We start from the raw sequence: 53009 nt of genomic DNA on the forward strand, positions 1-53009 counted from the left end.
ACACAAAGTCGCTGTTCTCGCCGCTGTCACCAGCCCTTATTCCAACGGTCCGATCGAAGGGGTTAACCGCCTCATCAAGTCACTCAAACGATCCTGTTTTGGCTTCAAGAATCAGCTGAACTTCTTCAAACGAATCTACCAAATCACGGCATAACATGACAAAGACGGCTCCCCAAATGGAGAACCGCCTCAAATGATAAATTTATTCTTCAACACCAGTTGACGCAGAGCCACTTATTCATGACTCGAACCAAACGAATCGGCGAAGACGGCGCGATTTTTGTAGAAGTATTCCACACCTGAATAAATGGTGAAGAACACAGCAACGTAAAAGAGAATCAACGCAAATGGCACATTGATGTTATTAAACCACGCATTGTTTAACATCAGAAAAATAATCGCAAACATCTGGGTGTTGGTTTTAATCTTACCAGGCCAAGCTGCTGCGAGGACTTCGCCTTTATTGGAAAGCAGGAGCCGTAAGCCGGTCACTGCCAACTCCCGCCAGAGAATGATCGCTGTTCCCCATGCCGGAATCTGGCCATCAGCGGTTAAAAAGATAAAGGCCGTCATGACTAACAACTTATCCGCTAATGGGTCTGCAAACTTGCCGAAATTCGTCACTAGGTGTTGACTGCGGGCAATATGACCGTCCGCGAAATCGGTAAGTGACGCGACGATGAAAATAATTAAGGCAATGAACCAGCTTAATGCCACCTTGGTTCCTGCAATGGTCAGATAACCTGCTGGCCAATTAAACGCAAGCAATAACGTAAAAACCGGAATTAAGAAAATCCGAATCAACGTCAACTTGTTTGGAAGATTCATTCTTGGGATCCCTCGCTTTCACGGGTAGTGTTTGTGAAGGTGATTGTCCGCACGATACTGGTTCCGTTTGAAATATCAACGTCTTTGCCATTCAGTTTGATGGTTGTTACCGTTGCATTACCAGAACGGACTTGGAAGGTTGATACGTTATCCGGTAGTGAGACTTCTTGCGTATCACCAGATGTTAAGGAGCCTTGCCAAGTGGTCGTACCATTGACAATCACTGAAACCCACGCCGTTGCTCCTTTAGCACCCAACGTAAGCTTGTTGCCGGTAGCCGGCAGATTCTTGAGTGTAACTGCCTGCGTTGCGCCATTTGCTGCGGCAACGGAAATATCGAGTTTACCGCTCTCTTCTTTCTTCTCTTTAGACGCTTTTTCAGATGGCTTTGAACTGCTTGAAGCGGATGCCTTGCTGGACTTTGCACTACTGCGTTTAGACGAAACAGCAACGCTTTCAGAATCCGCCGGTATCGTCTGCTTCGGTCCAGATTGCGACATCAACATCACAGCATAAATGACAATAACCGCTACAACCACAATACCTGCCACCGCAATCTGCGGTAAGTAACGCCGCAACCGGTTGACTGGACTGGCTTCTTCAGCGCGGGTTGCGCGCGTCTTATTTTCAACTGATTGAGCAGCATACTCTTTTGGCTGCGGTTCCGGAATGTCCTGCTGAAACTGCGTCAAAAGCTCATCACCGTCAAGACCAACCGTATCGGCATATTGTTTGATGAAGGCACGCACGTAAAAATCACCTGGCAGCGCATCGAAATGTCCTTCTTCGATGGCGATCAGATAGCGTTTTTGGATTTTGGTGATCTGTTGCAGATCATCAATGGTATAACCCTTTTCGATCCGGGCGTCACGTAATTTTTGCCCAATTTCATCCATATGTTTTCTTCACCCGCTATTTTTTATTAACCATATTTAGTATAGCATGAAAAACCATCTGTAAGCCTTAAGAAATCCTTTGTTTGCTAGATGCGCCAGCCACCTGTGACATAAAGGGTCTGACCTGTCAGGTAAGCGGCATCTTCGGCAATCAGCATAGTGACATAGTAACTAATATCCTGTGGGGTCGCAAACCTGGCAGCAGGAATTTCGGCACGGACCTTGGCTAACGATGACGGATCAAACATCTGCGTATTCATTTTAGTCGCCACCGCACCAGGAGCCACAACATTAACCGTGATACCAAGGCTTGCCACCTCTTGCGCATAAGCTTTAACAAACGCACTTTGCGCTCCTTTTACTGTGCTATAAGCCACTTCCATCGCCGAACCGGTTCCACCATAAACCGAACCGATAAAAATCACCCGGCCATGACCTGATTGTGCCAGCTTATGTTCCACTTTGGTTAACAGCACCATCGGCGTCAATAAGTGCACCCGCATCAAGGCCGTCATTTCAGGCACAGTCGTCTCTTTGAAAAGATGATAGTAAGTCATCCCCGCAGCAAAAACAACCGCATCAAGGCTAAATAGTTGCGCGGTTAATTCGTCTAGATGCTGATCATCGGTCAAATCATACTGAAGCGGAATAAAATCCTGATACGGGTAAGCCGCCTGAAAAGTTTTGACCTGATCCGTTACGATTTTCTCGTGACGATAATAGTGAAGATAAAGCGACCAGCCATCTGCTGCCAGTTTTGCGGCGACTGCCTGGCCAATATCACCGGATGCGCCAATAATCAATGCAGATCTCATGATTGACCCTCCGGAAGCATTGTCAAAACCGTTAAGGCATCAGATTGGAAAATTTGGGAAATCAACTGCTTGACATCATCAAAACCAATGCTGTTCAAAACCTCGGGAAATTCAAACAGCTGCGCCTGACCAAAACGCAAGGCACTCAATTGATTGGCAACCCCGTTCAGGCCATTCAGACCCGCATAATACTTGCCTAACGAAGCACGCTTAATCAATTCTACTCGCTCACTCGTCAAATCAGACTGCGCCGTTGCATGCAGCAAAACCCGTTTAATGGCGGCACTCAACGCTTGAGGATCATCCGTATCGCCGCCAACAAGTCCATAGCTGAAACTACGCTGATTGGTAAAGTCAAAATCAAATGAATCATCAATCAGCCCCTGATCATACCAATTCTGGTAGAGCTGGGACGAATCGCCGAATAAAACTTCCAGTAACAGCCTAATGGTCAGCTGATACCGCCACCCCCTTGTTGTCTGCGGAATTGCTACCTGGCCTTTGAAGCCCACTAAGGTTTTAGGGCGGCTAACCGGCATTTTCAACTCACGGTAAGGGATAATGTCGGCTGTTTGTAAATCCGCTTCAACGCCGCGAACAATGGGCTGCGGTGCCGGGAAATGCTTCTTGGCCTGATTATCGGCAACAAAGTCAATGATTTCGGCAGCATCAATATTACCGACGATCACCAATGTCATGTTGCTAGGTTGGTAAAAAATCCGGTGAATAGTATACAACATTTCCGGGGTGATCTGCGCGATGCTGTCTGCAGTTCCTGCCACATCGACGTGCGCCGGATGATTTGGAAAAAGATTTTCCAACAGCCCGGCATAAACACGCCAACCGGGATCGTCTTGATACATCTGAATTTCCGAGCCAATAATCCCTTGCTCTTTGGCAACCGAACTCTCTGAGAAAAACGGTTCTTGCACAAAATCCAGCAAAATCTGCAGATTCTTGGTTAGCTGCGTCGTTGCCGAAAACAGGAAACTAGTTTTGGTTGCACTAGTAAATGCATTGGCTGAAGCACCGGTCTCACCGAATAAGTCAAACGCATCATGGTCTTCTTTTTCAAAAAGTTTGTGTTCCAGAAAATGGGCAATCCCAGCCGGATAAGTGACCATCTTCTTGCCATCTGGGGCAAACCGAGTATCGATCGCGCCATAGTCTGTGGTCATAATCGCATAGCTTTTGTGATACGCCTGGCGCGGTACGACTTGGAGCCGCAAACCATTGGGCAACGTTGTTGTGACCAAATTTTCATCAACATCGTTAAAATATTGCGTCTTCATTCGCTGTCCTCTCCAGTCAGAAAATACGTCGCTTGAAGTTGCATGCCGGCTGCCGCTTTCTGAACCGCCTGACGATCCACCTTCTGAATGCGGCGCGCAAAACTTTCAAAATCTTGAGGCGCATCCGGAACCAACAGCTGATACAGTGCCTGATTGGTTAAAAACCGCGGGCTGTCATACGCTGCCCGTTGATGATCCAAAATGCCGTCTTTAATGGACTGCAAAAGCTTATCGGAAAACTCGCCGTTCACGACTGCCGCCAGTTGCTGCTGAATTAAGTCGGCAACCTGGTCGTGCGCTTTACCTTCAATCCCGGTTTGAACCAACATCAAGCCACGAAACGCGTCTAACATTGAGCTGGCGTAATAAGCTAAGCTAGCCTTTTCCCGCACATTGGTGAATAAAAGCGACAAACTGGATCCGCCGAATAATTCCTCGGCTACTAACGCAGCGGTGTACTCGGGACCCATCAAATCCGTTGTCACATGATAAGCCAAGTCAAATTTAGCTTGTTGTGCGACAACCATTTTTGTCTGAGTCAACACTTCAGGGTGCGGAGGCAGATCAAAAGCGATTGCCGGCATCGTCCGGGAACGCGCTGCCAGCGGCCAATCAGCAAACAGCGCTTCCACCTGCTGTTCCTGCACGTCCCCCAGAACCGTGATCATCACTTGATCTTGACTCATCAGCTGATGATAATAGTCCGTCAAATCTACCGCCGTCAGCGGTGCTAAATCTTCCCGCGTGCCAAAACTAGGGATGGCTTGATCGGGATCAACGCCAAAATACAAGCGTTGTACACCCAACGCGGCTTGCGTCTGCCGATCATCATCCAAACTAGCCAGATAATGATCCAGATTTTCTTTTTCGCGATCAAAGGTCACCTGATCAAATTGATCGTTGTGAAAATTCGGTGCAAAAAGAACCGACCGCAAAAAGGCAACCGCTTGCGGTAACAATGGTTGATCCGTAAACCGATCATCGACAGTGCTCATTGTGACGCCGATTCGGTGCAATCGGCCTTCCCGCGCAACGCCGATACTAAAGTTAGCGCCATACAGTGCCTCTAAATGAGCCGCCATTGCCGCTTGCGTCGGATATTGCTTACTGTTTGTTTCCAATAAGCTGGTCAGCAAAGTGCGCTTGGTGATCGTTGCGCGCCGCAATGGCGTCAGAAATTGAACATTAATACGAGTTGTTTTGAATTGAGTCGTTGGCAAAACAATGAGCCAAACTCCCGGCTTGATTTCTTTTTGCATAATCTCCCTCATGACTGATTAGCATTGGTTGCCGATTCTGGTGTGGCAAAAACTTTTCGCGGTTTACTGCCTTCACTTGGGCCAACGATTTGGTTAGCCTCTAGATCATCGATAAGTCGCGCCGCCCGATTATAGCCGATACGAAAACGCCGTTGCAGCATGGAAGTCGAAGCACTCTGCTGTGAAATGACAAAAGCCTTGGCATCATCGTATAACTCGTCTTCGGAATCACCTTGCTGCTCGGTTTCAACACTTTCCGTCGGTGCCATGCTTTCAACATAGGCCGGCGAAACCTGATCCGTAATTGCTTTAACGACCCGCTCTACATCAACCGATGGAATAAAGGCGCCTTGAATTCGTAATGGCTTTGATGCACCGATTGGCGAAAATAGCATGTCGCCGCGACCAAGTAACTTTTCAGCGCCGTTACTATCCAAAATCGTGCGCGAATCAATCCCGCTAGATGTGGCAAACGCAATACGGGATGGGATGTTAGCCTTCATGAGCCCAGTGATCACGTCTACCGACGGGCGCTGGGTCGCAATGATGACATGAATCCCAGCTGCACGCGCCATCTGGGCAAGCCGGACAATGGCCGTTTCAATCTCGTGACCGGCAACCATCATCAAATCGCTTAATTCATCGATAATGACAACAATGTAGGGCATTTTTGTCTGACCGCTGGCCGGATCGGCTGCGACTTTTTGATTAAATTCCTTCATATTACGGACACCGGCCGCGGCAAATCGTTGATACCGTTCATCCATGGCGGTCAGAATTTTATTCAACGCACTCAGCGCCTTTTTTGCCTCAGTGACAACCGGCGTCAGTAAATGTGGCACGCCATTATACACGGACAATTCAACGCGCTTAGGATCAATCAACATTAAGCGGACGTCGGTCGGTTTCGCACGCATAAGAATGCTGGTTAAAATGACGTTGATCATGACCGATTTACCGGAACCGGTTGCCCCGGCAATCAATAAATGCGGCATTTTCGTCAAATCAAACGTCACGACTTTACCATTGACGTCGCGGCCAAGGGGCAAAACCAGCGGATGATTCGGAGCCTTGGGTGTTTCGGCCATGACTTCTTTAAAGCCAACTGTCGCAATGTGCTGATTCGGCACCTCAATGCCAATGAGTGATTTTCCCGGAATCGGTGCTTCAATCCGAATATCTTTAGCGGCAAGCGCCAAGGCCAGATCATCGGATAAATTCACGATCTTGGAAACCTTTACGCCAACAGCCGGTTGAATCTCGTATTGGGTAATTGACGGGCCTAACGTGGCACTTTTAACGGCCACCTTGACACCAAAACTTTCAAACGTGTCTTTTAATTTCGTTCGATTGGTTTTGATCGCCTGATATTCAGCGCTTTGATCAACCGGCGGCGTTGCGGTCAGCATGTTCAAACTCGGCAGTTGATAATCCGCTGCGGGTATGTCTGAATCCGTATCGTGAACAGCTGCAGGTTTCTGGCTTGCCGGTGCAACTGCCGAACTTGGCGGGGCGACTTTAACTTGTGCCTCGCTCTGTGGGGCTGGTGGCACCGGTGCAGGCCCGTTAATCGTAAAATCATCTGCTCGTTCCGAAGCAGGATCTGTTTGGGCGTCAGTCGATACTACTGCTGGTTTTGTTTTTGCCCCCGATGTTGTCGACCGTGCTGCCACTTTCTTGGCGTGTTCCTTCTTTAAATCAACGAAACTGCTATAAATTTGAAGTACCCCTCGTTTGCAAGCCTGTCCAAACGCTTGCAACCAGCTAAAAACCTGATCAGCACCTACTCCCAAAAACACGAGTACGCCAGCGATAACGCCAAACCATGCCAGAATCGTTGCACCAAGACTGCTCAACAGTGGCGCTAGCAATGAAAAAAGAAAAGCTCCGAGTAACCCGCCGCCAACTTGCGAAGCAGTCGTCATCAAGCCGAAATCATTTTGCAACAGCCGCCAAGTGGTCAAAAGATAATGGCTGTGAACATTTAAGGTCGCCATCGTGTTAGCGGTCAATAAAACCAGCGCGGCAATGAGGACAATCGCCAGTCCTACCCATACATGGCGTGCCAATTTGGGTAGACGGTCAGCCAATAAAAACCAAATGCCCGTCACAATTGTTGCGGCACTCACAACCAGAAAACTATCGCCGACAACTAACCGAAAAACATTCGCTAACACTGTACCCACTATCCCTAAGCGAAAAAACGCCAGGCTTGCGAACACCACAAATAGCGCCCCGACCCAGCTCAGGGTGTGCTGTTGTTGTTTCGTCGGTCGTTTTTTGCGCGGACGTCCACGCCCGCCGCGTTTTTGTGCCATGCTGACTCTCCTTCCATTCCTGCCTATTATACACGAGCTGAAGCCGCAATTAAAAAAGGCAGCCACCAAGCCGCCTTTTTGCTCCTTTAAGTATCAAACGCCATTAATGCTGTCCGGGTTGTTCCTCATTGGGCCCAAACTGCAGATTAACGCCTTGATCCAAAGCGACCGCGGTCACCTGATATGTTAACGTTTCAATCGTTTCAACCAACGGCCGGCTGAGCTTGCCTAGCTCTTCCTGTGGCAACTCGTTAGCCTCGCCAAAGTAATCCATCACCTGAACGATTTGCGTGATCTTCCCCGAAATTTCAAAACTTGAATTATCCGGAACAACGTCAAACGGGATCATCATCTCAAAAAGATTGCCTTTCTTCAGTTCTTCCTGTCTTTTGGGATCGGACCACTGAATCTGACGCATGGCCACCTGCAAGTCATTCTTGACCGGGGTGTCTTGTTTCACGAGATCATAATGAAATGATTCGACAGTAATTGGGTAACGTTTTGCTTCCATGTTTGAGGCCTCCTGAATTATTTCAATTTGTCGTGTTGATAAGTATGCACTGTTTCCAGTCCGGCAAAATGCTGTTGCCGCAATGCCTCATAAATAACCAACGCTGCACAGTTGGAAAGGTTCAGCGCCCGCACGTTTTCCGTCATGGGAATCCGCAAACACTGATCGGCATGTTCCCGCATGAAGCCTTCTGGTAAGCCAGTGGTTTCTTTGCCGAATAAAAAGTAATGATCCACGTCCGTATCGGTATAATCGCAATCCGAATATGTCTGATCGGCAAATTTAGTAATAAGATACAAGTGCCGCGGATCTGCAACCGTGCTCATAAAATCATCCAGACTGTCGTGATAAATAATCCGCACCTTGGCCCAATAATCCAGACCCGCTCGTCGCAGATGCTTGTCATCGGTTTCAAACCCCAACGGCTTAATCAAATGTAAGTAACTGTTGGTCGCAGCACAGGTCCGCGCAATATTACCGGTATTTGCCGGAATCAGCGGTTCAAATAAAACAATGTGATTCGCCATGTTATCGTCCCTTCAACACAAGTGCTTTCAGTGTAGCACACTTGCAGCACACAATTCGCCCATATTCCTGCACTGAATCGCAAAAGATCGCCGATTGCCGCCAAGTGTTTCGGTCCATTTGTAGCCGAAATCGGCATCGTCAAGCGCAGGTTCGAGCAAAGCCGTTTTTGGGCAACAAAAAAACGCATTGCTTCGGAGCGCACTCAGCGAAGCGATACGTTAGTGAAGTAATTTATCGCAAACTTTTATCAATTACCCAAAAGCTAGCCCTGATAAAAGCCCAAAATAAATAGCTTAAAAGAATATTAACACCGGCTACCCCCGTTTTCAACCCCCTTACTTGACAAGATGTGCAACGATTAACAGATCAACTTCAATGTGAATGCTTGAAAGCGGCTTCGCCAACATTGCGCGGCGGCGTGCGGCCGGTGCCTGCCAAGACAAGGGGGTCATGGTTAACAAATCAGCAAACTGATCGGCTGCTAACGGGAAGTCATATGTTATCGGACGAATCTCTGCTTGGGGAAAGGTCGCCAAAAAGCGCTCCAGCACCGGGCGATTGTCATAAGTTGCCTTGGTGGTTCCGGCATACAAACCGGCCCGTAGTTCTTTGAGGTACCAGGCGCGGGGAATAATTTTCAATAGCTGTCCGTTCGGCCGCAACACCCGCCGAAATTCCCGGTAGTTGCCAGGCGAGAAAATGTCGGTCACTGTATCAAAAGTCGCATCGACAAACGGCAAATGCGCCAAATCAGCCACCGCAAATAAAGCTGGCGTCGCCAAACTACCGGCTAAGTTAATTGCTGGCGCCGAGATATCAAAACCCACAGCCATCTGCTGCTTTTGCTCTGCCAAATAAGCTGTCGGAGTACCTTCACCACAACCGACATCCAGTAAGCGTTGATGAGGCTCCAGATACGTCGCCATGGCATCCAAAAAAGGCTGAACAAACCGGCAGCAAGCATCCGTCGTCTAGCCGCCAACATCGTCGCTGTATATTCGGTTGCGACCTGCTGACTTAAAAAGTTCACGGTTCCTTTTCGGCTAAAATCGCGGACGTGCCCTTGCGAACATACCAGTGAATCCCGTTCAACGCGCATGGCGTTACCGCATACCGGACAGGCAAAGAGCTGCTCTTGCCGCGCGGCTAATTGAATTTTTGCTTCGCGTTTTCGCATGATTTTCCTTTCTGTACTTTGAGGCGGCTTGTTGTAAACTAAAAGAAAAAAGTCAAGGAGTGTGCCATGCTTTCAATTTACCGCTTTGATGAGAAATCCGGCCGACTGAATCCACAATCGCGTATCCGCCCCGGTGTTTGGATTAATGCTGTCAATCCCACACCGGAAGAGCGCCAGCAACTGCAGGATAAGGCTAACCTTTCAGAGGCTTTCCTACTATATGGACTTGATCCTGATGAAGGTGCCCGTTACGAGTTCGATGAGAACAATAACAGTCATCTTTTTATTTTCGATATGCCCACGGTCACCCGAGATGCGCGCAAAAAGGTCGTTTACAAAACTGGCCCATTAGCTATCATCATTACCAATATTGCGGTGATCACGATCAATGAAGAGCCCATTCCGCTACTAAGCCTATTTTCAGAAGGCAAGATCAGCGACTTTAACCCGCAGCATCAAAACCGGTCCGTTCTCCAAATCCTCTATCAGATTTCGATCAGTTACCTAACATACCTGCGCGACTTGAACAAGGCTCGCGAAGCAATTGAAAGTAAACTTCAACACAACCTGCGCAACGAAGAACTTTATGGCTTGATGGGTATTCAGCGCTCCCTGGTTTACTTCATGATGAGTCTGCGGACCGACCGAAATGTTTTAGAACAACTCAAACGAACCAACCCGTTAAATCTCAACGAAGACGATCGAGACTCCTTAGAAGACACCCTCATCGAAAATCAGCAGGCCGTTGAAATGGCGCAAATCAGCAATTCCATCATTAACGAAACTGCCGATACCTATTCGTCAATCATTAACAATAACATGAACAGCGTTATGAAGTTTTTAACTTCCTACTCGATTCTGCTGACAATTCCAACACTGGTTTTCTCTTTTTACGGCATGAACGTCCACTTGCCGCTGGCCGATATGAAGGTCAGCTGGATCATCACCATTGCTATTTCTATCGCCCTTGCCGTTGTCGTAGCCTTTCAATTTTGGCGCAATAAGTTCTTTTAAACACGTCACACCAAGCCAGAAGCAGCGGCTTTTTCTTTTTTTGAAGTAGAATCCGAACATTAAAAAGAAAGTGGTCGATTTTGATTGACTTTTACAATTGATTCGCGTATCTTAGCACTTGGTGTTTTGAATAACACCAAAAATGCTTAACAATGTTCGGCTTTTGCGAAAGGATGAATCCGATGAACAACGGCATGCAGATTTTTGATTATGAAGACATTCAAATGATTCCCAACAAATGTGTGGTGCGCTCACGTAAAGAGGTTGATACCAGCGTGAAGTTTGGCCCGCACACTTTTAAAATTCCGGTTGTTCCTGCCAATATGCAGACCATCATTGATGAACCTTTGGCGATCTGGCTGGCCGAACACGATTACTTCTATATTATGCACCGCTTTCAACCGGAACGGCGCATGGATTTTGTCCGCGACATGAAGAAGCGCGGACTGATTGCTTCGATCAGTGTCGGTGTCAAAGATGAAGAATTCGATTTTATCGAAGCATTGGCAGCCAATGAATTGACTCCGGACTATATCACCATCGATATTGCCCATGGTCATGCCCAAATTGTGATTGACATGATTCAACATATCAAACACTATCTGCCAAATGCCTTTGTGATTGCCGGCAACGTTGGTACGCCCGAAGCTGTCCGCGAACTTGAAAACGCCGGTGCCGATGCAACCAAAGTCGGGATTGGTCCCGGTAAAGTCTGCATCACCAAATTAAAAACCGGTTTCGGGACCGGCGGCTGGCAGCTCGCTGCCGTTCGCTGGTGCGCAAAGGCTGCCCGCAAACCGATTATCGCTGACGGTGGCATCCGCAACAATGGCGATATTGCCAAGTCCATTCGGTTCGGTGCCACCATGTGCATGATCGGCTCCTTATTTGCCGGCCATGAGGAAACACCGGGCAAACACGTGACGATTGACGGCAAAGAATACCAGGAATATTACGGTTCCGCATCGGAATATCAAAAAGGGACCCATCATAACGTTGAAGGTAAGAAGATTCTTTTGCCAGTGAAGGGTAAAATCGGCGACACGTTAAAAGAAATGCAAGAAGATCTTCAATCGGCCGTTTCTTATGCAGGTGGCCGTGACCTTGAAGCCTTGACCAAGGTCGATTATGTCATCGTGAAAAATTCGATTTTTAACGGCGACCAATACTAGAAGGCTTAAACGCGTTCAATGGCGCAGAAGTCTGCATGTAAGGACCTCAGGCGCAATGGCCAAGATCGGGCCATCACGCCTGAGCCCACTTACACTCCGACTTCTAACCGCGCCAGTTCACGCTCTTACCTTTTGTAAGTATTGCGAGTCGACTGCGGCTGTGCTATGCTAAGTGGGTTGAACTGTTCGAATATAACCGTTAAAAAACAAACCACAAACAAGGAGTGATTGCATACATGGCGAAGAAGTCAAAGATTGCCAAAGAAAAAAAGATTGAAGCGACGATTGCCAAATACGCACCGCTGCGTGCCAAGTATAAGGCTGAGCACAATTATGCCGCATTGCAGGCGTTACCGCGAAATGCGTCCCCTGTTCGTGCCCATAGTCGTGATGAGCTTGATGGTCGGCCACATGCTTACATGCGTAAATTCAAGATGTCGCGTTTAAACTTCCGTGATTTGGCCCATAAAGGCCAGATCCCCGGCGTTCGCAAGGCATCATGGTAAAAAGAGACACCTTATGACTGCTTCCTCGAATTTTGGAGGCGCAATGTCATGAAGGTGTTTTTTTCTGGCCAATTTGATAACCTTTTGCTAAGCTTGCGTTTCGTACAACAAGGTCGTCCCGACTTTAAAAGCTGGTCGATGAGTCGGTTTGAGATAAATTGCATTTTGCATCGGCTTATCCGCGGGCACGTCCTGAAATAACAAGGTCACGTGACCGATCGCTTTTAAATTGCTATTAGCCAACTGCCCGACATACGTCATCGTAAAGGTGTCATCGTCAATCATTAATTGATCGCCTGCTTGAATCGAAAACTGTGCTAAAGATGTCGAATCAGTAAACTGCTGGATTACCGCCACATCCCGCAAAGCATCGGTCGCTTGCGGTCCAAACAGAATAATCATAGGATCCTTCGAACTCAATGCTTCCTTGCCAATTGCCGTTACTGTTGCCTTGAATTGCATGCTAAAAGCCCCCGATTGTTGAACGCGTTATGGTCAAAAAATAATCATTTTGCATCATGAAAAGAGCAGCTCTTTTTGACTCTCGACATCGAGTCCTGCTGCTATGCATCGTCACCCATTTTCCCCGCTAGGTCACGCCTTCTATCATAGCATAAGCAATAGCAAAACATGCTATACTCAAGATATATTCGAAGGGAGAATTCGTTCATGAAGCAAAGACTCTTATTAGGCGGTTATACGCGCCATGGCGGTGCCGGTATCTACGCAGGTACTTTTGACGATACGCAAGACCAATTGGCTGCACCCAAGCCGTTCATCTCCGATTTAGGTTCACCGACATATTTGGCAGTGTCTGATGACAATATTTTATATGCAGTAGATGCGGAAGGTGACCAAGGCGGTGTTGCCAGTTATGATCTTAACACGAATCCCCCGCGCTTGATCAATCGGGTTTTGGCCCCCGGATCATCACCTGCCCATGTTTCTATTGATGAAAATCGTCAGCTCGTTTACGCCAGCAACTATCACGAAGGCCGGGTTAATGTTTATAAAATCAATCGTGACCACAGCCTGACCGCAACGGATGAAGTCATTCATACTGGCAACGGGCCGCGTCCCGAACAGGACAGTGCCCATGTTCACTTCGCTGCGGTGACGCCAGATTTCCAAAGGCTAGCTGTTGTGGATCTGGGTAACGATACCTTATCGACTTATGCTGTAAGCGAAGACGGTAAACTCAGCGATTCAGTAGTTTTCCACACTGAACCCGGATTCGGTCCGCGGCACATTGTTTTCAATCACAATCAGCCAATCGCCTATCTACTTGGCGAATTGTCAAGTAAGGTCAGTGTTTTAAGTTATGACGCCGGTACTGGCAGCTTCAAACTCATTACAACGCTGCCAACCATTCCGGCAGATTACACTGATCATAATGGCGCAGCTGCTATTCGTCTCAGCAGCGATCAACGTTTTCTTTACGTCTCCAATCGCGGTTTTAACAGCTTAACGGTCTTTGCCGTAAGTCCGGACGGTCGCAATCTGACGCAGTTGCAACAAATCAGCACGGCTGGCGATTTCCCACGCGACTTTAATTTCGATCTGACAGAACGTTACATTCTGGCTGTCAATCAAAATACCAGCAACGGCACCTTATACAGCCGCGACCCGAAAACCGGTACACTCACGGAACAGCAACGCGATATTCCGACACCGGAAGCTGTCAACGTCTTGTTCTTAGCGGATAAGTAGCCGAGTTTCTAGCTCGCGGAGAAAATGATTAATTATCACAATAACGAGAAGCTGAGGCATAATTCTCAACTATAAGAAAAAGGCGAACAAAAAAGTTGCGTTCGTCTTTTGTTTTGCCGTGAATGATTTGTAAGAAGTTTTAAGATACTACAAGGCGGAGCAATCGCAGGCCAGATGGGGATCAAGCCTTTTTGACGACACCAAGGCCGTAACCATCTTCGACCACTTTCTTTTCAAGCAACCAACACAGCCTACTAGTGTTGCCGAATTATGTAAGATCCCAATAAATTGCGGCTTCAATGTGGCAAGTAGGCTAAAACCTTGTATACTGTTAACATTGAGAATTGGAGGGTTATTATGCTTGATATTATTAAAGCCGCGATTATTGGGATCGTCGAAGGGCTGACGGAATTTCTCCCGATAAGTTCCACCGGCCACATTGACCTAGTTAGTCAGGTTGTTAAATTGTCTCAGGGACGCGAATTCATGGACATGTTTGAATATGTCATTCAGTTCGGCGCAATTCTAGCTGTCATTTTATTATATTTCAATAAGCTGAATCCATTTTCCAAGCCGACCGTGAAGGAACAAAACGCAACATGGCAGTTATGGGCAAAAGTCATCGTCGCGGTTTTGCCTTCCGTCGTCGTTGGCCTGCCGCTTAATGACTGGATGGATAAACATTTACATACACCACTCGTCGTTGCCACTACTTTAATCGTTTATGGGGTTTTGTTCATCATCGTGGAAAACTACCTCAAAAACAAACCGTCACACATCACGACATTGGCTGATATCACTTACCAAACCGCACTATTGATCGGTCTTTTCCAGGTCCTGTCAATTGTACCTGGCACTTCCCGCTCCGGCGCGACGATTCTGGGGGCCTTATTAATCGGCACGTCCCGCTACGTTGCGACTGAGTTTTCCTTCTTCTTGGCGATTCCGACCATGGTTGGGGTTTCGATTCTAAAAATCGGCAAGTATTTGCTGCAAGGCAACGGCTTCACCGGTGAACAGTGTATGGTCTTATTAACCGGCTCCGTCGTTTCATTCCTGGTTGCCATCGTCGCCATCAAGTGGCTACTTAAATTTGTCCAGACACACGATTTCAAAGCCTTTGGCTGGTACCGAATCGCGCTTGGTACTATCGTGTTGCTTATGATGTTCCTTTAAAGTCACCATAGGAGGCAAAAATGTTACGAGAAGTTGCTGTTGAAAATTATACGCATATCCCCCAAGCCTTAGCTGCTGGCGCCGATCGTATCGAACTTAACGATAATCTGGCGGTGGGCGGCACAACGGTTTCGAAAGGCGTTATGGCGGAAAGTGCAAAATATGTCCACGAACATGGGCGCAGTCTTGTGACCATGATTCGGCCGCGGGGCGGAAATTTCGTCTACAATGACACCGAACTAAAAATGATGGAAGCCGACTTGTTTGAAGCGCAGGCACTCGGTGTTGATGGCGTGACTTTTGGCGCCTTGACCACAGATGGCCTGATTGACGAGGATGCGATGACCAGTCTGATTGCAGCGAGTGCTGGCATGAGCGTGGTTTTTCACATGGCCTTTGATGCCATTCCCGAAGACGAACAACCGGCCGCTATCGACTGGCTCGCAGCACATCATGTTGACCGCATCTTAACGCACGGCGGACCGCTCACGACCCCGATCGAGACAACCCTGCCCCACTTACAAATGCTGATCGCTCACGCCGCAGATCAAATCACGATTCTTCCCGGCGGTGGTATCACCAGTCAAAATGCCGCGGCAATTGCCGACAAGTTAGGTGTCAAAGAATTGCACGGTACTAAGTTGATTCAATTTTAAGCCAAACACCGTCGCGGCCCGCCTGTGCTAGACGCGATTGAATAAGGCTATTCCAAAATCGGTTCTTGGAACAAAAAGGCTCACCAACACAGTCTTTTGTCTCAGAACCGATTTTTTTGATGTATTGATAGAATGCTGCGTATTAGCTCAAACCGGTTTTTCTTTTTAGATAACGCGCGGTATGATACTAGAGGGAAAAATGAAACGAGGGTTACGCATGATGCGAAAATTTTTTATCGGTATAATAGCATGCTTCGGACTTTTGACCTTATTCGGTTGCCAGAAAAAAGCTCAACCGACTTACCTCAAAACCCCGTATACACAAAACGAATTCGTGATGGGCACGACTTGTACTTTAACGATTTACGATAAGGGCAAAAAGTCGGCACTCAAAGACGGCTTTGACATGATCCACCATGTTGATAATGAGGCGACACTGACACGCAGCGGTTCCGTGCTTGATAAAATCAATGACAATGCCGGCGTTAAGCCAGTCAAAGTGCCAAAAGACTTCATGCCGCTATTGGAAAAGGCTTATTATTTTTCCAAAAACTCAAATGGCAGCTTTGATATGGCGATCGGTGCGGTCACAAATCTGTGGCAAATCGGTTTACCGGGTGCCCGGGTGCCCGCGCAAAGTGAAATCAACCAAGCATTGCCGCTGGTTAACTGGCGCGACGTCAAACTGGATCCTAAAAACAACACTGCCTATCTTACTAAAAAGGGCATGCGCCTCGATTTCGGTGGCATCGCCAAAGGCTGGGTAGCCGACAAAGTTCGTGAAGTGTTACGTAAGGACGGCGTCACGTCTGCCATTATCGATCTTGGCGGTAACGTGGTTGTCATGGGCCACTCACCATTAGGGGCCAAACGGGACTGGCATGTGGGCATTCAGGATCCGACTGCCGCGCGCGGCACCGCTGTCGGCACCATTCCGGAAAGTGACGAATCGATCGTCACTGCCGGCACCTATGAGCAATATCTGATTTCCCACGGCCATAAATACATTTACCTTTTTGATCCCAAAACCGGTTATCCTTATGACAATAATCTTGCTTCAGTCACCATCGTTTCCAAAAAAAGCGTGGATGGCGATGCATTGTCAAACGCCGCCTTTGACAAAGGACTCAAAGATGGCTTGCAATATATGAACGCTAAAAACAGCCAGCACATCCAAGCCATTTTCATCACCAACGACAAAAAAATCTACTTAACTAATGGCCTGAAGAAACAATTTATATTTGATGCCGATTCAGGTTATCATAAAGGCAATTTCTAAAGTTTACGCTAAAATAAATACGCTCAACGTCGGCCACCGCTTGGGACTGACTTTGAGCGTATTTGTATGCAAAGTTAGGTGAATGATTAGCGCCGGAGCTGACCGAAAATCGCCACTCATACACGTAATGGTAATTGCAAACACTCAGCCAGCTTAGTCATATCGTCAGGCAACGGTGCCTGCAAATCCAGCCACTTCTTTTTCAGCGGCTGCCAAAAACGCAGATGCGCACAATGCAATGCCTGCCGTTCAAAGCTGACAGGTTGCCGACTGTAGAGATCGTCACCAAACAACGCGTGCCCGATCGCCGCAAAATGCACCCGAATCTGGTGCGTCCTGCCGGTGTGCAACGTAACCAACACCGCCGCCGCTTGCGAATTCTGCGCCAGCGTTCGATATTCGGTCACTGATGACTTGCCAGTCGTACTCACAATTCGCCGCATATAAAAGCCTTGGCTGACACCAATCGGCAACACGATCCATCCATGCGCAGGCAAGGACGACTTAGCAGTAACAATCGCCACGTATTGCTTCAAGAACGCCGCACTATGCAGTTGCCGATCCAGCAGACTGTGCGCCAGACTGTGCTTGGCAAATACCATTAAACCGCTGGTATCCCGATCTAACCTAGTGACAACGTGTACCGCCTGACTTTCCGCATGAGTTTTGATCAAGTAAGCTTTTACCATGTTGGCCATACTGTCATTTTTACGACCGATCGCCGGAATCGACGCAACGCCAGCTGGTTTGTTAACGACTAGATAATCATCATCTTCATAACAAATCGCCAGATGATGCGGGAATGGAACGACACTGTCAGCCGCCTGTTCTGGCGCAGTCTGAAGCAGGATCCAGTCTCCGGTGCGAATCCCGTACGCAGTATTGCGTTGACGTTTATTCACAAAAATAAAGCCGCCTTGATAGCGAAGCTTTTTTAGTTGGGCACGCGAAAAACCCTGTTGTCTTAAAAAGGCTCCCAACTTAAGCGGCGGACCATTGTAATGCCATTCAAAGCGCATTAATGTTTTGCTCCAATAAAAGCATCTTCGACCCGATCCCAAAAATGCATGTGCCGATAACGCGCAAAATGAATGCGCTCTTTAGCAATCTTATAGTAAATCTGTTTGATGGTTGGCGGATTAATCACGAACTGGTCAACCGTCATCACGTAATCATCCCGACCAGTCGGCTCCAGCGTCACCCATTCATCAGGCGCCGTAATGATCGGTGAGCTAAGCGTTCGAAACACACGGTTGTTAATTGACGCAATCTCGGTAACCTGAAGCGCGTCCAACCGCGGATGCATAACGGCACCGCCGTTTGATTTGCTATAGGCCGTCGAACCGGTCGGCGTAGAAACACACAAGCCATCGCCTCGAAAACTCTCGAAGAAATCGCCTTTGATATAAACTTCTGTCCGCATCGTGCCGTTCAACCGCTTCAAAGTTGATTCATTAAGCGCCAAATAATGGGCACTCGTAGCATCCGCATACATGACACGAACATCCAAAAGCGGATAACTGACACTTTGTCCGGAATCTTCTTTTAAGGCAATTACAAGGTCTTCAATTTCAAAATCGCGCCAATCCGTGTAAAATCCCAAATGACCGGTATGCACGCCAATAAAGCGAATGGTATCCAGCTGGTCGGCATAACGATGAAATGCTGACAACAACGTGCCATCCCCACCGATTGTGATCACAACGTCGGGATGCCGTTCATTCAGTTCAAAATGACCGTTTTTTAACAGTTTAATTAGTTTCTGGGCTGCCGTGACGGAGGCAGGTATGCTATTATGAAAAACCGTTACGCGCATTTTATTCATCCTTTTTACTGTTGGGCTTTTTTTCGTCAGTTGTATCGGAATACGGCTGTTGTCCCTTGCCATAAACAAATAAATGTTGGGCTTCCTGAATTTCTTCGCGAATATCGGACATTTCCTTGTCAAGCATGAAGGAAGCTTCCGCCGCTCGCTTAAGTCGGGCTTTTAGCGTGTCCGGAAACTCGCCATTGTATTTGTAATTCAGACTGTGCTCGATCGTTGCCCAAAAGTTCATCGACATGGTACGAATCTGGACTTCGGCTAGAATCTTTTTTTCGCCATGAATCAGCTGCACCGGATATTCAATCACGACATGATAGCTGCGATAGCCGGAAGGTTTTACATTGGTCACGTAATCCCTTTCTTCGACAATCTTCATATCTGTCCGTTGACGAAGCAGATCGACCACTTGATAAATGTCTTCCACAAATTGGCACATAATTCTCAGACCAGCAATATCTTGCATATCCTGTTCCAAAAGCTTATCGCTAATGAACCGGCGACTCTGCTTCTCAATAATCGAACTGACCGGTTTAACCCGTCCCGTCACGAATTCAATGGGCGTATGCTCATTGGCCTGTTGAAATTGTTTGCGCATGCCACGAAATTTAATCTTTAATTCCCCGACCGCTTGTTCATACGGCATTAAGAAACTGTCCCAGTCTCTTTGCATTACTGGCCCTCCCATATTAAACTACTAATAATGTGGTATGTGTTTTGTCAACCAACAAGGCAAAGATCAATCGCTTGACTTGCCAACAGCTAACAACTGCACTCACGACCACCATTCTATCATATTTTTGGCATGTAACCGGTGCCGTTGCTTTTGGAGGCAGCCTATGTCCATTTCCCGCGAACAGGAATTTAAAACTTGTTTAACCAAAACCGCATTTCTGGCGATTTTAAATCATTTTGAGTTTGAGCCGGCTTTTTCCCAAATGAACACTTATTATGACACAGCTGACGGCACTGTCAAAGCAGCACATCTTGGCTTGCGGATTCGCCAATTTGCCGACCATGCCGAACAAACACTAAAGGTTCCCAACGACAGTCAGCATCGTGATCTTCAGGAAATTACCGATCCCCTTACATCAGTGGAAGCACAAAAATTAATTGAACGTGGTGAGCTTAAGTCGGGCCAGGTCACCCAGGCTTTGGCTGCCCGCCATATTGATCCGGCAAACGTCCATCCACAAACACAGGCCAAAACAACCAGACGACTCGCACATTTGCCGGCTGGCTTGTTAACACTCAATCAGACTTTTTACATCGACCAGACTTCTGATTTTGAATTGGAAATGGAGTATCAAAACCTAGATGAAGCCAAAAAATTCTACGATCATTTACTACAAAATTTTCACATAAAAAAACAACCCGTCATCAATAAAGTACAACGTGCATACGAGCATGTGCATGATTCACAAGCTAAATAATTGTTACTTGCACGATTTCTGATAAAGTAAGTGTAGAAATTTGTTGCCAGCAAATTGGAGGCCAAGACCGTGTTAGAAATTTTTCTTTTTTTTAATCCGATTGGCAGTATCTGTCTGAACACAGAACAGAAGCTGCTACACCAACTGGATAAATTCCAACAAGAGGTAAAAGTTCATTTTGTTCCATTTCTCAATCTGGACATTATTGAACAGTTTATGCAGTACGAACAATTAAACGTTCACAGCCTTGCCAAACGAAATCAGTTGTTACGTGCCGCTTATAACCTTGCATTGGATTATAAGGCGGCCCAATACCAAGGCAATAAGAAGGCGCGCATGTTGCTGTTGCGATTACAACAGCACGCGCCGCTAGTTCAGTATCAATATGATGCCGCCTTCGTTGCCAAAATGCTGACGAAATGTCATTTAGATCATGAAATGTTCTATGAGGATCGGCAGCGTACCGAAGTCAAAATGGGATTTGACTCTGATCAGCGAACTGCCAACCAGATGGGCATTACTCAGACTCCTTCTCTTGTCATTGTGGACACGGATCGCGCCGTTGATGACGGTCATGCTGTCCTAATCGAGCAAATCAGTGATGCCGATCTCATTCCGCAACTTTGCGACCTCATCAGAAAGGATCCGGCGCGATTCTTCACTGAACAACCGGAGAATATGGGCGGTCATTTTCGATTCTTTTAGGTTCCTCTAACGTTATTGACCTAGTTCCATGATAAAGCGACCTGACATGAGCGCGTGCAGGTCGCTTTGCCAATCGGTTTCATCTGGCAGCAAGCAGTTTAACTTAATAGTTTTATGGGTTTACTTAAAAGGCTGGGTCATAATTCGTGTGGAATGTCTTTGAATCACTGGATTCCGAACGATGCAGAATCCCAGGCATGAGTCCCAAGCAGTGCCAAACGACGCAATCTTCGGCCGGATGTGCTGGCGACCGCGAAGCTAGAGCGTAGGCGGCGCTTTGAGCCAGAAACCCGCTGTCTCAAAGTCGCCTAACAACATCAGCGACAAAGCCCGTTCGCTGTGTTGTTCTACGGCTGAGCCCCATCCAGCCTACGATTGCTCCGCTTTGGCACTAGTATCTTAAAACTTCTTACAAGTTATCCATGGAAAAACAAAATGCAAACGACATTTCCGATTATCGCACCGATAACGGAAGCGTTGATTGCATTTTTCTTATGGCTGCGAATTATGACCCGGCCGCTTATTGTGAGGGTGAGCTGGCGCGAGGTTGAGAGTCGGCGTGTAAGTTGCTTTGGGCGTTATGGGCGAGCTTCGACCACTTAAGCTTTGAATTTCTTATGCGCACGTGTCTATTCCGATGAGCGCGTTGTGTTGGCTAACTTTCGATCAATATCCGCAAACCATTGTGGCAATTGGCGCCATCGATAGCGCGAACCATCAAAGCCGATGAAGCCAGCGTTTTTGATCAATCTCAGCCAATGGGCATCAAGCTTCTTGGCAAGCGTCCCGGCTGGCAACAAAGGCGTCCAGATATCTGGTAATGCACCGACCCAAAAACGCTGACTCTGCGCTGCTGTGAAGTTCCGACCTTCAAATGTCAGTAACCAATGAGCCCGCAGTCGTAATTCCGGTACGCCAAAATGCCGCAGCGGGTGCGGTTGGTCATGAATCACCCATGGAGCACCTTGCAAGTTATGACGTCCTTCATATGCTAGTGCTTGGAGACTCATCCATGGACGAGCACACTTCTGGAGACTTAAAGCGATTTGCCTGGCCTGGCGATAGCCGTCAACTGATTCGGGCTGCCATTGTTGGTTTGGCGGGTTGTTGTGTGCGTAATGTGTCCAAAATCGGCCTTTATTTTTTAACTGCAACCGCGATAAAGTTCCGATCTGTACGTTTAAGTACCACAATGTCAACACATCATTTTCCAGCGTCAAGAATTTGCGGGCTTGCCTTTTGCCTTGTGAGTCGTGGTACCGGCGTCCCAAAATCCAGCTCACTTGCCAGCCGCGGCGATGATACATCGTTGTCCGTTTTTTTAAATCAGGAATACTCAACGGACTGGCCTGAAATTCCAACACTTTAGGTGGTTGTTGGTGAATCAGAAGATCGGCACGCTGACGGATCGCGGCATCATAATATTCCAGTGTTGCTGGCCGCTCATGTTGTCGAAGCCAGGTTGCCAACCAACTTTTCCCAGCCAGATGTTCGGCACTTTCCGGTTCGCCTTCACCCACTGGCCGCTGCCGATGAGCAAAGTGCGCCGGCAATACCACACCATTTTTGATGAACACTTGCTGTTGACAAAGTGGACAATGAAAACGACCGCCAGTCAATTGAAGTGCCTGTTGATGACTGGTTAATGTGATACGGTGATTGTTCTCGTCTAACGCTACAAACATCATCTTCACCTCGTCTACAGATTACGCCAACCATTAAAAATGCCTTGTCCTACCGCTAATCGTCGGATTGACAAGGCTTTTTGATGGTGAGTTATTGAATGAAGCACTTTTTGCAAAGTTAAAATGGCCACTCAAATTAATTTTTAAAGCTATGAATCGGTGCCGGAATCCGGCCGCCACGATTGATGAACTGAGAGGCGTCACCTTCATTGACTGCCATGATCGGAGCAGTACCGAAAAGTCCGCCGAATTCCACCTGATCACCCACGTGTTTGCCTGGCACGGGAATCACGCGAACGGCTGTGGTTTTGTTATTGATCATACCAATCGCTGCTTCATCGGCGATCATGCCGCTAATTGTAGCGTCAGGTGTATCACCTGGAACTGCCACCATATCCAGTCCGACCGAGCAAACGGCCGTCATTGCTTCCAACTTTTCCAAACTGATTTGGCCATTAGCTGCGGCTGTAATCATGTTTGCATCCTCGGATACCGGAATAAAGGCGCCTGACAAACCGCCAACTCGTTCTGCTGCCATAATGCCGCCTTTTTTCACGGCATCGTTGAGCAAAGCGAGGGCTGCCGTCGTTCCTGGTGTGCCAACATGGCTGAGACCCATTGTTTCTAGAATCTGCGCAACCGAATCGCCTTTAGCTGGCGTTGGCGCGAGACTCAGGTCAACAATATTAAACGGAACTTTTAACCGCTCAGCCGCCACTTTACCCACAAATTGTCCCATTCGTGACACTTTAAACGCAGTCTGTTTAATGGTTTCACAGACACGCTCAAAGCTGGCATGTGGTTCGGCTGCTAACGCTCGTTGTACAACACCCGGACCGGAAACCCCGGTATTAATCGCCACGTCACCTTCAGAAACACCCCAAAAGGCGCCGGCCATAAACGGATTATCCTCTACGGCATTGCAGAAGATCACCAGTTTCATCGCATTCTGTGACTTACGAGCGGCCACCTGCTTAACCACTATGCCCATTAGCTTCACGGCATCCATGTTCAAACCGCTGCGGGTGCTGCCAATATTGACCGAGGCACAAACCCGTTCTGTCGTCGCCAATACCTCTGGCAAACTTTTCATCAAGGCGACTTCCGCGTCTGTACTACCATTTTGAACCAAGGCTGAATAGCCGCCAATTAAGTCAACGCCCAGGTCTTTCGCTGCCCGATCCATTGCCTTAGCAACCGGACGAAAATCCAACGTTGAGTCGGCGCCTGCCAATAGACTGACCGGCGTTACACTGATGCGTTTATTCACAATCGGGATACCGTACTCGTCGCTAATGGCCTCGGCGACCGGAACAAGTTTGGCGGCTTTGCGCATAATTTTGGCATAAATGTGATCGGCGGTTGTCTGTAAACTGCCGGTCACACAATCCAGCAAGGAAATTCCCATGGTGATGGTTCGAATATCCAGATTTTCCTCGCTGATCATTTCAATTGTTTCTTTAATTTGCTGCGTCTCCATGACTACCCCCTCATTGATCTAATTGATGATAATTAAAGCCGATGCATGGCATCAAAAATCTCTTGGCGGGAAACTTTAATCTCCACACCGATCTTGTCGCCTAAAGCCGTCAAATGCTGCTTAACGGACTTAAAATTGGCATCATCCGGGATCTTGGCAAGCAGCATCATGGTAAATGCTCCACGCATGATGGTTTGCGACACATCCAAAATATTGACGTTCAAGTCGGCCAATGCCGTGGTCACTTGCGCAATGATCCCGACTTTATCAGTTCCGATAACGGTTACGATGACTTGCATGATTTGTCCTTTCTCTAAAGCTTCATTGTGATTGGGTGCTTAAAACAATGTCTCATTTTACCATAATCTGTCTCGCGACTTTTGGAGATCTTCAAGCAAATAAACCTTGACATCGGCTGATTATTCTCACGTTCAAACCATCTTATGATTCAAGTCAGCAGTGAACCAATGCCGTGATAAACTGAATCATGGAGGCAAGCAAATGAAAGTCGTTAAATATTTTGCGGCACTGCTTGGCATGGTGCTGTTCGCATTCGCGTTAAGTCAGGTGCATCCTGATCACAACGCGCCTTTAACCAGTGATACTCACGCCAACATCTGGGTACTCAGCGATACCCACTTCATCGCGCCTAGTTTGCACGACGAACGCACCGCCTATACCGAAATCAAAAAATCCGCTGCCGGCAAGGACATGGACTATCAACCGGTGGCCATTCACGCACTGGTGCAACGTGCGCTTAAGGCGCGGCCAACCGCTTTGATCATCACCGGTGACGTGACCTTTAATGGCGCAAAAGCCAGCGCGGAAAGCTTGATGCGGCGCTTGCAACCACTTGTTGACAATGGCACCAAGGTTTTGATCATTCCAGGTAATCATGACATTTACGATGGCTGGGCGCGTGCTTACAAAGGCAAGCAGCAACTGATGACGGAGCAAATCAGCCCCAGTGACTGGCGGCAGATTTTTCATACCAGTTATACCCAGGCTGCGGCTCAGGATCCGAATAGTCTGAGCTATCGCGTGAATCTGAACCACCAATATCAGCTGTTGCTACTCGACAGCAATATTTACACGATTGAGCCATCCAATCGCCCGCCCAACACAGGTGGCAAGCTCTCGCCGCAAACATTGAGTTGGGTTCGTCAGCAACTTGCCATTGGTGCTCATGCCCATCGCAAGTCAATCGTTTTCATGCATCACAATCTTTACAACCACAATGAGGCTGTGAATGCGGGCTATGTTTTAGACAATAGCGATGCGTTAAAGAAGTTACTGACCAAATATCATGTGCCACTCTTGTTTTCCGGTCATATCCACGCCCAAGACATCAGTCGGGATCCTGCTGGTCAATGTCCAACGATTGAAGTCGTCAGCGGTGCCTTTTCGATCAGCCCGGCAAGTTACGGCATCGTCAGCTTCAGTCCGGATCAAATTACCTATCAGAAAAAAACGACGAATCTGACGCCTTACCTAACGTCTGCGCAACGAAAAAATCCTGATTTATTGCATTATCAGCGATACTTGAAACGCCTCTTCCTTGAAGATGGCGAAGCTTTAGCGTATGGCGATCTATTGGACAACGGTGTGACCAATGAGCACGATTTAGATGCGGCGGCCAGACTGATGGGAATCCTTAACTGGCGCTTTTTCACTGGCGATGATCACCCGAGCAAGGCTGAACTCAAGCGATTCCATGCCGACCCAGGCTGGGCTGTCCTCGAACGCTCGCCAATGTTGCGCCGTTATCTTAAAACCATTGTGCAGGATCACAATCTAAATAATCAGCATCTTGTCATCAGGCATCCCTGATATTGCACATCAGTCATGTTTTTTAAAAAACAGGCCCTAGCGTCAACACCAAAAGCGTTACGCAAAGACCTGCTTTTATCAGTTTATCAGTAGTGCTGAAAGAATGGCTTTTCTGGGGACCAAGATCACATCTGCGGCTGGGTTAAATGTTCCGTTAACCGATTGATCGCTTTAGCTACAAGCTTCGGATCAGTGGCTAGGTTCAGGCGAATATACGTCGCCGTTTTGGGTGAAAACCATGCACCATAGTCGACTGCCAAACCACAGATACCCTCAACAAAAGCTTTGATGTGATCAGGCGCCACGTATGCACCAATATCAACATAGGCTAAATAAGTCCCCTGAAGATCGGCAACGGTCGCTTTGGGAGCCGCCTGCGCTAAGCCATCCAACAATTGTCGGTAGTTATAACGAACCACCTGAAGAACCTGATCCAGCCACGCAGCCCCATGCCGATAAGCGGCTTCGCCAGCGACTTGCCCCATCAAGCTGGTATCGACCGGATGTAGCTGCTTGACGAAATCGTCATACTTGGTGCGTAATCCTTCATCCGGAATGATGATATGGGAATTCAGCAACGCAGCAAGATTGAACGTTTTAGAAGGCGCATTCAACACCACAAGATTTCGACGAGCTTTGCCTTCCGCTACCTGCAAGGCTGACGTAAATTTAGGACCGCTGACTTCAAGGTCGCCGTGGATTTCATCAGAAACCACCGTGATATCATGCTGACTAGTAATCGCAAAAAGCAGGTTCAGTTCATCCCGCGTCCAGATCCGCCCAACCGGATTGTGCGGTGAACATAAAATCATCGCTTTAATGTGGGTGGTTGCCAGCGTCTTTTCCAGTTGCTCGAAATCCATTCGCCAGCCATCCGCAGTTAGTTGCAGATCAACCGAAACGACGCGGCGGCCGAGGTCTTTGATCGCATTCATGAATGGATAATAAACCGGCTGCATGATTAAAACTGGATCGTTGGGTTCGGTCAGCCAGTTCACCATGGCATATAAGGACTTCACGACGCCGATGCCAAACCGCATCCAGTCCGGTTCGACTGTCACTCCATGGCGTTCTTTTTGCCAATTAATGAAGGCATCATAATAAGACTTTGGGCGGATGGAGTAGCCAAACGTCCCTTCCTGCACGCGCGCGGTAAGTGCATCGAGGACCGCTTGCGGCGCTTTGAACTCCGTATCGGCAATCCACATGGGCAACAAATCGTCCCGACCAAATTCTTCTTTTAATCCATCCCACTTGACAGCGTTACTATTTCGCCGATCAACCAAGTGCGTATCAACAAAGGCTGCAACGTCAGCTGGCAATTTTTCCATCAACGATCCCTGCTTTCTTGCTTTTGTTGTCATTGTACGCATCCATTCAGGGTGTGTCCACCGCGGTCAGGTCGCCATATCTTGTTAACGGCATACTTTTACTTAAGCAAGAACTTCTTTCAACGCTGGCTCAATTGCTTCGGGCGTCGTTTTCGGTGCGAATCGTTTCACAACCCGGCCATCGCGATCGACGAGAAATTTCGTAAAGTTCCATTTAATTGATTTTCCCAACTCACCAGGCGCTTCCGTCTTAAGGTATTTGAAAAGTGGCGCTGTATGCTCACCGTTAACTTTGATCAGCTGATGCATCGGGAAACTCACGCCATACTTCATTCGACACGCCTCTGCCGCTGCATGACCATCTGCTAACTCCTGCTTAAATTGATCAGAAGGAAACCCTAAGACGACAAATCCCTGGTCCTTGTACTTTTGATACATTTTTTCCAAACCGTCAAACTGTGGCGCAAACCCGCACTTTGTCGCCGTATTCACAATCAGCAGAGGTTGCCCCTTATACTTGCTTAATGAATATTTTGCGCCATCTTCCAAAGTGGCTTCAAAATCATAAATTGACATGGCTATTCCGCCTCTTTCTTAATCAAAGTTGATGCCTTATCCTAACATTTTTCGGCAAACAAGCGAACTCCCGGAATTGCAAAAATTCTAAAACTTTTGCTTGCGCCCCCTATGCGCTTCCGCTATAATCATTTATGTTGTTGCCGCGATGGCGGAACTGGCAGACGCGCAGTGTTCAGGTCGCTGTGGGATTTATTCCCGTGCAGGTTCGATTCCTGTTCGCGGCATTATGAATACTCACTTGCTCGAGTATTCAATGTCCGGGCAACAAATAATTGGTCTTCCCAAGATGATTGGGAAGGCTTTTTTATTTTAACATTACATTGCCCCTACACAACCCCCGTGCTAACCTTAAAAAATGGAGGTGAACCCATGACACATAAGACGCACCGCGCATTTGGCTGCTATGGAATTGCAACCATTAATCAACGCCTGATCGTGATTCGTAAAAATGCCGGTCCTTACATTCACCGCTTTGATCTTCCCGGTGGCAGCTTAGACGGCCCTGAGCCGCTTGAACATGATGTTTTGCGGGAGTTTAACGAAGAAACGGGGCTCACTGCCACAATTGATCGTCAGTTGGGTGCCACCAGCTTTGTTTATCCTTGGCAGTATGAGCACTGGACTATTAATCAACATATCTGTGTTTTCTACATGCTCACGGTCACCGGTGGTCAATTAGTTAAAACCGTGCCGCAATTTATCGGTCAGGATTCGCTCGGAGCACAGTCCGTCCCACTGGGAAAATTATCTTGGGATAACGCTTCGCCGCTCGTCATGTTTGCAAAAGACTTCTTACAAAGCGGCCAGGCGGATTTAACCACCAAAACATTTCGTGAATGGACCGTATTGAAGGAGGCTTCCGCTTTATGAAACAGTTAACAGAACAGTTGGCGCAGACTGTGGTGCGTCCGCGGCAACGTGATACTTACAAGGGCAGTTTTGGCAAAATCCTTATTGTCGGTGGTAACGCACAATTCGGTGGTGCCGCGATCATGAGTGCCAGTGCCGCGGTTTATGCCGGCGCCGGGCTGGTCAGTGTGGCGACAGATCCGGTCAACCGCAGCGCATTGCACGCCCGCTTGCCTGAAGCCATGATTCTTGACGCTGCCTCATCTGCCCTAGAAACGGCTATTCGTCAAGCCACGGTAATTGTCGTCGGTCCGGGATTGGGAACCGATAACGCTGCCTTGGCGATTTTAAAGCGGGTCTTTGCGGCAGTTGAGCAAACACAGGTTCTAATCATTGATGGTTCTGCCATTACCCTTGTGGCTGCGCATCAGCTTGACTACCCGAACGCGCAGCTGATTTGGACGCCGCACCAAGTCGAATGGCAGCGGTTGTCCGGTCTCGCACTTTCCGACCAAACTGTCACCGCCAGTCAACAAGCAGCCAGCCACATCCCTGGCATCGTTGTGGCCAAAAGTTCTCAGACGCATGTTTTTGTTGGCGATGATGTTTACGAAAATATGGCCGGTGGCCCGGCAATGGCCACCGGCGGCTCTGGCGACACGTTAACTGGCATCATTGCGGCTTTTGCCGGCCAGTTCCAACCACTGAAACAGGCAGTGCTGGCAGCGGTGTTTGTCCATTCTCATGTGGCCGATATTGTGGCCATGAATAGTTACGTTGCTTTGCCCACCATGATCATTCGCGAACTCCCCACCTATTTGAAACAATTGTCCGAATCTTAGAATAATTTACGATCAGCAGTGAATGCCTCCCGTCCACGTCGCGAGACAGGGCCATAATTAAAAGCGGTCGCAAGAGCATATTATTCACTCTTGCGACCGCTTTTTCTTAACGTCCCACTTATTGGTAAACATCATTCAGAACAGCATAGCCGTTATTTGGCTATCTGGGCCAATTTAGCCCGTTCTTCATCCGTCAACGCGCGATAATCGCCTGCTGCCATATTTTCAGGTAAATGCAACGGCCCCATCGCGATGCGGGTCAAAGCAACCACCTCATTATCAACCGCCAGCAGCATACGCTTGATTTGATGATACTTACCTTCCGTGATCGTCATTTGAATCACTTTATTGTCAGTTGCCGGCACCACCGTTACTTCTGCGGGAGCTGTTGTAAAATCTTTTAAAACAACGCCTTGTTCCAACTGACGCTTCATCTCATCAGTGAGTGCTTTTGCTAATGTGGCGGTATATGTCTTTGCCACATGATGATGCGGCGCCAAGAGTCGATGTCCTAAATTGCCATCGGTAGTCAACAGTAACAGGCCGGTCGTGTCTTTGTCCAAGCGCCCAACCGGATATAACCCAGGCCGGTAATCATGCGGCCGAATCAAATCGAGAACAGTCGGCTGCGCTGGATCCTCGGTTGCTGTGATGACCCCTGCCGGCTTGTTCATCAAATAGTCAACTTCGAGAGGTCCGTCTGCTTGAGCATCGTTCACTTCCACAGCAACGCCCGGCAAGATATTATAGCCCGGATCCGTCACCAGCTCCCCGGCGACTCGAACGCGTTTGTCACGAATGAGTGTCTTGACTTCTTTTCGACTGCCAAATTGCAAATGACTCAAATACTTATCTAATCGCATAATATCACCGAATGTGTAAGATTTCGCGTAACCGGCTGACTCGTTCGCCAATAATCATGTCCGCCAAGCGCGTTTTTAAAATCAAATAAGCATAAATCAATACCCCGACACCAACCGCCACCAACAAGACCAAAGCGGCGCCAAACTGACTTCGCGGGTTAATGATCATGCCAGAAAGGTTCACGATCAGGTAGCACACGGCACACATAATCAATGAAAAAGCCAGAATGCCCACACCGCGACGAATCGTTTGTCTAACATGGATATTGTACATTCGATTCGTCGAATACAGCATCAACAGGCTCGATACCGTCATGCCAAGCATGGTTGCAATGACCGGTCCATAGACGTTGAAAAAGAAAATCATCGGCCACTGGGCGATCACTTTAACTGCCATCCCGACTAACATCTCCTGAATTGCCAGACGGTTGTTGAAGAGACCCTGAAGAATCGCAGCTAACACCGTAAACAGTCCCAGTAAAATCGCCAAAATTGATGAACACTGTAATAGCCTGATGCCCAACCAATCCATATCACGATAAAACAAAACATACAAAGGACGCGCAACTGCTACCATTCCAAGCGCTGACGGAATCATCACAATAAAGAACAGCTGTAAAGTGTTCGTAATTTGCCGTGCCAACCCCGCAACATCACCACGCGTTTTGGCCCCGGCCAACAAAGGCACAACGGTAATAGCCATGGCAACTGCCAAACTGACAATGATCATGATTAATTTATTCGCATTACCGGCAAATAAGGCATAGTAGCGATCCAGCTGATCCTCACTCACACGATAGAAGGCCTTCATCATTGGGTTAAAGGTGTACTGATCGACAATATAGTAAATATTAATCGTCGAATCCATGATGATGAACGGAATCGCCTGACGCGCCACATCCAACAAAATTTCGTTAACACTGATATTCAGAGCCTGTTTACTTTGCGCCACTAATGCATCTAAACGCGGTTTTTGTTGAACAAAATAGACAACTAACAAGCCAAGTCCAAAAACGGCGCCAATAAATGCGGCGAATGTGGAGTGAACCACTGCATCTAAGTAGTGATGATTACCAGCGACCATAATCGCGTACGTCATGACCAGCATGTACAAAATTCGGGCAACCTGTTCAATAAACTGGCTGATCGCACTGGGTGCCATTTCGTTATAGCCTTGGAAAAAGCCGCGAATCAGACTCAGCGATGGAATTAGCAACAATGGCCACGCCAATGACCGGAACACCGGGATCATCCGCGGATCCCCAGCGGCCAATAATGGCGCCAATAACCACATCGCACCACAAGACAAAATACCCATAAGAAGCATGGCAAATGTCCCATGATAAAAGAGTCGCATGCCCGTCTTATACTCACCCATCGCGTTGTATCGCGCGACTTGCTTGGAAACCGCTCCGGGAACACCAGCGGTCGAAATAATCAAAAACAGACTATAAATCTGATAACCCTTGGTAAATAAAGCATTAGCCGTTAGAAAAGCTGCACCAAGCCAAATACGCCACGGAATGACATAGATGGCTCCTAGAATCCGCGAAAAAACACTGCCGGCAGTCATCCACGCCGAGCCGCGGATCATTTTTTCCTTATCTGTACGCGGCGGCTGATTACCGCTGCCCAGCGAATTTCCCATGATAAGCTCCTGTCGTGTTGCGTAATCCTTTATATTTTAGGCAATCCGCGCCTCACTTGCAATCCTTCCTGAGTTTCTTTGTTGAATCAAAAGAAAATTTTGATAATTGCAGATAACACAATTATTATATGATACCACGCCAATGGATCCTTTAAGTTTGAGCTGCGGTCATCGTCTAGGGGCGATGGGGTTTAACTTGGGGCTTTAGCTTGTGCTTATCGCTGTTGAAATTCGATTGACTCGCTCCATAACGCGCTCCCCAGCGCAGAAGCCTGCGTGTAAGGACCTTGGTCGCAATGGTCAAGGCAGCGTATTGGAACATTTTTCTATTCATGGCAATTGTGGTGGGTAACTTTCGCGTTCTATAACGCGCTCGCAGTCGCAGAAATCTACGTGTAAGGACCTCAAGCCTAAATGGCCAAAACCCAGCCATTTAGCTTGAGGCCACTTACACTCCGATTTCTAAGCGCTCCTGCTCGCGCTCACCAAAAACTCGGTTCCATCGACAATTCCAGTCTTTGGTACCGATTTCGTTTAGCTGGAGCGTGAAGCGTTGCCTAAAAAACGTAACGTCATTGGCCTTTAACAAATCATAATATAACTTAACTACTTAACCACGATGTTGATGATTTTGCGCGGGACCACAATGATCTTTTTAATGTCCTTACCAGCCGTGAACTTTTGGACGTTTTCATTGGCCAGTGCGGCTTGTTTGATATCATCGTCGGATTCGTTGACATTAGCAGTGATGGAGCCGCGGAGCTTGCCGTTAACTTGAACCATCATGTCGTAAGTATCAGTCTTGAGCTTGCTTTCATCGTAGGTCGGCCATGGCGCGTATGTCAGACTGTGATCGTGACCAAGCCGTGACCAGATTTCTTCCATCAAATGCGGGGCAATTGGTGCGAGCATTTTGACAAAACCCTCGACATACTCTAATGGCAAGTCATCGTCTTTACGCGCCGAATTGATGAAGACCATCATCTGAGAAATTGCGGTGTTAAAATGCAAAGCTTCGTAGTCTTCGGTTACTTTTTTAACAGTTTCGTTGTAAACCTTATCCAAACGGCCGTCATTGATGGTTGTGATGCGATCCCGCAGTTTGCCTTCGTCGTCGATAAAGGCACTCCAGACGCGATCCAGGAACTTACGCGCACCGGCCAAGCCCTTTGTGGACCAAGCAATACCGGCATCCAGCGGGCCCATGAACATTTCGTAAAGCCGCAACGTATCGGCACCGTATTCATCGACCACATCGTCTGGGTTAACGACATTGCCTTTGGATTTACTCATTTTTTCATGATTGTCGCCCAGAATCATGCCTTGGTTGTACAGGCGCTGGAATGGCTCCTTATTCGGAATCGCGCCGATGTCATAGAGGAAGAGATTCCAAAAGCGCGCATACAAAAGATGCAGCACCGCATGTTCAGCGCCGCCAATATAAAGGTCGACCGGCATCCATTGCTTGAGCTTGTCGTAATCGGCAAGTGCTTCTTTATTATGCGGGTCGACAAAGCGCAGGAAATACCATGAAGAGCCGGCCCATTGCGGCATTGTGTTGGTTTCCCGCTTACCTTTGCGCCCGTTTTTGTCGACAACATTGACCCAATCCGTCAAATTGGCCAACGGACTTTCACCGGTCCCACTCGGCTTGATATCGACCTCCTCAGGCAATACCAGTGGCAGTTCATCTTCCGGTACCAGTGTGGTTTCGCCGTCTTCCCAGTGAATGACCGGAATCGGTTCGCCCCAATACCGTTGACGGGAAAAGACCCAGTCGCGCAACTTATAATTAACTTTGGCGTGACCGCTGCCTTTGTCTTCCAACCAGCTGATCATCCGATCAATGGCGTCCTGTTCGTTTAAACCATCCAAAAATTCGGAATTGATATGGATGCCATCGCCAGTGTAGGCCGCTTCGTCAATATTACCGCCTTCGATAACCGGCTTGATTTCAATACCAAACTTTTTGGCGAAAGCATAGTCACGATCATCATGTGCCGGTACCGCCATAATGGCTCCAGTACCGTACGTCGCCAGGACATAATCCGAGATCCAGATTGGCAGTTTTTCGCCATTGACCGGGTTGGTGGCATAAGCACCTGTCCAGACACCGGTTTTTTCTTTATCCAGCGCAGTCCGATCCAAATCGGATTTATGCGCCGCTTCCTCAACATAGGCATCGACAACTGCCTGCTGCTCTGGTGTTGTAATTTTTTCAACCAGCTCATGTTCAGGCGCCATCACCACATAGGTTGCGCCAAAAAGGGTATCCGGTCGTGTCGTGAACACGTCGAATTTTTCCTGACTGTCGGTCACTGAAAAGGTGATCTGGGCTCCGGTGGATTTACCGATCCAATTACGTTGCATCTGCTTGATGGATTCCGGCCAATCTAAGTCATCAAGATCAGCAAGCAGTTTATCCGCATAAGCCGTAATCTTCAACATCCATTGCCGCATGGGTTTGCGAATGACCGGAAAACCGCCGCGTTCGGTTTTACCATCGATAACTTCCTCGTTGGCCACAACGGTCCCTAAGTCAGGACTCCAGTTAACCGGCACTTCGGCTTCATAAGCCAATCCGTGTTTATAAAGTTGTTCAAAAATCCATTGGGTCCACTTATAGTAACTTGGATCCGTCGTATTGATTTCTCGATTCCAGTCGTATGAAAAACCGAGGCTATTAATTTGCCGCTTGAACGTTTCAATATTTTGCTTGGTGAAGGTTCGCGGGTTGTGTCCGGTGTTCAAGGCATATTGTTCAGCCGGTAAACCGAATGCGTCCCAGCCCATCGGATGTAACACGTTAAACCCTTGCATCCGCTTCATCCGAGCAACAATATCCGTTGCAGTATACCCTTCCGGATGTCCAACGTGCAGGCCTTGACCTGACGGATATGGGAACATATCCAACGCATAAAAATTCGGTTTTTTCGGATCGGTCGTTGTATTGAACTCGTTACGTTCTGCCCAATAACGTTGCCACTTCTTATCGATCTCATGATGATCGTATGCCATTTTGTTACCTCCTAATTGTTTTCAAACAAAAAGCCGCCCTATTCTTCATTAGGACGGCTCAGCCGCGGTACCACCTAAGTTCTGTTTGCACAGCGCTCAAAGGAGATAACGGTCCGGCCGGCTGCGATTACTGGCTTCACCGCAGCAACTTCAAAGGTCAGTTCAGTCTTAGCATCGTCAGGCTCGCACCACCGCCTGCTCTCTGATCCCCGCACCGACTTACTACTCCTTCGTTCGTTTGATGATTGCGTCAATCATAGCAAAAACCTTAGATGTGTTCAATGGTCATTATGCTATTCTGTTTATATTAGTCATTTTCTTAGCACATTCGTTATAGTCAATAGTACTTATTTTTGGAGGTTTGTTTTGGCGCAACGTCGTTCACTACCACTTTATCTATCAGGAATTGCATTACTTATTTTCGTCACCTTACTAATCGGCATTGTTAACAACGCAAGCTGGATTCATATGGTCGATCAGCACGTTACCACCTTTGTGACCCACTTTCACGCAGCAACGCTTAAGCCGCTGCTTCTCGTCGTTACCGAATTAGGGAATCCCAGCATTTTAATTGTTTTAACCATGGTCTTGGCGGCGGGGCTTTTAGTTTGCCGTTATCGTACTGCAGCTGTGTTTACAGCTAGCGTTGGCGCTATCATGGGAGTGCTCAATGTCAGTATCAAATATCTGATTCAACGGCCGCGACCGTTCATCGCGGATCCGCAAATTCGCGCCTTGGTCAAAGCCAGCGGTTTTAGTTTCCCCAGTGGGCATTCCAGCGGCACCATGATGTTCTATGGCACGATCATTCTTTTAGCGTGGACATTGTTCAAACATCCGACGGGCAAATGGCTGATCACGGTTCTGGCGGTCCTGATGATCGGATTGACAGGCTATTCACGTATCTTTGTCCGAGTCCACTATCCGACTGATGTCCTTGCCGGCTTTTCGTTGGGATTCGCCATGTTAATGATAAGTTGGTGGTTTTTCAGTCCCTACCTGTCTCGTCAACATCCACGTAAGCAAAAAGCAGATCGCTGAGTCGCCAACCTCGCCATCTGCTTTTTAATATTATAAGTTGATTGTGGTTGCCTATATCACTGCACCACATTGTCATTAACTATTTGTGTTGCTGGACATCCTGCACGGCTTGTTGAATCAGCTGTTGTTGAACAGCTTTCTGTGCTTGCTTCATCAGCGTTGTCTGATCCGTTGCCAACTCAGGCTCGGCTTTGACAAGTTCCGCTGCTTTCGCTTTCACCTTCGTCGCCAAGGCCGCTTTTTGTTGGGCAGTTGGGTGCTGCAACACTTTTAACTTAGCGCTGAGCCGCTTAGCCTGCGTCGTAGTTAAAATGAACCAGTCTTTGGGAATGGCGAGTTGATTACGCTGAGAGACAAACTGACCGGCGCCTTCATGATTGAATAACGCCCCATAAAAACCATTTTGATATTCCCACCGCGTCGTCTGACTGGTTAACGAAGCAGTCGTGTCAGCCGTTCTTGAAATTTCATTACGCACGGCAAGGTCTGCTTTGGTATGCACGGCCTTTTTCTTAGGATCTGTTTTATAAATATAAACAGCGTGTTTGTCGGCAGTTCCCGCGGGTTGCTTCAAAAGCATCGGCATTTGCACATTTGGCGATGCGGTATAAATGGTCTGTTCGTTGGTTGTTGTCCGCTTAACCATTCCAAAATGGGCGTTATCATTCAGCGTGATGAGCAATAAACTGCCAACGACCCCGATGCCAAACACGATGATCAATGCGCTACGTTTGAGCGATCGCCGCATCATGATGAAACTAAGATAAAGGCCAACGACCATCAACCCTAAAAACCAAAGAATCATGCCTTCACCTTCTTTTCATCTTTAATCGTGACTTCTTGCGACATGGTATGACGATTCAGGAAGAATGTCAGAATCCAACCGATAAAACTAAACCCGACAGCCAGTAAAAAGGCTGCGTGGTAACCATTGAGAGTGGCATTGAAGAAGTCTTGCTTATATTGCAACGGATTACTTTTTACTAGGCTGGCTGCCGGTTTGGTGAGGTTGGTGACGTTTGATAAGACAGAGATCAAAACAGCTGTTGTCATGGAAGTCGCAACCTGCCGCACCGTGTTGTTGACCGCCGTGCCGTGGCGAATCATGTCTGGCGTCAAAGCATTCATCCCGTTTGTCGTCAATGGCATCATGACCATTGAAATTCCAAACATCCGCACAGCATAAATCACCGTAATGAAGATTGACGGGGTGTTGGTCGTCAAGAAGAAATATGGCACTGTCGCAATCGTGAGGAGAAAAAGCCCCAATTGTGCCAACCGTCTGGCACCGATACGATCAAACACCTGGCCGGTAACAGGGCTCATGACCGCAATCAAAAGTGCTCCTGGCAACAGTGTCAAGCCAGATTCCAGGGCACTTTTACCATGAATAATCTGTAAATACAGTGGCAGAATCATTTCAACGCCGACCATCGCCATGTTGGAAATCGTCCCCAAAATGGTTGATAGCGCGAAAATTTTACTCTTAAACACACGCAACTCGACAAAAGGTTCTTTTAAACGCAACTGACGATAGCCAAAAATCACGATGAAAATCAGTCCGATAGCAATTGACCCAAGCACCACCGGATCGCCCCAGCCGTTGTTTCCGACTTCGGAGAATCCGTAAAGTAAGGCACCAAAGCCAATAGAGGATTCGATCAGTGAGGGTACATCCAGCTTCGGATTTGAAAGCGGCAAGACGTTCTTGAAGAAGAACAACGCTGCGATGATGACCAACCCGGCAATCGGAAGAATCATGCCAAACAAGACCCGCCAACCGAAATTGTCAATGATATATCCGGAAAGGGTCGGCCCGATCGCTGGCGCAACCCCAATGGCAATGCCGGCCATCCCCATGGCAGCTCCACGACGGTTTGGCGGGAAGATTGACATCATAATATTTTGCAATAATGGCATCGTGATCCCAACGCCGAGAGCCTGAATCAAGCGACCGGCCAATAAGACCGCGAAACTATTGGCAGTAAAGGCTACCAATGTGCCGACAAAGAAGGTTCCCATGGCACTTACATATAACCATTTAGAAGGCACTTTTGCGCTCAAATATGCCGAGACCGGAATCATTATCCCATTGACTAACATGAAACCTGTCGATAACCACTGCACCGTCGCAGTCGAAATGTCGAAGGCTTTCATCAACGTCGGAAACGCGGTGGAAAGGATCGTCTGGTTAAGTACTGTAATGAATGTCCCGACAATGAGCGTGATGACCATCATAGGGACATTAATCCGTTTCCCGTTGATATCTTTAACGTCCATAACTTCGCCTGATTTCTTTATAATGTTTTGTACTTTTTATATCACATAATGTAATATTGACAAGACAAAATGTTACATTTAAACTGACTAGTTGTCAAGGCAAAGGAGGACAAAATGCCATGGGACTTTTTAATGAACGGTTGCGATCACTCGATATTTCGCTAGGCATCGGCGAAACCAGCCGCGTGACCGGAGCCACACCGACCCAGATTCGTTATTGGGAAAAAAAACAGCTCATTCATTCGCGACGACACGAAACAAATGGTAACAAGCGCTATTCGTTATCCAACATCGCACTGATCGTCATGATCAAAACTATGCTGGATAAAGGCTACACGTTAGCAAAAGCAAGTGAAGAAATCGACAAACACCGCCAAAAAGCCGACACGTTGCATCTTCTCATGGGCACACGCTTACAAGACATTCAGTATGAAGATCGCCAAACCTTTTTAAATTTTGGTCCTTTGGAAAATGATCCTGATTTTGATGTCATCGCGGTAGTTCAGGAAAACACCGCCAAACTTTATAAAAAACCCATCAAGGAGATTGAAAAAATACATGCCACCAATCAGGATGCTGCAGACAAACCGCTAACATAAGCGAAAACTTGGCAAAACATGAATCAGCAATCACACCGAGACAAAACGATCCTCGAGAGCAAGGCAAAATCTTTGCTTGCTCTCGAGGATCGTTTTTTGTCAAACCGTAAAACCAGTTGGTGAAATCTTAATGATTCGTTAACCCTGTCGTTGCCAACCACGATTTAGACTTCCTCATCCGTTTCCTGAGTGGTTGTTTTGGCCAAAACCTTTTTCGCCTCAAAGTGGTTCGCGATCAAAGCCAAGGCAACGATGACAATGGAAAAGAAGTAGATGTTATGCAAACCTTCATACAGAATCTGGCGCAAGGTTGGTAAAACTGCTGTCGGCAACTTCTGAGCAGTGTGCGGATTGATGAGTTCATTAAGCATGTTACTGTTTAACCGGCCATCAGCTGCAACCCCCTGCGTCAGCCGCAAGTTGAGCACAATCCCGTAAATTGACACCATTAACGTCTGACCCAACGTACGCGATAACGTGTTAAAGCTTGTCGCGACCCCAACCTGATCAGGCGCAACAATGGCTTGGGCTGTCACCGTCGTAATCGTGATCACCAGGCCAAAACCAAAGCCAAGACAGCCAGCAACAAGCAAAAAGACAAAATAAGGGGTTGCTTGCGGCACCAGCGCCAATGCCAGACTGCCACCAAGCAGCCAAATCATCGCACCGGTCAAAATCGGTTTCGGTTGGAAACGGCCAAGCAGTTTGCCGGCAACGAACGAACCGACAACCCACATCAACGAACTCGGCGTCACGGCAAACCCGCCAAGCGATGCATCCATACCGAGAATACCTTGAATCCACATCGGCATGTAAACTTCAAATCCGATCACAAAACCGGAAATCAGCGCCGCAATCAAATTATGAACGACAAACGTCCGATTTTCAAAAAGCTTCAGATCAATAATCGGATCAGCAGCATGGCGTTCGGCCTGCCAAAACCGCCAAAAGCTTAAACTTGCTACGATCGCCATTCCTACAATTTGCCAAAGCGCGTTAGGTTCTGCCAAGCCTGAAAGCCATACATAAGTGCCAACAACGCGATCAACAACCAGGCCGTCCCGCGAACATCAAGCGGCTGCCGCACCTGCCGCCGATCTTCTTGCAAAAAGAACCAGACAATGCCAAATGTCAGTAAACCCAGCGGCACATTGATGAAGAAAATCCAGTGCCAACTCAGCTGGTCGACAATAAACCCGCCAAGCAGCGGAGCAATCACCGAGGCAATCCCCCACATCGACCCGTTAAAGCCTAGCATTTTGGCCCGTTTTTCGAACGGATAAATGTCCGCAATGATCGTGAACGTCACCGGCATAATGGCACCGGCACCAATTCCCTGGATCGCCCGGAAGACGATCAACATGATCATTGACTGCGATAAACCAGACAGTAACGAACCAATGACAAAAACGGTCAGACCAATTAAGAAAACCGGTTTACGGCCGATTTTGTCACTTAATTTTCCATAAATTGGCGTGGCCATCGCATTGGTTAACAGGAAAATCGAAAATACCCAGTTCATAAGATGCACGCCATGTAAGCTGCCAATAATCGTCGGCATCGCGGTCGAAACAATCGTACCTTCAATCGCAGTCATAAAAGTACCGATAAAAATGGCAACGGTGACAAGTACAACATTTGTTTTTCTTTGCTTCATAATTACCTCCCTAAATTTAAAAACTCAAAAATGTGCTGATCCGCTGATAATCATGGGGGTTGGGCAGAAATAACCTTATTTTTGTTAAATTCCCAGTAGATCGAAAAGACGCTTCGGGAAATAACTGACAAATCGGGCAACAATGTTTTTCGTGCATCCCGAGCCCATGCTAGCACTCTGGTCAGTGAAGTCTGTGAATGTCCTCGAGAATGGGCTTTTTCGTCTGCTTCCTCAAGCTCACTAGTGACGAAAAGCGAAGACTTATGTTCTTAGGCCCCCAATTCAGTCCGTATCTGTTCTATAATATTTTTAACGCAGCTTTCCCCTGTTTCAGATTTTTGGTCGAAGATTCTGATGTCTCGCATTCGACCAAGAGACAGCTTGTGATTTAAACTTAAACGATTTCTTCGGGCGATATTCTAAAAGTGTCAATAATTCGCAGGAGAATAAAAGGTGCTCCAGTTTGATCCAAATCAATGAGAACCTAGCGAGTATCCCGTAACACCCAAACAGTGAAACAGATCCAAGGCTTGAATATAAGTTAATACTACAAGGAGAATATTATGGTTAGAAAGATTCTTAAGTATCAATCATTATTATTGACAATCGGTGGCTTTGCAATTAATTTAGTTCCTTTTTTGCTTTTTATGTTGCTCATCAATCGCCATGGTGAATTGATCACCAACGTATTACCATTTGCCCTCTTCTACTCATTTCGTCGAACAAGTCTATTTATGTTCCGCGGAAATCCTAGCCAAAATTATTCGTTGGGGTGGCTGGGTCTATCTTCAGCATTGATCGGATACACGATTGGTATATTTGGTCAATTATCGCCTATTTGTTGGGATATTTCCGCAATAGGGGCTGGGATAGGCGCAGCCTTGTTTCCGTCTGTCCAGAAAGAATCAGTATCTGGAACGGCCAACACCAATAACCAAGATAAAGTCCCTCATTCTACATTGATGATGCTTATCGCCATTTTGATCTTAATTGGAATTATTGCTTTCACAGAAAAAAGGTTCCCATTTATTGGCTTCATCTTGATGATCGTCTATTCTATTTTTGGTTTGTTGGGTTTTCACTTTGATCCATCTCCAAAGTCCACCAATAATCACATTAACATTCGGTATTCTAACGTGTTATTATCATTTGCGTTATTCGTGTCTGTAATTCTCGTTCGAGTCGCGCGGAGCGAAGGGATAGGGACTCCTGCCTTACTAGGAGTCGCCATTTTGGGAACCATATTAATAATCACTACCTTGCTTTTGGTCAACACGAATCATACCAATCATACGATTACAAATGATATTCGCGTACGTTTAATGGTTTTTGGTACATGTGCTGATTTTTGTGCCATTTTCAGTGCCATATATATTGGTGTTAAATTCGGTGTAACAACGTTCATGTGGATTATTGTTGCCTATCTAGCAGCATTTATATTCGCATCCCCAATGGTCACCGTCCTCCAGCGTCGCTTTCAACATACCAGTTCATTAACAATTGATTTAATAGGGATTTTTGTCGGGTTGCTACTCACCTTCATCCTACCACTTTACTTTGTTGGTATCTTTTTAATCCGGGCTTTTGCTAGCGTGCTTAACAAGAACGCCATTAACGATTATGAGCATTCATCGATTGAGAACCGAGATAACGCCTTCATGGTAAGCTATCGTTTAATTTCAACAGCTGGCCTTGGCACCCAATTTATCCTTTGGCTTAGTCTCATTATCAGCATGCACTTTCAACAAACTTCATTTAATCAAATTCTAGGCTCGTTTGCCTTTCATCAGCCCACCACTAAGTTTGATGTGCCCATTTTAATTACCCATATTATTTTAGTTATCTGTATCAGTGGCTTTCTATACTATGTCCATCGTGTTAATCAACCGGCCTTTTCGGGGAGTAAACACTAACTGCAATTTGTTTATTTTTGTACGCAGTAAATAGTGAATGGTAATGAATGCTTCTCGCTCGACCTCGCCTTTAGTATTTAGGCGTGGGCGGGTTGACCTAGTGCTGACTGGCAAGAACAGTCGATGCCGACTTCTGTATGAAACTTACGATATTACGGATTTTTTATTCATATTGAACGGGCAAGAAGCCGTGCAGCCACTGATCTCAACAAGAGACACCTAGCGCGTTTCGGAATTTGATCCGTCTGGAAACACGCCGTTCAGCTTCTCCAACGAAAAAGGCCAACATCCATACAACTTGCTGGCCTTTTTCGTAAAACAGCGTCTGATGTGCACGCATACTGGCTGTCTCGCCGCATGGATAGTCGCCCAACTGTACAAAAAAGTTGCTTTATGACTAGCGCAAAAATGACATGCGGAAGTAAATAGCGTAAACAAAAACGTCTCAGGCAAGCAAATTTGCTGAGACGTTTTTTGCCTTTACCTTTAATGAATTGACTGGCCGCTATGCACTGACCAGACACCACGCGTCCAGGAATTACAAAGATTGCAAGACTGCTGACCACCCCTAAAGCTCACAATCAGGCGGCTGATTGCAAGCGCGATCGTCTGCTTCCGCCGCAGCTTGAGATTCCGCTGAATTTCCTGATAGATGGTTTTTCAATGCTTGAGATAAAAGATCATGTGGTCCATGAGACGCAAGCCACAGACCCAAGCCACCTTACCTGTCAAAACGCCTTCACAACTGAAAGTGATCGTTTGATGGTGCTGCTTGGAACAGCCATTGTGAAGGTGAGATGACGTATTCACTGTTGCAGAAGTCTGTATATGAAGAACTTGCATGGATAACTTTCGTATTCTCGCTAATTTCGGTACTTGAGAAGTGCTTGCACCTTGTCAAGGTGTTCCCAAGGCAGATCAACATCAGTACGTCCAAAATGACCGTAAGCTGCCGTTTGTTCGTAAATCGGTCGCTTGAGATCAAGCATTTTGATAATTCCGGCGGGCCGTAAGTCAAAGTTCTCACGAATCGCCTGTTCAATCAGTTGTTCGGAAATGGCGTTGGTGCCAAAAGTATTGACTGACACCGATACCGGTTTGGCAACGCCGATCGCGTAAGCCAATTGGACTTCAACGCGCTTGGCTAAACCAGCTGCCACGATATTCTTAGCAATATAGCGGGCAGCATAACTGGCTGAGCGATCAACTTTGGTCGCATCTTTACCGGAAAAAGCACCGCCGCCATGTCGGGCAAAGCCGCCGTAAGTATCAACGATAATCTTGCGGCCGGTCAAACCGGAATCAGCCTGAGGTCCGCCCAAGACAAATCGGCCGGTTGGATTGACATAAATTTTCGTATCATCATCCATCATGTCAGCCGGGATGATTTTGCGAATAATTTTTGCTTCTACATCACGGCGGATTTCTTCAAGGGTGACGTCAGGGTCGTGTTGAACGGAAACGACCACCGAATCAACGCGAATCGGCTGTTCGTTGTCATCATATTCGACCGTGACTTGGGCTTTGGCATCCGGGCGCAAATAACTGATTTCGCCATTATGACGCAACTTATCGGTCCGCCGCATTAACGCATGGGCTAATGAAATTGGCAAAGGCATATAAGTGTCAGTTTCATCAATCGCAAACCCGAACATCATCCCCTGATCACCGGCACCGATCTTGTCTAAAGGATCAGTATCCGCTTCACGCGCTTCAAGGCTTTCATCCACACCTTGAGCAATGTCAGGGCTTTGCTCGTCCAGGGCCACCAAGACACCGACACTGTCAGGATCAAAACCGGACTCTTTCGTATACCCAATTTTCTTGATGGTACCGCGGACAACAGACTGAATGTCAACATAAGCCTTCGTTGAAATCTCGCCAACAACAAGGACTAAACCTGTCGTCACGGTTGTCTCACATGCAACTCGAGAATCGGGATCCTTTTCTAACATCGCATCCAGGATGGCATCGCTAATCTGGTCAGCGATTTTATCCGGATGTCCTTCTGAAACAGATTCAGAAGTAAATAAATGGCGTTCTTGCATCGTTTGTTTCCCCCTCATGATTTTTCGGTTACAAGGCATGTTCGCTAACGGATAACGAACCCCATCGGGAATGTTTTGCAACTATAGTAGCATAACATAATATTTGTAAAATTTCCGAAAATCTTTGTCTATGCCACGAGGATTTTGTAAAATGAAATTGTTACGGAAAGGACACCCATATTGAAAAAGCTCAATCAAAAGGCGTATGCAGCAGCTTTCATTTGCCAGGCCCTCGCTTACCCGTTCTTAATTGCCACTGGTTTGCAAATCAGTTGGAACTTCCAGCTAATCGCACTTTTACTGATGATCCTTTGTCTCAGCGGCACGGGACTTGTGAAACGTTACGACCTAATGTTGTTGTTAGCTGCCATCATGGGGATTCTCGGTGCTATCAATCAGTGGCTGTTGCTGCCGCTAATTGTGGTGCAACTCGTGATCACGCTACTCTTACGTACGCAGAAAATGCCTTCCCAATGGATGAACACCGTCATCTTCGGACAGGCACTTTTAGCGCAGGTTATGATAATTTATGCTAATTTGCATTTCTTCAATCGGACGATGTTATTAGATCTAGTCCTTCTCTATATGCCCGCGTTAATTGGGTTATGGGCCAACCATTTACCAAAGTGGGCTGACTTGATCCTATTACTGGCCGTGGGAACCATCGGCTATTTCCAACAGCGCATGACCCTAATTGCGATTGCTGGTATGTTGATTGTAACGCTCACCATCAGCAGTCGCCGGTCCTTTAAGCTGCCGGCTTACAGCTATCAGCTTAGTCCCCTTATCCTGACATTGCTTTTGTATCTAACGCGATTACATGGCTAGTAGCACTTCAGTTGTCCGTCTCTAAAGATGTCAATTCATTTACACCCGCAATCATGGTTATTGCGGGTTTTTGCGTAAAAAATCAACCCACTTTTCGTTTTTATTGGTTAACTTGATAGGCGTGAGTTAGCCTTTCTCTGATCGCCCCAATCGCGAAAAAAGCGTCAGCTCCTTTTTTGGGAGGGCCGACACTTTACTTAGTTGAATGCTGCAGGCATTTTTAGATTAACAAATGGCATTTCATCAGCAAATCTTTGTTGATATTAGCCCATAACTTTTGATTAGTTCAGACCGTATGCCAGCGTCCATGTCAGACTTGCTTCATAGATACCATTCTGAACAACTGCGGTCTTAGGTAGCACGAGCTTGATATTTTTCTTGTCCCAAGCAAAGACGTTCGCGCCTTCACCTTGTTCAGGTGCGGCATAAGCAACTTGATGACTTGTATCGTTAGTGCCTAGGTTCAACGTTGTAGTCTTGGCAATGTCAGCCACCGGTGTTAATGGACCTACAGGGGTGAAGCCATCATCCTGCGCTTCGTTGGTTAAAGCATAGACACTGCCGGTTTGGCCATAAGCCGCGTTGGTGAAGGTCAACGTCGCGTCATCAATGGTTTTACCGGTGTCTCCGCCGTTATCGTTTTTCAACGTCAACGGAGAATCGGCCTTGACATTGAGCGTCCAGGAGTCGGCCTTACTGTCAGTTTTGCCACTTGCATCGAGCTTATTCTCTGCATCGGTCCGCGTGGTTTGCTTGTCAACAACGGTAGTCCAAACTTTCCCTTTAACGGCAGAGAGCGCCTTATCATCGGTATTTAAAATTGCCGTGAGGTTGGTGTCGCCACTCTTATAGTTAGGATACCGGTTGTTCGTTGCATTCCCAGCGTTAATCCCGTCAGCAGTGAAGACCGGATACTCAGAAATAAATGACTCGTGATTCCCGAAGTCAAGAATTTTAGGCACCATCTGTAGTCGCAGATAACCCGTGTTCCCAGTTGGTGCCGTTTGGCCAAAGGAAATCCCTGCAGTCGTTTTGCCTTCCTGTGGTAACGCTTGGCCACCGTTAACATTCGCGTTGCCGTCAACTGTTGCTGCTTGAACAGCTGCCGGCGTTGCGATTGCCAATCCCGAAAGAAGCAGCGCCTCAGTGGCAAGCGCACTGGTCATTTTTGTCACTTTAAACATGAAAACCCTCCTTAGTTATTCAATCCCATCATGCTCGCGAACGTCTTAGTGAATGCATGATGATGAGATAAAATGATCTAAAACCTGTGTCCCCCAGTTAAATCAGTTAAAATAGATTAACTGTTTTCCACGTATTGAAATCGTTGTAAGTCTTAATCGTTAAACTCAGACAAATTACAAAAGCAATCAATAAAACGATCGTCAAGCCGATTAAGAACCATTTGACGCGACGATACGAAAAACGCGTGATCAATGCCTGCACTTGCATCACCTCCTTTGTTGCATACTGAAATCAGATCTCAGCCGATTTTTTTGCTTTTTGGTGTTGACGCCAGCGGAAAATGACAAAACTGGTGATGCCCAACATCACCATAGCGATAGCAACTTTCAGCAAGTTCCATTTTTGTTGTGCAAGTCGAAAAGCAGTGCGCGAACTGGCAATTAGTTTGCCATCACGGGTAATGCGCACATACTGAGTGATGGTCTTTAAATGACGTCCCTGTTTAATTTCTGCAACCAACCGATATTGGCCCGCTACAGGTTTCTGTCCTTGAATATCGTGCGTCATCACAAACTGAGACTGAGGGGCAATCCGTGACAGTGGTTGCCGCATTTTAAGTGAGAAAAAGCGACTCGACGCGTTTGTCAGTTCAACTGATGCCACTGTGTCTTTTAAAAAGAAGCGCCTAGGATTGACCAGTTGATAACGCAACTGAAATCCGGATGATCTTTTAATTAAAGCAGTCTGTTTCAGGCGTAGCTGACTGATACTCGGGGATTCGTGTCCTTGATGCAAAACCAATCCAATTGTATAGGCAATACGCTGATGAACGTTGGCTGTACCAGTGGGCGTCAATGCCATTAAACTGATGGCAGACAGATAAGTGCCTTTGGGGCGGGATTTACTCGCCTTGAGGATAATCGGTACATCCTTTGTTTCACTCGGAGCAAGCGTAATCTGCGTTGGTGTTTTGACAAGATCACTCCCGGCAATGGTTAAATACTGCCGATTGACTTGTTTAGGCTTGACGTACTGCACCACGCCATTCGTGGCGGTTTGCGCATCCAGAATTGTTACCTGAACAGTTAAAGCTTTCGAACTGGCGTTATAAGCTTGCACGGTTAGCGTGCGCGTTTCGTTTTGCGGCAATTGAAGCTCAAAGTACCCTGCCGCTTTATTCACCTGATTATCGGCTGGAATCACCGGCGCAACCATCAGTGTCTGCTGCGGGTTGTTAACGGCTGCGAATGTCGATTTTGCCTGATAGCCGCCGAACAACAAGAAGGTAAGGAACATCACAATGAATGAAAACTGCCGGTAGCATAATCGCCTTTTCAGATTCGTATTCATCACTTCGGCCTCAATTTAAGCACCCATAGCAGGGCGCCTGAACTCGCAAGCAGCAGCACCCCGCTGCCGATAGCCGCATACAACCAATGATTAACCGGTTTTTTAATGGCTCGCTCATTAATGGTTTTGACCTGTGAAGTTGTGACTTTCATGGTTTTCTTAAATGTCCAGTTCACCGGAAAACGATTGTAGGTACTCAAGCCTTTTATCGTTGCTTTAATGTGATACGTCCCCGGTTTCATCTCGTCATAACTCCAAGACACAGGGAAAACCACTTTTGAATTTGGCGCAATCATGACGTTACTGGCCTGAAACGTGCGCACTTCTCCTTGATCGGCACCAACACTAACGTTGACTTTTGCCTGAGAGATTGCCATCGGTTCAACATTGCGCAGGGTCACTCCAAGCGCCGGATGCTTTTGAAACAAGATCGGTTTGGTTTCGTCGTATTTAACATCCGGAAAGACTTCATAGTTCTGTCCCCGCAAGACCACCCCAACTGAGTACGCATAATTTGAGCCAATCGCTGTACTGCCTGACTTATCCTTATCTACGCGCTCAATAAAATGCCAATCACCGTATATCATCCCGTCATAATTGGTCTTAGGCATGGTAATTGTGGCACTAATGACTTTCATCTGCTTAGGCGCCAGTTTAATTGTGGCACTGCCACGGTCTAACCTTGCGACCGTTGTGAATGGATGTTTCAGGCTCGGATCCAAATCATTTGTCCTTGGCGTAAATTCAATCCCACCGCCGTCTTGCGTATAGGCATTGCGCAAGTCGCTCTCAACCGTAATATTTTTATCTGAAAAATTCTGAACCCTCATCTGAATGGTATGGGTGGAATATTTTGGATAAACTAAGTCAAAATAATTTAACTGGGTATTGGTTTGAGCATCTGGCAAAACCGGTTGCACTTCAAAATCAGTTTTTTCACTTTCATTTTCAGCTGACACGCGTTGTGGTACGGTTCCAAAAAACACAAGCCCCAGAACAAGCAGCATGCCATACCACGACTTTTTCCATTTCAAACTTCATTCCCCCTCGCTTGCCGCTTTAACCAAATGTGGCAGGTTCGACCCTCACGGCAACATCGACAGATTCCAGGTCAAAGTTGCTTTGTAATGCGCCTGATAGCGCTTGGTGCTTGCTGGCACATGCAAACCGACACTTGTTGGGGCACTGTCGGCATCCCCAAAATTCAATCGCCACATGCTTGCACCGTTATTGTCATACAGGGTACCGGTTGCTTCGGCCTGTTCAACATCATCCTTGAGATAGTGCCCCTGCTTATCAATTGCGGCTAAAACTGTAGGTTCTTTAGCCGTTGGGTCTAAAGCAAAGTCGTCAGGCGCTTTATAAACCAAGTTGTCTTGTTGCGCCCAAGCAGGTCCGGAAATCATTGTGTGTTTCAGCCGCGGGTTCAGAAAATGCAAGATAGCATGATCCAACGTGTGTGGTACGTGTAAATCCGGATTTTGGCTATCGGGTTTCGTCTCTGAAACAAATTGACCTTCTTGGCGAACACTTAACTGCCACCGGGAGACACCGTAATAATCTTCAATTGTGATCCCAAAAGGTAAAGCTTGTTTGGTCTTCGCTTGGTTTTCACCAATGTAATAGGTGCGGTCAACACTGTTGGTTTCAAAATCGCCAAAATCCAGCGACGGATCAACCGTCAATTTCAACATCGGTTTTTCATACCGATAAGTAATCACGGTTTCCTCCTTATTAAAAATCGGATCGACAACTTCAGCCTGATCAAACGATGCCTGGGTAAGGTCGGGGCTGCTGGCCTGATCAATGACGGTCCAGCCCTTAATCGCTTTGGGGCGAATTGCGCTATTATCAATGTCCGAAACTTTCTGCCCGATTTTGCCGGTGACTGTCACTTCAGTCGCAATTTCTTCCGGTTTAGCCATATCGCTAGCTCGATTAACATAACGGAAAGTGACTTTACCGGTTGTGACCGGTAGGTGAATCGTAGTCTGGTTCGAGGTAATCTGATCGCTCCCCGCACCGCCAACCGAAGCCTGATTCAAAATCGTTTCGGCAGTGTCCTGACGGGTAACTTTTGCAGTGAAACGAATCTTAAAGCTATCACCGTCTTTAATAGTGTAAGGAAACGGAATTGTATGATTGGTTTTAAAATTTTCTTCAGCCGCAGTGTATGGTTTAAACGCACCGCCTGTGTCAGCGTTGGCCATCTGTAAGGAACCATTTTGGTAGGTGTGGTTGACGTCAAGTTGGTCTTTAATGCTACCGGTGGTGCCACCAAGCAAATTGGTATAAGTCAGCTCATAAGTAACCAAATCACCATCTTTGGCATTGGTTGACGTTTTGAAATCCGTTTCCCCAGCCGTATCGTTGCGAACCGTCTTTTTCAAGACATAGCTAAGTGGTGGTCGGCGTGCTTCATATTGGTAGGTCACAATATATGGGTCAGTGGCTGAAAACGTTCCGGCATCCTTTTGATCCGGTGTGTTTGCCGTATATTTGCCTGTGTACTGATACCAGTCGTTGCCTTTATGAATCCATTCCGGCCGACGTTTAGCCGCATCCCACTGATTTCCCGGGTCGCCGGGAATCGTGAGTGGATCCTGGATTGCGTTACCCGCCGTGTCCACGAAGTTAACGGTAACCGACTGGGCATTTTGCGGCATTTTAAGCAGTGCGACTGCCTGGAAAGTCGGGTGCGTGCCACTGGAACCGGTATACCCAAAAAGCACCTTATCTGATTTGAAGTAATCCAACACATTGTTGATTCTGAAAATGCTTCCTTCTTTGGGATTACCATCCAGATAATACTGAAGATCACCACCCAGAATCCGTACACCATCTTTATACGTGACAGACGGTGTCCACTTAACCGTAAACGGACGAAACTTACCATTTGAAAGTTTGGTTGCGTCTGTTAAGGGAATGTACTGAAGATGCCCAACGTCTCTAGATGTTTTGGTGGTCAATGGGGCCTCACCCGGTCGAACTACCCCTAAATGGCCGGTCATTTTGGTCTTTGGATAATCATAATCATACATATCATCAAATTGTGCCGTATCGCCGCTCCAGTAACTATCCATTTCAATGGACAGTGCATTTTTGATATAGTGATCGATCAACACTTGCTTTGGTGGACCGCTTCTGGACCATGGATACGCACCTAAGCCCCCACCAGGCGCACCATAAGCAGCAATACCTTCAGGATCATTCTGTAAAGTAAACGTCATGCCGTCTGCATCATAGCCAGGCCGCGAGCCAAAGTAATGAGCAGTCTCATAGGTAAAGGCACTGTTAAGATCGATTCTTTGTTTACTCCACATACCGCCAATTTGCCAATTCTGAAAGTCCGCTTTCCCGGTCACAATCAAGGCTTGCGGATAAGTTGCGCTGAAAGACGAACGGTTCACGTTATATTCTGGTTTTGCCGTGCTCTTAAAAAAGTAATCCGGTGCTTTTAATGCAGAATCAGGAATATCCGAATCAGGTGGCATATCATCATCCGCCGCTATGGTCTTTTGAATCGGAAACAATAACATAAAAAGCATTGCAAAGAAAATTCCAGCAAGCGTCAATCTGCGTTTCACCCATGTCACCCCCCAACCTTCAAGCAATCTTTAAAAGCGTTTTCTTTTGTCAAACATTAACGTAGGATAACTATAACAAGAGCGTTAACCATCGGCAACATAATATTATGTATATTTTATAACCAATAAGTTAATATAATACATGTTTTTATATTTTGGTTTCCGAAATAAACCGTTAATTGGCTTAGCCTTTTATAAAACCGCCGTATTTTTAATTTTAAGGGCAATACCGCAAGCCTTAAATTGTACTCTTATTGTTTTAAATTAGTTATGTTCACTTTTGAGCTTTTCAGAAAATAATAACTGTTGAAGTCTTAGCCAAAAATTTAGTTATCCATAACCGCAATTCACTAGTAAAGGCTTTTGTCAGCATTGAACCATTAAATGAGTCAATTAGAAAGAGTGACCGATTTGACGTCTTTACCCAACACCCCCAAATCACTGTCCAAGTATACGACCGAGCATCTGTAACCCTACCACCGGTAAAACCTTCAACCTCGTCCATGTCTTTTACATCAGGCTCTAAGCTTCCATCAACATCATTCAATCTGTCCATGTTTGTAAGCAGTCCCGCCACCTCACGGCCCTGAATCTAGTAAAAACTCAGCGGTAAAAATCATTATCAGGATTACCGTCACGTTGGCTAACCTTCTAACATTAATTGACGTTGTCCTGTTCGTTAAAGTTCGCAAATAAGTTTGACCAAACAGCAAAAATCCGTGATGACATAATAAGTTTTTAATTATATCTTCTGCACACCTGCTCACCTATGTGAAGATATTTGAGACCAGGTGCTGTTAATGCATTACAGCTCAATGAATCCCGCCGAATCGTAAAGCGATTTTAGCCTCACTTTGCTATAGCTTTTTTAAATCAGGAAAAATGTGAAAAAAAGAGCCCGGAATGCTATCAAATCAGCATTTCGGGCTCTTTTGGAAAGTATGTAAAGACAACAAAACGGAGAGTAAGGGATTCGAACCCTTGATACAGGTAAAACCCGTATACATGGTTTCCAACCATGCTCCTTCAGCCTCTCGGACAACTCTCCATAAAAAACTCCGGTTGTCAGGCTCGAACTGACGACAACCTGATTAACAGTCAGGTGCTCTACCAACTGAGCTAAACCGGAATAAACAGCGTGGCAGCTTCCTACCCTCGCAGGCAGTTTCCCACCAACTACTCTCGGCGTGAAGAAGCTTAACTTCTGTGTTCGGCATGGGAACAGGTGTATCCTTCTTGCTATCGCCACCACACTTATGAGAACTTTGCGCTCTCAAAACTGGCTATCATTGTTGTGTT

Annotated in this window: 45 protein-coding genes, 3 tRNA genes, 1 rRNA gene, 2 pseudogenes, 1 riboswitch and 1 other annotated feature; of the genes and pseudogenes, 18 read left to right on the forward strand and 33 right to left on the reverse strand. The window is 47.0% G+C overall.

Features of this window, described 5'->3' with window-relative positions:
* On the forward strand, positions 1-154 hold a 154-nt coding region (locus tag BVJ53_RS06200; RefSeq protein WP_133174816.1), incomplete at its 5' end, for a transposase.
* 80 nt (positions 155-234) lie between these two features.
* On the opposite strand, the gene pgsA is transcribed toward BVJ53_RS06200, so the two are convergent.
* From pgsA to BVJ53_RS06245, 9 genes and pseudogenes are all read right to left on the reverse strand, one after another.
* The gene (gene pgsA / locus BVJ53_RS06205; RefSeq protein WP_129301657.1) at positions 235-828 is read right to left on the reverse strand and encodes a CDP-diacylglycerol--glycerol-3-phosphate 3-phosphatidyltransferase; all 594 of its coding nucleotides are present in this window, start codon (positions 826-828) and stop codon (positions 235-237) included.
* Positions 825-1724 carry a helix-turn-helix domain-containing protein gene (locus tag BVJ53_RS06210; protein WP_129301658.1) on the reverse strand — a complete coding sequence of 300 codons (900 nt, stop codon included), beginning with the start codon at positions 1722-1724 and terminating at the stop codon, positions 825-827. Before BVJ53_RS06210 ends, pgsA begins: the two co-directional genes overlap by 4 nt.
* 86 nt (positions 1725-1810) lie before the next feature.
* A complete protein-coding gene (gene ymfI, locus BVJ53_RS06215; protein ID WP_129301659.1) occupies positions 1811-2539 on the reverse strand; it encodes an elongation factor P 5-aminopentanone reductase in 729 nt (242 codons plus the stop codon).
* Positions 2536-3831, reverse strand: a complete 1296-nt coding sequence (gene yfmH, locus BVJ53_RS06220) for an EF-P 5-aminopentanol modification-associated protein YfmH (RefSeq protein WP_129301660.1) — start codon at positions 3829-3831, stop codon at positions 2536-2538. The genes ymfI and yfmH overlap by 4 nt, the downstream gene beginning before the upstream one ends.
* On the reverse strand, positions 3828-5090 hold the full coding sequence (gene yfmF, locus BVJ53_RS06225; RefSeq protein ID WP_129301661.1) for an EF-P 5-aminopentanol modification-associated protein YfmF: 1263 nt from the start codon (positions 5088-5090) through the stop codon (positions 3828-3830). The genes yfmH and yfmF overlap by 4 nt, the downstream gene beginning before the upstream one ends.
* A gap of 8 nt (positions 5091-5098) precedes the next feature.
* Entirely contained in the window at positions 5099-7408 is a 2310-nt protein-coding gene (locus BVJ53_RS06230) for an FtsK/SpoIIIE family DNA translocase (RefSeq protein ID WP_129301662.1), read from the reverse strand.
* Between the two features lie 103 nt (positions 7409-7511).
* A complete protein-coding gene (locus tag BVJ53_RS06235; RefSeq protein WP_129301663.1) occupies positions 7512-7919 on the reverse strand; it encodes a DUF1149 family protein in 408 nt (135 codons plus the stop codon).
* A 17-nt stretch (positions 7920-7936) separates the two neighbouring features.
* Positions 7937-8446 (reverse strand): tRNA (uridine(34)/cytosine(34)/5-carboxymethylaminomethyluridine(34)-2'-O)-methyltransferase TrmL, encoded by a 510-nt coding sequence (gene trmL, locus BVJ53_RS06240; RefSeq protein ID WP_129301664.1) that lies wholly within the window; start codon positions 8444-8446, stop codon positions 7937-7939.
* A 336-nt stretch (positions 8447-8782) separates the two neighbouring features.
* Positions 8783-9624, reverse strand: a pseudogene (locus BVJ53_RS06245) (methyltransferase domain-containing protein).
* A 66-nt stretch (positions 9625-9690) separates the two neighbouring features.
* Between BVJ53_RS06245 and BVJ53_RS06250 the strand changes: the two are divergent.
* The 3 genes from BVJ53_RS06250 (at position 9691) to rpsN (ending at position 12316) form a co-directional block, all read left to right on the forward strand.
* Positions 9691-10638 carry a magnesium transporter CorA family protein gene (locus BVJ53_RS06250; protein WP_129301665.1) on the forward strand — a complete coding sequence of 316 codons (948 nt, stop codon included), beginning with the start codon at positions 9691-9693 and terminating at the stop codon, positions 10636-10638.
* 194 nt (positions 10639-10832) lie between these two features.
* Positions 10833-11810, forward strand: a complete 978-nt coding sequence (locus BVJ53_RS06255; protein ID WP_044112599.1) for a GMP reductase — start codon at positions 10833-10835, stop codon at positions 11808-11810.
* 236 nt (positions 11811-12046) lie between these two features.
* A complete protein-coding gene (gene rpsN / locus BVJ53_RS06260) occupies positions 12047-12316 on the forward strand; it encodes a 30S ribosomal protein S14 (RefSeq protein WP_003564153.1) in 270 nt (89 codons plus the stop codon).
* An 87-nt stretch (positions 12317-12403) separates the two neighbouring features.
* Here rpsN and BVJ53_RS06265 read toward each other — a convergent pair whose 3' ends face one another.
* The gene (locus tag BVJ53_RS06265; protein ID WP_129301666.1) at positions 12404-12778 is read right to left on the reverse strand and encodes a PTS glucitol/sorbitol transporter subunit IIA; all 375 of its coding nucleotides are present in this window, start codon (positions 12776-12778) and stop codon (positions 12404-12406) included.
* A 207-nt stretch (positions 12779-12985) separates the two neighbouring features.
* On the opposite strand from BVJ53_RS06265, the gene BVJ53_RS06270 reads away from it, so the two are divergent.
* The 4 genes from BVJ53_RS06270 (at position 12986) to BVJ53_RS06285 (ending at position 17137) form a co-directional block, all read left to right on the forward strand.
* On the forward strand, positions 12986-14026 hold the full coding sequence (locus BVJ53_RS06270; protein WP_129301667.1) for a lactonase family protein: 1041 nt from the start codon (positions 12986-12988) through the stop codon (positions 14024-14026).
* Between the two features lie 357 nt (positions 14027-14383).
* Positions 14384-15202 (forward strand): undecaprenyl-diphosphate phosphatase, encoded by an 819-nt coding sequence (locus BVJ53_RS06275; protein WP_129301668.1) that lies wholly within the window; start codon positions 14384-14386, stop codon positions 15200-15202.
* 20 nt (positions 15203-15222) lie between these two features.
* Positions 15223-15858, forward strand: a complete 636-nt coding sequence (locus BVJ53_RS06280; protein ID WP_129301669.1) for a copper homeostasis protein CutC — start codon at positions 15223-15225, stop codon at positions 15856-15858.
* Positions 15859-16078: 220 nt separating this feature from the next.
* Positions 16079-17137, forward strand: coding sequence for an FAD:protein FMN transferase (locus BVJ53_RS06285; protein WP_129301692.1), 1059 nt, complete (start codon positions 16079-16081; stop codon positions 17135-17137).
* A gap of 116 nt (positions 17138-17253) precedes the next feature.
* Here the strand turns inward: BVJ53_RS06285 and BVJ53_RS06290 are convergent, their stop codons facing one another.
* Genes BVJ53_RS06290 through BVJ53_RS06300 form a run of 3 tightly spaced genes read right to left on the reverse strand, consistent with a single transcriptional unit; the run spans position 17254 to position 19632 of the window.
* Complete coding sequence (locus BVJ53_RS06290) at positions 17254-18156, reverse strand: RluA family pseudouridine synthase (protein ID WP_129301670.1); 903 nt, start codon at positions 18154-18156, stop codon at positions 17254-17256.
* Complete coding sequence (locus tag BVJ53_RS06295; RefSeq protein WP_129301671.1) at positions 18156-18953, reverse strand: NAD kinase; 798 nt, start codon at positions 18951-18953, stop codon at positions 18156-18158. The genes BVJ53_RS06290 and BVJ53_RS06295 overlap by 1 nt, the downstream gene beginning before the upstream one ends.
* A gap of 1 nt (position 18954) precedes the next feature.
* On the reverse strand, positions 18955-19632 hold the full coding sequence (locus BVJ53_RS06300) for a GTP pyrophosphokinase (protein WP_129301672.1): 678 nt from the start codon (positions 19630-19632) through the stop codon (positions 18955-18957).
* A gap of 166 nt (positions 19633-19798) precedes the next feature.
* Between BVJ53_RS06300 and BVJ53_RS06305 the strand changes: the two genes are divergently transcribed.
* Both BVJ53_RS06305 and BVJ53_RS06310 read left to right on the forward strand, forming a co-directional pair.
* Complete coding sequence (locus tag BVJ53_RS06305) at positions 19799-20392, forward strand: CYTH domain-containing protein (RefSeq protein WP_129301673.1); 594 nt, start codon at positions 19799-19801, stop codon at positions 20390-20392.
* A 69-nt stretch (positions 20393-20461) separates the two neighbouring features.
* A complete protein-coding gene (locus BVJ53_RS06310) occupies positions 20462-21097 on the forward strand; it encodes a DsbA family protein (RefSeq protein ID WP_129301674.1) in 636 nt (211 codons plus the stop codon).
* Positions 21098-21726: 629 nt separating this feature from the next.
* Here BVJ53_RS06310 and BVJ53_RS06315 read toward each other — a convergent pair.
* The 3 genes from BVJ53_RS06315 to BVJ53_RS06325 all read right to left on the reverse strand — a co-directional run bounded on the left by BVJ53_RS06315 (position 21727) and on the right by BVJ53_RS06325 (position 24561).
* Complete coding sequence (locus BVJ53_RS06315; protein ID WP_129301693.1) at positions 21727-22782, reverse strand: competence protein CoiA; 1056 nt, start codon at positions 22780-22782, stop codon at positions 21727-21729.
* A gap of 136 nt (positions 22783-22918) precedes the next feature.
* Entirely contained in the window at positions 22919-24262 is a 1344-nt protein-coding gene (locus BVJ53_RS06320; RefSeq protein ID WP_129301675.1) for a PFL family protein, read from the reverse strand.
* A gap of 32 nt (positions 24263-24294) precedes the next feature.
* On the reverse strand, positions 24295-24561 hold the full coding sequence (locus tag BVJ53_RS06325) for an ACT domain-containing protein (protein ID WP_129301676.1): 267 nt from the start codon (positions 24559-24561) through the stop codon (positions 24295-24297).
* A gap of 202 nt (positions 24562-24763) precedes the next feature.
* Here BVJ53_RS06325 and BVJ53_RS06330 point away from each other — a divergent pair, with 202 nt between their 5' ends.
* The gene (locus BVJ53_RS06330; RefSeq protein WP_129301677.1) at positions 24764-26092 is read left to right on the forward strand and encodes a metallophosphoesterase; all 1329 of its coding nucleotides are present in this window, start codon (positions 24764-24766) and stop codon (positions 26090-26092) included.
* A 125-nt stretch (positions 26093-26217) separates the two neighbouring features.
* Here the strand turns inward: BVJ53_RS06330 and BVJ53_RS06335 are convergent, their stop codons facing one another.
* Positions 26218-27423, reverse strand: coding sequence for a MalY/PatB family protein (locus tag BVJ53_RS06335; RefSeq protein WP_129301694.1), 1206 nt, complete (start codon positions 27421-27423; stop codon positions 26218-26220).
* 102 nt (positions 27424-27525) lie between these two features.
* Entirely contained in the window at positions 27526-27999 is a 474-nt protein-coding gene (locus tag BVJ53_RS06340; RefSeq protein WP_129301678.1) for a glutathione peroxidase, read from the reverse strand.
* A gap of 142 nt (positions 28000-28141) precedes the next feature.
* Between BVJ53_RS06340 and BVJ53_RS06345 the strand changes: the two genes are divergently transcribed.
* The 3 genes from BVJ53_RS06345 to BVJ53_RS06355 all read left to right on the forward strand — a co-directional run bounded on the left by BVJ53_RS06345 (position 28142) and on the right by BVJ53_RS06355 (position 29693).
* Positions 28142-28226, forward strand: a tRNA-Leu gene (locus BVJ53_RS06345).
* A 145-nt stretch (positions 28227-28371) separates the two neighbouring features.
* A complete protein-coding gene (locus BVJ53_RS06350) occupies positions 28372-28872 on the forward strand; it encodes an NUDIX domain-containing protein (RefSeq protein WP_129301679.1) in 501 nt (166 codons plus the stop codon).
* Positions 28869-29693, forward strand: a complete 825-nt coding sequence (locus tag BVJ53_RS06355; protein WP_129301680.1) for an NAD(P)H-hydrate dehydratase — start codon at positions 28869-28871, stop codon at positions 29691-29693. The genes BVJ53_RS06350 and BVJ53_RS06355 overlap by 4 nt, the downstream gene beginning before the upstream one ends.
* A gap of 152 nt (positions 29694-29845) precedes the next feature.
* Here the strand turns inward: BVJ53_RS06355 and BVJ53_RS06360 are convergent, their stop codons facing one another.
* The 3 genes from BVJ53_RS06360 to leuS all read right to left on the reverse strand — a co-directional run bounded on the left by BVJ53_RS06360 (position 29846) and on the right by leuS (position 35222).
* Entirely contained in the window at positions 29846-30556 is a 711-nt protein-coding gene (locus tag BVJ53_RS06360) for a pseudouridine synthase (protein WP_129301695.1), read from the reverse strand.
* Between the two features lie 4 nt (positions 30557-30560).
* Positions 30561-32204, reverse strand: a complete 1644-nt coding sequence (locus BVJ53_RS06365; protein ID WP_129301681.1) for a putative polysaccharide biosynthesis protein — start codon at positions 32202-32204, stop codon at positions 30561-30563.
* Positions 32205-32810: 606 nt separating this feature from the next.
* Positions 32811-35222 (reverse strand): leucine--tRNA ligase, encoded by a 2412-nt coding sequence (gene leuS / locus BVJ53_RS06370; RefSeq protein WP_129301682.1) that lies wholly within the window; start codon positions 35220-35222, stop codon positions 32811-32813.
* A gap of 46 nt (positions 35223-35268) precedes the next feature.
* Positions 35269-35462 (reverse strand) — a binding site (T-box leader).
* A 126-nt stretch (positions 35463-35588) separates the two neighbouring features.
* On the opposite strand from leuS, the gene BVJ53_RS06375 reads away from it, so the two are divergent.
* Entirely contained in the window at positions 35589-36263 is a 675-nt protein-coding gene (locus tag BVJ53_RS06375; protein ID WP_129301683.1) for a phosphatase PAP2 family protein, read from the forward strand.
* Between the two features lie 79 nt (positions 36264-36342).
* Here the strand turns inward: BVJ53_RS06375 and BVJ53_RS06380 are convergent, their stop codons facing one another.
* Complete coding sequence (locus tag BVJ53_RS06380; RefSeq protein ID WP_129301684.1) at positions 36343-37068, reverse strand: DUF4811 domain-containing protein; 726 nt, start codon at positions 37066-37068, stop codon at positions 36343-36345.
* Positions 37065-38543, reverse strand: coding sequence for an MDR family MFS transporter (locus BVJ53_RS06385; protein WP_129301685.1), 1479 nt, complete (start codon positions 38541-38543; stop codon positions 37065-37067). Before BVJ53_RS06385 ends, BVJ53_RS06380 begins: the two co-directional genes overlap by 4 nt.
* Positions 38544-38662: 119 nt before the next feature.
* Between BVJ53_RS06385 and BVJ53_RS06390 the strand changes: the two genes are divergently transcribed.
* Positions 38663-39142: a MerR family transcriptional regulator gene (locus BVJ53_RS06390; protein ID WP_129301686.1), complete on the forward strand. Its 480-nt coding sequence runs from the start codon at positions 38663-38665 to the stop codon at positions 39140-39142.
* A gap of 164 nt (positions 39143-39306) precedes the next feature.
* On the opposite strand, the pseudogene BVJ53_RS06395 reads toward BVJ53_RS06390, so the two are convergent.
* Positions 39307-40799 (reverse strand): annotated as a pseudogene (locus tag BVJ53_RS06395) (MDR family MFS transporter).
* A 563-nt stretch (positions 40800-41362) separates the two neighbouring features.
* Here BVJ53_RS06395 and BVJ53_RS06400 point away from each other — a divergent pair.
* On the forward strand, positions 41363-42712 hold the full coding sequence (locus BVJ53_RS06400; protein ID WP_129301687.1) for a hypothetical protein: 1350 nt from the start codon (positions 41363-41365) through the stop codon (positions 42710-42712).
* Positions 42713-43575: 863 nt separating this feature from the next.
* Here BVJ53_RS06400 and metK read toward each other — a convergent pair.
* Positions 43576-44760, reverse strand: coding sequence for a methionine adenosyltransferase (gene metK / locus BVJ53_RS06405; RefSeq protein WP_129301688.1), 1185 nt, complete (start codon positions 44758-44760; stop codon positions 43576-43578).
* A riboswitch (SMK box riboswitch) is annotated at positions 44758-44846 on the reverse strand. It overlaps the preceding gene by 3 nt.
* A gap of 94 nt (positions 44847-44940) precedes the next feature.
* Here metK and BVJ53_RS06410 point away from each other — a divergent pair.
* Positions 44941-45588, forward strand: coding sequence for a hypothetical protein (locus BVJ53_RS06410; protein ID WP_129301689.1), 648 nt, complete (start codon positions 44941-44943; stop codon positions 45586-45588).
* A gap of 281 nt (positions 45589-45869) precedes the next feature.
* On the opposite strand, the gene BVJ53_RS06415 is transcribed toward BVJ53_RS06410, so the two are convergent.
* The 8 genes from BVJ53_RS06415 to rrf form a co-directional block, all read right to left on the reverse strand.
* On the reverse strand, positions 45870-46772 hold the full coding sequence (locus BVJ53_RS06415) for a WxL domain-containing protein (RefSeq protein WP_129301690.1): 903 nt from the start codon (positions 46770-46772) through the stop codon (positions 45870-45872).
* A gap of 106 nt (positions 46773-46878) precedes the next feature.
* A complete protein-coding gene (locus BVJ53_RS06420) occupies positions 46879-47034 on the reverse strand; it encodes a hypothetical protein (RefSeq protein WP_093997912.1) in 156 nt (51 codons plus the stop codon).
* Positions 47035-47064: 30 nt separating this feature from the next.
* On the reverse strand, positions 47065-48123 hold the full coding sequence (locus BVJ53_RS06425) for a DUF916 domain-containing protein (protein ID WP_238150146.1): 1059 nt from the start codon (positions 48121-48123) through the stop codon (positions 47065-47067).
* On the reverse strand, positions 48123-49130 hold the full coding sequence (locus tag BVJ53_RS06430; RefSeq protein WP_238150148.1) for a DUF916 and DUF3324 domain-containing protein: 1008 nt from the start codon (positions 49128-49130) through the stop codon (positions 48123-48125). Before BVJ53_RS06430 ends, BVJ53_RS06425 begins: the two co-directional genes overlap by 1 nt.
* A gap of 78 nt (positions 49131-49208) precedes the next feature.
* A complete protein-coding gene (locus tag BVJ53_RS06435) occupies positions 49209-51671 on the reverse strand; it encodes a lectin-like domain-containing protein (RefSeq protein ID WP_129301697.1) in 2463 nt (820 codons plus the stop codon).
* Between the two features lie 997 nt (positions 51672-52668).
* A tRNA-Ser gene (locus BVJ53_RS06440) sits at positions 52669-52758 on the reverse strand.
* A gap of 8 nt (positions 52759-52766) precedes the next feature.
* Positions 52767-52839, reverse strand: a tRNA-Asn gene (locus BVJ53_RS06445).
* A gap of 7 nt (positions 52840-52846) precedes the next feature.
* Positions 52847-52963: ribosomal RNA gene (gene rrf / locus BVJ53_RS06450) — 5S ribosomal RNA — on the reverse strand.
* Positions 52964-53009: the final 46 nt, after the last annotated feature.

The sequence above is a fragment of the Lacticaseibacillus chiayiensis genome, assembly GCF_004123795.1.
GTDB lineage: Bacteria > Bacillota > Bacilli > Lactobacillales > Lactobacillaceae > Lacticaseibacillus > Lacticaseibacillus chiayiensis.

What these genes read in the sequence shown, in the direction of transcription:
- pgsA (WP_129301657.1), bottom strand. Translation starts at nt 828, where the DNA reads ATGAATCTTCCAAACAAGTTGACGTTGATTCGGATTTTCTTAATTCCG.
- BVJ53_RS06210 (WP_129301658.1), bottom strand. Translation starts at nt 1,724, where the DNA reads ATGGATGAAATTGGGCAAAAATTACGTGACGCCCGGATCGAAAAGGGT.
- ymfI (WP_129301659.1), bottom strand. Translation starts at nt 2,539, where the DNA reads ATGAGATCTGCATTGATTATTGGCGCATCCGGTGATATTGGCCAGGCA.
- yfmH (WP_129301660.1), bottom strand. Translation starts at nt 3,831, where the DNA reads ATGAAGACGCAATATTTTAACGATGTTGATGAAAATTTGGTCACAACA.
- yfmF (WP_129301661.1), bottom strand. Translation starts at nt 5,090, where the DNA reads ATGCAAAAAGAAATCAAGCCGGGAGTTTGGCTCATTGTTTTGCCAACG.
- BVJ53_RS06230 (WP_129301662.1), bottom strand. Translation starts at nt 7,408, where the DNA reads ATGGCACAAAAACGCGGCGGGCGTGGACGTCCGCGCAAAAAACGACCG.
- BVJ53_RS06235 (WP_129301663.1), bottom strand. Translation starts at nt 7,919, where the DNA reads ATGGAAGCAAAACGTTACCCAATTACTGTCGAATCATTTCATTATGAT.
- trmL (WP_129301664.1), bottom strand. Translation starts at nt 8,446, where the DNA reads ATGGCGAATCACATTGTTTTATTTGAACCGCTGATTCCGGCAAATACC.
- BVJ53_RS06250 (WP_129301665.1), top strand. Translation starts at nt 9,691, where the DNA reads ATGCTTTCAATTTACCGCTTTGATGAGAAATCCGGCCGACTGAATCCA.
- BVJ53_RS06255 (WP_044112599.1), top strand. Translation starts at nt 10,833, where the DNA reads ATGCAGATTTTTGATTATGAAGACATTCAAATGATTCCCAACAAATGT.
- rpsN (WP_003564153.1), top strand. Translation starts at nt 12,047, where the DNA reads ATGGCGAAGAAGTCAAAGATTGCCAAAGAAAAAAAGATTGAAGCGACG.
- BVJ53_RS06265 (WP_129301666.1), bottom strand. Translation starts at nt 12,778, where the DNA reads ATGCAATTCAAGGCAACAGTAACGGCAATTGGCAAGGAAGCATTGAGT.
- BVJ53_RS06270 (WP_129301667.1), top strand. Translation starts at nt 12,986, where the DNA reads ATGAAGCAAAGACTCTTATTAGGCGGTTATACGCGCCATGGCGGTGCC.
- BVJ53_RS06275 (WP_129301668.1), top strand. Translation starts at nt 14,384, where the DNA reads ATGCTTGATATTATTAAAGCCGCGATTATTGGGATCGTCGAAGGGCTG.
- BVJ53_RS06280 (WP_129301669.1), top strand. Translation starts at nt 15,223, where the DNA reads ATGTTACGAGAAGTTGCTGTTGAAAATTATACGCATATCCCCCAAGCC.
- BVJ53_RS06285 (WP_129301692.1), top strand. Translation starts at nt 16,079, where the DNA reads ATGCGAAAATTTTTTATCGGTATAATAGCATGCTTCGGACTTTTGACC.
- BVJ53_RS06290 (WP_129301670.1), bottom strand. Translation starts at nt 18,156, where the DNA reads ATGCGCTTTGAATGGCATTACAATGGTCCGCCGCTTAAGTTGGGAGCC.
- BVJ53_RS06295 (WP_129301671.1), bottom strand. Translation starts at nt 18,953, where the DNA reads ATGCGCGTAACGGTTTTTCATAATAGCATACCTGCCTCCGTCACGGCA.
- BVJ53_RS06300 (WP_129301672.1), bottom strand. Translation starts at nt 19,632, where the DNA reads ATGCAAAGAGACTGGGACAGTTTCTTAATGCCGTATGAACAAGCGGTC.
- BVJ53_RS06305 (WP_129301673.1), top strand. Translation starts at nt 19,799, where the DNA reads ATGTCCATTTCCCGCGAACAGGAATTTAAAACTTGTTTAACCAAAACC.
- BVJ53_RS06315 (WP_129301693.1), bottom strand. Translation starts at nt 22,782, where the DNA reads ATGTTTGTAGCGTTAGACGAGAACAATCACCGTATCACATTAACCAGT.
- BVJ53_RS06320 (WP_129301675.1), bottom strand. Translation starts at nt 24,262, where the DNA reads ATGGAGACGCAGCAAATTAAAGAAACAATTGAAATGATCAGCGAGGAA.
- BVJ53_RS06325 (WP_129301676.1), bottom strand. Translation starts at nt 24,561, where the DNA reads ATGCAAGTCATCGTAACCGTTATCGGAACTGATAAAGTCGGGATCATT.
- BVJ53_RS06330 (WP_129301677.1), top strand. Translation starts at nt 24,764, where the DNA reads ATGAAAGTCGTTAAATATTTTGCGGCACTGCTTGGCATGGTGCTGTTC.
- BVJ53_RS06335 (WP_129301694.1), bottom strand. Translation starts at nt 27,423, where the DNA reads ATGGAAAAATTGCCAGCTGACGTTGCAGCCTTTGTTGATACGCACTTG.
- BVJ53_RS06340 (WP_129301678.1), bottom strand. Translation starts at nt 27,999, where the DNA reads ATGTCAATTTATGATTTTGAAGCCACTTTGGAAGATGGCGCAAAATAT.
- BVJ53_RS06350 (WP_129301679.1), top strand. Translation starts at nt 28,372, where the DNA reads ATGACACATAAGACGCACCGCGCATTTGGCTGCTATGGAATTGCAACC.
- BVJ53_RS06355 (WP_129301680.1), top strand. Translation starts at nt 28,869, where the DNA reads ATGAAACAGTTAACAGAACAGTTGGCGCAGACTGTGGTGCGTCCGCGG.
- BVJ53_RS06360 (WP_129301695.1), bottom strand. Translation starts at nt 30,556, where the DNA reads ATGCGATTAGATAAGTATTTGAGTCATTTGCAATTTGGCAGTCGAAAA.
- BVJ53_RS06365 (WP_129301681.1), bottom strand. Translation starts at nt 32,204, where the DNA reads ATGGGAAATTCGCTGGGCAGCGGTAATCAGCCGCCGCGTACAGATAAG.
- leuS (WP_129301682.1), bottom strand. Translation starts at nt 35,222, where the DNA reads ATGGCATACGATCATCATGAGATCGATAAGAAGTGGCAACGTTATTGG.
- BVJ53_RS06380 (WP_129301684.1), bottom strand. Translation starts at nt 37,068, where the DNA reads ATGATTCTTTGGTTTTTAGGGTTGATGGTCGTTGGCCTTTATCTTAGT.
- BVJ53_RS06385 (WP_129301685.1), bottom strand. Translation starts at nt 38,543, where the DNA reads ATGGACGTTAAAGATATCAACGGGAAACGGATTAATGTCCCTATGATG.
- BVJ53_RS06390 (WP_129301686.1), top strand. Translation starts at nt 38,663, where the DNA reads ATGGGACTTTTTAATGAACGGTTGCGATCACTCGATATTTCGCTAGGC.
- BVJ53_RS06400 (WP_129301687.1), top strand. Translation starts at nt 41,363, where the DNA reads ATGGTTAGAAAGATTCTTAAGTATCAATCATTATTATTGACAATCGGT.
- metK (WP_129301688.1), bottom strand. Translation starts at nt 44,760, where the DNA reads ATGCAAGAACGCCATTTATTTACTTCTGAATCTGTTTCAGAAGGACAT.
- BVJ53_RS06415 (WP_129301690.1), bottom strand. Translation starts at nt 46,772, where the DNA reads ATGTTTAAAGTGACAAAAATGACCAGTGCGCTTGCCACTGAGGCGCTG.
- BVJ53_RS06425 (WP_238150146.1), bottom strand. Translation starts at nt 48,123, where the DNA reads ATGAATACGAATCTGAAAAGGCGATTATGCTACCGGCAGTTTTCATTC.
- BVJ53_RS06430 (WP_238150148.1), bottom strand. Translation starts at nt 49,130, where the DNA reads ATGCTGCTTGTTCTGGGGCTTGTGTTTTTTGGAACCGTACCACAACGC.
- BVJ53_RS06435 (WP_129301697.1), bottom strand. Translation starts at nt 51,671, where the DNA reads ATGCTTTTTATGTTATTGTTTCCGATTCAAAAGACCATAGCGGCGGAT.